This window comes from Mesorhizobium sp. CNPSo 4670 (assembly GCF_057784235.1).
This window is the reverse complement of record NZ_JBWJFQ010000011.1, coordinates 168,623-221,929: the sequence shown is the minus strand read 5'-3', so window position 1 is coordinate 221,929 and position 53,307 is coordinate 168,623. Positions and strand designations below refer to the sequence as shown.

Here is a 53,307-nt window from a genome sequence, read left to right as displayed (position 1 = left end):
TTGCGCAGCACGTCGAAGGCGGCCGGCGACAGGATGGCCTTCCACTCGGCATCGGTCTTGGTGACCTCGAAGGTTTCGGCAGCCTGTGCGGGCTGTGGTTTGCCCATGCGCAGCATCGTTGCGGCAGCCCCGGCGACGCCGATGGCGGCTGCACCGCTCAAAAGAAAGTCGCGACGGTTCATGACCAGTTCCTCCTGTCGTCTCTTTTGCCAAACTATACCGCCACGCGGAAATCAAAAGCCGGTGACGGTGGCCCTCGAACGAACACTCCGCGCCGTTCCACATCTGAACGTGGGCGGCGCGGAGTGCGCGGGCCGGTTGCGGGTCACGGGAGCGAGACCATGCAATCGACGGAGAGCCCTTGCTGCAATTTCGTCGGCAGCAGGCCCCTTGTTACATCTTCGCCCCCCTTTTTACATTTTGGGGAGCAGAACCTTGTCGATGACGTGGATGACGCCATTGGACTGCTCGACATCGGCAATCGTCACATTGGCAACGTTGCCGTTCTCGTCGGTCACGGTGACCTTGCCGCCGTCAGCCTTGAGCGACAGTTCGCAGCCGCCAACCGTCTTGACCTTGTGGGTGCCGCCATCGGCCTTGGCCATCGCGGCGACGTCCGCCCCCATCGCCTTGGCGCCGATGACATGGCAGGTCAGGATCTTGGTGAGCTTGTCCTTGTTCTCGGGCTTGAGCAGCATTTCGACCGTGCCGGCCGGCAGCGCGGCAAAGGCGTCGTTGGTCGGCGCGAACACCGTGAACGGACCAGCGCCTTGCAGCGTGTCAACAAGGCCGGCCGCCTTGACCGCGGCGACCAGCGTCGTGTGGTCCTTCGAATTGACGGCGTTCTCGACGATGTTCTTACTGGCAAACATGGCAGCGCCGCCAACCATCGGGTTCTCGGCGTAGGCCGCGGTGGCAAGAGCCGAAACAGCGATCGCGCTGGCAAGCAAAAGGGTAGCGTATTTACGCATGATGTCAAACTCCTCGGGTTTTTCTCTTCCCATCCTTGGGGACGCGAGGAGATACGCGGCACAAATGCCGGAGTTTCAGAAACATCGGAATTTTTTAATTTTATTTGCACCGCAGGGCGATTTTCGCACAATGCGGTTTGCCGGCTCATCGGTGCGGTTAGACATCCGATGCGAAAAGATAGACTGCAAGTTTTCTATGTGAGGGAGAAAGCGGTCAGATGCTCTTCAGATCGCCCGCCGCGACCACCGGTCCGGTCGGCTGGCCGGTCGGCGAACCGCCTGCCGGCTCGAGGCTGACGGCAAGCACCGCGCCCTGGGCGAGCTTCTGCTGGGCAGCCGGCGAGACGACGATATGCGCTGTCGCGCCGGCCGGGATGATGCCCATCGAGACCGGCGGGTTCTTGCCCTCGATCATCCACAGCTCGAAGTCCTTGCCGGCGGCACGCTCGCCGGAGACATGCGACAGGCCGACCTCGTGATGCGCGGCGTCATAGACGGCGAGATATTTGACATCGCTGCCATCGGCGGCCAGCGAGGCGACGAGGCGCGCCTGCGGCTGCTCGATCGGCGGGTTGAGAGCGGGCACGGCGATGTAGATCGCCAAAGCGGCGACCGCCGCAGCAGCGAGGCCGCGCCAGAAGGCCAAGCTGGACCACAGCCCGCCGCGCGATTCGGTGGGCGTGGCCACGGCCGCGGTAGACGTGAACAGGCGGCGATCGATCGCAGCCTTGACCGAAGCCGGCGGCTCGATTTCCGGGTAGGCGGCGGCCAGCGGCGAGAGCGAGACCTCCCAGCTGTCGACAAGACGGGCGAACCCGGTCTCCGCATCGATGCGCCGGGACGCGATCTGCCGCTCCTCCGCCGACAGCACGCCGAGAACGTATTCGGCGGCGAGCAGGTCGTCGCCTCCACGTTCCGGTCCGTTGTCTTCCGCCAGCGTCATCTTTCCAGGCATTCTCTGAGTTTCAACAGGCTGCGGCGCAGCCAGGTACGCATCGTGTTCAACGGCACGCCGTGGCGCTCCGCCAGTTCGGCATAGCTCTCGCCCTTGAGATAGGCGCCCCGGACGGCCGCGGCCCGGTCCTTTTCCAGTTCGTCGAGACAATGATGGATGCGTTCGGATTCACCGCCCGCCACCACCATCGCTTCGGGCCCTGGCGCCGGATCGGCCACGTCGACCGCGGCGTCGATATCGAGGGCGGGCTTGCGTCGCGCTCTGACGCGATCGATCGCGTGGTTGCGCGCGATCGCCACCAGCCAGGAGATCGGGCTCAAGTCTGAGACGGCAAAACGGTCCGCCTTCGTCCAAATCTTGACGAAGACTTCCTGCAGGGCTTCTTCGGCATCTCCCCGGTCGTTCAATACACGAAGGCAGACGCCGAAAAGTTTCGCACTGGTCTGCCGGTAGAGCAGATCGAACGCGGCCCGATCCTTCATCGAAGTCCGGACGATCAGCTTGGTGATGTCCTGCGGCGTCATGCAGGCAAATTAGGGGATTGCAATGTATTTGCAACGGCGGAAATCGCCTTGTGCACGCCGGAGTTGCCGCATTACCGGCCCGGATCTGTCCGTCGATTGCCAATGAAATCGCCACTGGCTAGCTTGTCTTCCCACGATGAGGAAAACGCGCATGTCGGTTGAACATATATTGTGGGCGCAAGATGCAACCGGCCTTGCCGACCTAGTTCGCAAGGGCGAGGTCTCACCAATCGAGCTGACCGAAGCGGCGATCGGCCGCGCCGAGGCCACACGTTCCGACATCAACGCCACGGCGGAGCCGCTCTATGATGCCGCGCGGGCCCAGGCGAAGACCGTCGACCGCTCGCTGCCGCTGGCCGGCATTCCCTTTGCCATCAAGGATCTCGGCATCGCCATCAAGGGCGTGCCGACGCATGGCGGCAGCCGCATTCCGGCATGGCGGGCCGATGTCAATTCGGTGCTGACCGATCGCTACCTCGCCGCCGGCCTCATTCCGATCGTCACCTCGACTTCGCCGGAACACGGGCTTCGGCTGATGACCGAATCCAAGGCCTTCGGCATCACCCGCAATCCCTGGAACACCGGCCATACCAGCGGCGGCTCATCGGGGGGTGCGGCGGCGCTGGTCGCTGCCGGCGTCGTGCCGGTGGCGCATGCCTCGGATGGCGGCGGCTCGATCCGGGTGCCCGCCGCCTGCACGGGGCTTGTCGGCCTGAAGACGTCGCGCGGCCGCATACCGCTGACGCCATTGGTAAGCGAGAGCTGGTACGGCATGGTCGTCGACCATGCGCTCACCCGCTCGGTGCGCGACTGCGCGCTGCTGCTCGACCTCACCCACGGTCCCGACCTTTTGACGCCCTATGCGGCGCCGTCGCCCAAAGGCAGCTTCGCTGAGGCTGCCGCGCGTGATCCCGGCAAGCTCAGGCTGGCCGTGTACCGCAAGTCGCCGCTTGGCCTGCCGGTCTCGGTCGAGACGCTTGTCGCGCTCGACGCCGCGGTGGCGCTGGCCCGCGAGGGCGGCCATACGGTCGCGGACATCGACTTGCCCTTTGTCGGGCGCGATTTCTTCGCCGATTTTGCCACTGGCGTGGCCTCGGCCGTCGCCGGCACGATGCGGGCCGAGGCAGTGCGTGTCGGCCGTTCCGTGCTGGGCGACATCGAGCGCGCGACGCGCATCCTCGCCCGCTTCGGTGAACTGGTATCGGCCGGCGAGATCTATGCCGGCCAGCAGCGGCTGCATGCCACCTCGCGACAGCTGATCGCGGAGACCGCGCAATATGATGCCGTGCTGATGCCGATCATCGCCCACCCGCCACTCGCCTGCGGCGCCATGGACCCGAAAGGCGCTGACGAACTCATCGAAAACCTGCTTGACAAGCTTCATCTCACCGCCTTGCTGAAGCTGAAGCCATTGCTCGGCCAGCTGATGGACAAGAGCCTCGGGTTCACCCATTGGCCGGCGATCCAGAATGTCAGCGGCCAGCCGTCGATCGCGCTGCCGGTCCATGTCACCGATGCCGGCCTGCCGCTCGGCATCCAGGCGGCGGGCCGACCGGGCGACGAGGAGACGCTGCTGTCGCTTGCCGCGCAGATGGAGAAGATCTCAGGTTGGCTGGGCCGCAGGGCGCCGCTGAAGGTGCCGTCATGATGACGACGTCGTGAGGCGCCCGAATATGACAGCAAAGCCATTTGCGGCTGGCCCCAATTCCCGCTAAGACGCCGCCGACTTTACCTGATGCATCATGCATAATCCAAGTGCATGTCGCCCAAGAGTGCACAGCAGTTTTGGGACGACGACATGCACAAAACCAAAAGCCAGGAACCACACCGATGACGGAAATCACCGCCACCGCCGAAATGCAGGCAGCCCTGCTTTCGCGGGCGCTGCCTTACATGCAGCGCTACGAGCACAAGACGGTCGTGGTGAAATATGGCGGCCACGCCATGGGCGATATCGAGCTCGGCAAGGCTTTCGCGCGCGACATCGCGCTGTTGAAGCAATCCGGCGTCAACCCGATCGTCGTTCATGGCGGCGGCCCGCAGATCGGCGCCATGCTGGCCAAGATGGGCATCGAATCCAAGTTCGAGGGCGGCCTGCGCGTCACCGACCAGAAGACGGTCGAGATCGTCGAGATGGTGCTGGCCGGCTCGATCAACAAGGAGATCGTGGCGCTGATCAACGCCGAGGGCGAATGGGCGATCGGCCTGTGCGGCAAGGACGGCAACATGGTCTTCGCCGAAAAGGCGCGCAAGACGATGATCGATCCGGACTCCAACATCGAACGCGTGCTCGATCTGGGCTTCGTCGGCGAGCCGGTCGAGGTCGACCGCACCTTGCTCGACCTTCTGGCGCGCTCCGAAATGATCCCGGTGCTGGCGCCGGTGGCGCCGGGCCGCGATGGCCACACCTACAACATCAACGCCGACACCTTCGCCGGCGCTATTGCCGGCGCCTGCCAGGCAACGCGCCTGCTGTTCCTCACCGACGTGCCCGGCGTGCTCGACAAGAACAAGAAGCTGATCGACGAACTGACCGTGGCCGAGGCCAAGGCGCTGATCAAGGACGGCACGGTTTCGGGCGGCATGATCCCCAAGGTCGAAACCTGCATCGAGGCGATCGAGCGTGGCGTCGAAGGCGTCGTCATCCTCAACGGCAAGACGCCGCATTCGGTGCTGCTCGAGCTGTTCACCGAACACGGCGCCGGCACGCTGATCGTGCCCTGAGCCGCCCTTTGGTCTTCCGCTGCCGCCAATCGATCAGGCCAGCTGCGGAAGGCGGGCGATGACCTTGATTTCAAAATCGAAGCCCGCCAGCCAGTTCACGCCCACCGCGGTCCAGTTCGTATAGGGCGGTTCGCCGAACGCCTTCAGCCGGACAGCGTCAATCGCTGGCCATTGCGTGGCCGGATCGGTGTGGAACGTCGTCACGTCTACGATGTCGTCGAACGTGCAGCCGGCGGCCTTCAGCACCGCGGCGAGATTGTCGAAGGCAAGCTGGACCTGGCTTGAGAAGACCGGTTCGGCCGACCCGTCCTCGCGGCTGCCGACCTGGCCAGAGACGAACAGGAAGTCGCCCGAGCGGATCGCCGCCGAGTAACGGTTGATCTCGTAGAGAGCCTGCCGGCCGGCTGGGAAGATCGCGTCGCGTTTGGTCATAGTTCACTCCATTTCGAACAAGGCAGCCCCGGCCTTTCAGCGTCGCGAATTGGCTTCGCCGGCAGGGCGAGGGTCGTTCGCAAGGCTTCGGGTTCCTGGATCGCTGCGCTCCACTGCACGGGACGGCTATTGACATACGTCCCATATGTTCGATGTGGGTGCATACGCTGCGTATGTCAATACGCATACGCGACGTATATTAATTCAAGAGACGAGCGGTTAGGCGTTAGGTGAGACCCCGATCCCAGGCAAAGCCGGTTTGCGCGCCTGATGTCGAACGGACATCGATTCCTCCTCGGCGTCCTGCGGCGCGCCCCAGAACTCGGCAAGCGTCGGGCCGTCTTTCACACGGCCGTCGCGGATCAGAAAACCCCAGACCTCGCGGAACCAGACGCGGCGCCCCATCTGCGTGTACCAGCGCATCGAGTGCCGCTGCTCGGGGTCCTTGTGGAACAGGACGCGCGCCAGCGCCTTCGGCCGAGACTGCACCGCCAGTTCGATCAGCTTGACGCTGAAGAACAGCATCCACGGCTTCAGCCGCGTCATCTGCAGCACCTGGTGCTTGTAATCCCACAGGCGGGCATCCTTCTGGATCACCTTGCGGTCCCGGGCGATCCTGAAGAATGGTGTCCAGCGATGCGGCGTTACATAAAGCGCCTGGATCTGGTCCGGGTCGTAGGCAATGAGCTGGCGAAAGCCGCGCCACAAATCCCGAAACCCTTCATCCTCGAAGCCGGCCACCCAGGTCGCCATCGACAGGATGCCGTTGAGGCGAAGGAGCCTTATCGCCTCGCGGTCGGATGAGGTGCTGCCGCCCTTGCGGATCAATTGAAGTGTCTGTTCGTCGGTGTTTTCCATGCCGAGCAGCCAGCGGATGACGCCCGCCTTGCGGTAGAGATGCAGGATGTCGGCATCGCGCACGATGTCGTCGGCGCGGGTCGAGCCGACGATCAGCACCGGTACGTTCTCGGTGATCATGGCGTCGAGAAAGGCGCGCCAGGCCTTCTTCGAAACGGTCGGGTTCTCGTCGGCAAGGTTGATCAGCTCGACGCCGTGCTCGCGGTGCAGCCAGGCGATCTCCTTGGCGAATTTCACCGGATCGCTATGCCGCCAGCGGGTCCAGAAGCCGCGCTGGCCGCAATAATTGCACAGATGCGGGCAGCCGCGCGAAAACTGCATGACCACGGCGCGCTTGCCGCCCCAATAGCTGTAGCTGATATGGTCGATCAACTCCCAGCCGACACGGTAGGCGTCGAGATCGGCGATGGTCATTGCCGGCTGCGTCGCGAAGGGACGGCGCAGATCGTCGCGAAAGGCGATGCCCGCCACGCTTGCAGGCGGCTGGTGCATTTCCAGCGCCTCGACCAACGCCACGACAGTCGCCTCGCCCTCGCCGCGCACGATGAAGTCGAAGACGTCCGTACCAGCCAGGATATCGCCCCAGTGATAGGTCGGGAACACGCCGCCATAGATGATGATGGTCGCCGGCTCGCGCTGCTTGATCATGCGGGCTATCAGCAAGGCGGTCGGGTGCGCCGAGGTCGAGCCGGAATGGCCGATCAGGACGAAATCGGGATCATCGTCCAGGGCATTGCGCACCACCATGTCGAGCGGCATCGGCCCGAACTCGGCGTCGACGAGGCGCACCTCATGGCCGGCATCGATCAGCGGGCCGCCAAGCGCCAGCAGGCCGAGCGGCGGCAGGTGATCGTCTGGCACGCGACTGCCGATGGCGGTGTGCGGTGGATTGATCAGGACGATTTTCATGGCGGACCTCCGGGCAGTTGGTCCGCGGATGCTGGCCGGCGATATGGACGCCCGATTGGCCCGTTTCAGCAGTTTGCGTGCAGCTTTTCCGCAGGGATGCGCAAGCCGGGCACCATCAACGCCTGAGGTGGCCGAGCGGCACGTGGCCGGGGCCCTTGATGTTCTGCAGCACCAACTGGGTGTGGACGTCACGCACGCCGTCGAGCCGCATCAGCCGGTGCATGACGAAAGCGTTGAGCTCGTCGACCGAGGGCACCATGACATGCAGCAGGAAATCGTGGTCGCCGGTCATCGTCCAGCATGAGGATACCTCGTCCATGCGCTGCACGGCGGCAATGAAGCTTTCGGGCGAGCCGTCGCTGTGGCTGACCAGGCGCACCTGGATGAACACCTCGACCATCAGGCCGACCGCGCGGCGGCTGATCACCGCGGCAAAACCCTTGATGATGCCGGCCTCCTGCAGCGCCTCGAAACGTCGTGCGCACGGGGTCGTCGACAGGCCGATCTCTTGCGCCAGTTCGGACACCGGCTTGCGCCCGTCGCGCTGCAGGACATCGAGCATCTTGATCTCGAAATCATCGAATTGAGGCATTTTAACTCCATGAAAGCGTTTCTGGAGTGAATGTTATCCCGAATATCGCGCTCGAGCCATCATCAAAACCGATTTGCCTCGGCAGATCCGGTTATCCTTTCGGCACGTCCGCCATTCATGACTTGCAGGGAGAGAACCATGACGACGATGAGCGTTGCCGAATATGCCCGCGACTGCGCGGCGCAAGGGTTGCGTGGTGACTATTCGGTCTGCCGTGCCGATTTCACCGTGGCGCAGGGTTACGATTACAGCACCGAGGAGCAGGCGGTGTGGCGCACGCTGTGCGACCGCCAGACCAAACTGACGCGCAAGCTTGCCCACCACTCCTATCTCGACGGCGTCGAGAAGCTCGGCCTGCTCGACCGCATTCCCGATTTCGAGGACGTCAGCGCCAAGCTGCGCAAGCTGACCGGCTGGGAGATCGTCGCCGTGCCGGGTCTCATTCCCGCCGCGCCTTTCTTCGACCATCTCGCCAACCGCCGCTTCCCGGTCACCAACTGGCTGCGGACCAGGCAGGAGCTCGACTACATTGTCGAGCCGGACATGTTCCATGATTTCTTCGGCCACGTACCAGTGCTGTCGCAGCCGGTGTTTGCCGACTTCATGCAGATGTATGGCCGCAAGGCCGGCGACATCATTGCGCTGGGCGGCGACGAGATGATCACCCGGCTCTACTGGTACACGGCCGAATATGGCCTGATGCAGGAGAACGGCCAGCAGCTGAAGGCCTTTGGGGCCGGCCTGATGTCATCGTTTACCGAGTTGCAGTTCGCCGTCGACGGCAAGGACGCCCACCACGTGCCGTTCGACCTCGAAACGGTGATGCGCACCGGCTACGAGATCGACAAATTCCAGCGCGCCTATTTCGTGCTCCCGTCGTTCGACGCCTTGCGCGATGCCTTCCAGACTGCCGATTTCGAGGCGATCGTCGCGCGCCGCAAGGGCCAGCCGGCGCTCGACCCGGCGACGGTCTAAACAATTCCAGGAGAATTGTTTCCGCAGGGAACGACTTGCATGAAACACAAAGCGCGTCGCATGAAATCCGTGTCGACGCGACGCGCTTTGGACGCTGTGATCCCGCTGGGCTATTGCATGGCCGTGGGGTTCATCCACAGGAACTCCCAGACGTTGCCGTCGGGGTCCTCGATGTGGCGGTTGAACATGAAGCCGAGGTCCTGCGCAGGGTTGGGATCCGCGCGGCCGCCTGCCGCCACGCCCTTCTCGATTGTGGCATTGACCTCGTCCTTGCTGCCGGCGGTGAGTGCGATCAGCATCTGGCTGTCGCGCTTGGCGTCGCCGATCTGACGCGTTGTGAACTGGCCATAGTGCTGGTGCGTCAGCAGCATCACCCCAATCGAGTCGGAGAACATGATCGAACTGGCTTGGTCGTTCGAGAACTGCGGATTTAGTGTGCCGCCGATCGCGAGATAAAACTTGGTCGCTGCCTGCAGATCGCGCACCGGCAGATTTATGAAGATCATCTTGGTCATCGGTCTAAGCCTTGCCTTCGTTGACAGGTACTAGTCAGTCCAGTACCGTTTTCATGACTATCATGCGGGAACGGTACCGTCTAGTACTGGTAAGGAGGTCGCCATGAAAATCGACGGTGAGACGAGATCGGCACGCAAGGATCGTGAAATCATCAAGGCGGCCACGACGGCGTTCATCGGCAAGGGTTATGACGGGACCAGCATGGAGGAAATCGCCACCAGGGCGGGGGCCTCCAAGCAGACCGTCTACAAGCATTTCACCGACAAGGAGACGCTGTTCGGCGAAGTCGTTCTTGCAACCGCTACCCAGGCCAACGATGTCATCGAGTCCGTGACGACGCTGCTTTCCGAGGCAAAATTCATGGAAGGTGGCCTACAGCAGCTCGCTCGATGTTTGATAACGACGCTCATGGATGAAGAGTTGTTGAAGCTGCGGCGCTTGATCATCGCCAATGCGGATCGAATGCCGCAGCTTGGCCGCAGTTGGTACGAAAAGGGCTTCGAGCGCATGCTTGGCTCAATGGCTTCCTGCTTTCAAAAGCTCACCAGTCGAGGGCTGATACAGACCAGTGATCCCTATCTGGCAGCCAGCCACTTTTTTGGGATGCTTCTTTGGATTCCCATGAATGAAGCCATGTTCACGGGAAGCAACCGGCGCTCCAAGGCCGAACTGGAACGGCACGCGGATGCCTCGGTGGGGGCGTTTCTTGTCGCCTATGGGGTCCAGCCGAAATAGTCCCGTTGCCTGCCGACATCGCAGTAACGCCGCCAAACACATCGCACCCCTATCGCCCAGGGTTGTCCGACCCGGCCTTCAGCCGCGCCAGCTGGGCGCGCTGCAGGTCGAGGGCGGCGTTGACGAAGCGCGATATTGTGGCGAGCTCGGCGTCGCTGAAGGTCGCGATGACCTTTTCGCCCTCCTTCGCGATGGCGCCATAATAGCGCGCCGACAGTTCCCGCGTCGCCTCGGTCGCCTCGATCACCACTTTGCGCCTGTCCTCGAGACTGCGCGTGCGCGTCAGCAGCCCGCGCGCCTCCAGCCGGTCGATCAGCGCCGTCACCGCGGCCGGCGTCAGCCCGGTTGCGGTGGCGATCGCGCCGGCCGATTGCGGGCCGCCATGGAGCAGCCCGATGCAATGGCGTTCGGCCATGTTCAGCCCCAGCCTCAGACCCACCGCCTCGTCATAGGCCTGCGTAGCGTCCTGCCATTGCATGACGGCAAGGCCGATGGCCGTCGTCATTTCAGCTCGATTCCCGCTTGACGGATTTACTTCGATCATCTAACTATCAATCTGTCTAACATTTAGACCATCTCAACAATATGCGGTTGCAGCGCCCACAAGGCAAGAGCCGGCCGCCATCATGGAGTGAAAAAATGAGCTTGATTCAACAGCGTACGCCCCTCTCGCATGAAGAAGAGTTCAAATATGCCAAGCTGGCCATGGAATGGTACGGATGGGGATCCCCCATCGGCCTGGGCATTTTGCTCGTGGCACTGGCCGCTGCCGCGGTTCTGGTGCGCATCGCCGTCTACGGCTTCTGAGCCAGAGCAATTCCGGGAAAAGCGCGTAGCGCTTTCCCTCAGGGAATTGCGCAAAAAAATCGATGCCGCACATCAGCCGGCGCCATCACTGGCGCCGGCTCCCGTGGAACCGTCAGACGGTGACCACCTTGCTCAGATGGTCACCCAGCCGGCAGGCCAGCGCGGTGATCGTCGTCGTCGGATTGCATTCGCCCGACGTGCAGAACACCGAGGAGCCGCCGACATAGAGATTGTCCATGCCGTGCACCTTGCAGTTGGCGTCGACAACGCTCTTGGTGACGTCGGTGCCCATCCGCGTGCCACCCATATGGTGATGGCCCGCCGTCTCGTCGTTGGTCGGGTAGTCGCCGCTATTGGTGATCCAGTCGGCAATGCGCACCCGGCCGAGATTCTTCTCGATCAGCGTCGTGCCGAACAGTCTAAGCCCTTCGAGAAGGGTGCGGTGTTCCAGCTCCGATTTCTTCCAGTGCAGCTCGATGCGCGGCACGCCGGCATGGTCGACATCGGTCGTCGACAGTTCGATCCGGTTGGAGGCCAGCGGTGCCTGTTCCCAGGCAACATAAAGCTGGGCCGCGCAGCGCAGATTCTGGCTGAGCTTGGCGGACATCCATTCGGCCATGTCTGGCGCCGTGCAGGCGAGGTCGGCGATCAGGCTCTTGACGCCCGGATAGGGCGTCTCGATCAGCCTGATGCCGAAATTCATGATCTGTAGCCGCTCCATGGCGGCAGGTGTCGGCGAGAAGAAGGCCTCGTTGACGGCATCGACTTCGAACTCGCCATAGTCGGCCAGGATGGCATTGCCGCCCTCGAAGGTCGGATGCTCCATCCAGTAGCGGCCAAGCGCCGTCGCATTCGGCACGACGCCGCCGTTCGAGCGCTGGTTCGACCACAGAAGCAGGCGCGAATTCTCCAGTCCGCCGGTGCAGACGATGAAATAGTCCGCGCTGAAGGCGCCGGCATCCTGCCCGTTGGACCACAGCCTGGCGCCCGTCACGCGTTTGCCGTCGCCGGCAAGTTCAGTAGCGTAGGTGTTGAGCACGACAGCGACGTTCCCGCTCTTGTCGAGCTCGTCGGCGAATTTCTCGCCGAAGCGCACCGCCGGGCTCTTGATCAGCTGAACCCAGCGAATGTCGTCGGAGACCGGCACGTCCGGCCGGAAACCGGGAAGTTCGAGGATATCGTGCACTTCCGGCAGATAGGGTTCGATGTCGGCGCGGCGAATTGGCCAACCCGTGTCGGGCGCCCAGGCCTTCGGCTCGAAATCCTGCTTGTCGAGCACGCGGCACCAGCCTGCCCAGTGGTTCGAACTGCCACCCATGAACCGCAGCCGGGTGACGTCGAGATCGAAGTAGAAATCGCCGACCGTGGTGCCACGGTAGAAATCCTGCGACTCGTCGCTGAATTCACGCGAGCCGGCCTCCAGCACCACGACCGGAATGCCGGCGGCACCAAGCTTGCGGGCAATGGTGGTGCCGGCCGGGCCGGAGCCGAGGATGCAGACCTTGGCGGCGAAATTGGCGGCGCGAAACGCATCGTAGCTGTCGAAGATCATGCCAAATCGCTCCGCTTCAGGATCCAGCCATTGATCTCGACGATCTCGTTCGGGTCGGCCCGGGTTGGATCGGCCCGGTTTGGATCAGCATGCGAGGCATCGGCGTCGGGCAGCGTGCGGAACAGGGACAGGGCAGGCAATGCGATCAGCGCCTGCACGATCGTGCGGCGGGATATTCTCTTGATGAAGAAACTCATGACTGGTCTCTCGGGTGGGGGCTTCGACGACGCATGGCGTTCCCTGAACGACAGGTCCCGGAACGGCACATGCATCGCGGCAGAAGCCAGTATTGTGCCACGCTACCCGCAAAGCAGCGAAAGCCGGGTAAACGGCGCAACCGAGTGCGAACAGGGTTAGGATTTCCTTAACGGCCGGATCCTGCGGGTCGGCCGCCTGATCACGCCGCCTCGGAAATGTCCGTGTCGAGGATCGTCAGATTGCGGCCCCGGTGCTTTGCCTGGTAGAGGCGCCGGTCGGCGGCGCGCATCAGGTCCGATACGCCGACATCCTCGCCACAGACGGTTCCGCCGATGCTGACCGTGAGCGGAACGGTCCGCTCGTCGACGGGTCGGAAGCGGATCAGCTCGACTTCGCGCCGAATGCGCTCGGCGACGCGCTTTGCCTCCTGCTCGGTGGCGCCTAGCAGGAGGGCGCCGAACTCCTCGCCGCCGATGCGGCCGAGCACATCGCCGCTGCGCACGCCGCGTTCGATCGCACTGGCGATCAAGAGCAGTGCGTCATCGCCGGTCAGGTGGCCAAAATTGTCGTTGATCCTCTTGAAGTGGTCGGCGTCGATGATCAGCAGCGCGCCGCGATCGGACTTGCGGCGGGAACCATCGAGGGCGGCAAAGAAGTTTTCCCGGTTGAGCATGCCGGTCATGTCGTCGCGGCTCGCCTTGTCCGCCAGGCGGCGATGCGCGGCGGCGAGCTGGGCATGGGCTCGGGCAAGGTCGCGATGGGCGCTTTTCAGCCTGTCGCTTTGCCAGAAAGTGCTTGCGCTGGCGACCCAGGCGAGGACCAGCGGACAGAGCGTGGTGGTCAGCCAGATCGTGCGGTTGACCGGAAATCCCATCGCCGGAACGATGATCAGCGTCAGCAGGAGGGAGGTTGCGACAGAGGCAAAAGCGACGACGGCGGATCTCAGAATTATACTACTCATCGCGTGCTCCCACAGGTCTGCCTCTGTGCCAGCAAGCCCTGAAGGCTACCTTTCCCGGATGCTTAAAATTTGAAGGGTGACGCTATTTCCGCGACTCTCGGCGCGCATAAGTTGTGGATAAAGTCTCTTTCAGAATGTCTGTTTCATGCCATAAGGAGCGCATGACCACGCTGCCTGACCCCGCCCGCTTCGCTCATGTCACCGACTGGGTGTTCGACCTCGACAACACGCTCTATCCGCATCATTCGAATCTGTTCTCGCAGATCGACGTCAAGATGACCGCCTATGTCGGCGAGCTGCTGGCGTTGCCGCGCGAGGCGGCACGCAAGCTGCAGAAGGAGCTCTACCTGGAATATGGCACGACGCTGAACGGGCTGATGACGCGCCACGGCATCGACCCCGACGATTTCCTCGAAAAGGTGCATGACATCGATTATTCATGGCTGGTGCCCGATCCCGTTCTCGGCACCGCCATCCGCCAGCTCCCGGGCCGCAAGTTCATCTTCACCAACGGCGACCGCAGGCACGCCGAACGCACCGCGCGCCAGCTCGGCATCCTCGACCATTTCGATGACATCTTCGATATCGTCGCTGCCGGGCTCAATCCCAAACCGGCACGCCAGACCTACGAGAAATTCGCCGAACTCCACGCCGTCACCGGCCACAATGCGGTGATGTTTGAGGACCTTGCCCGCAACCTTGCAGTGCCGAAGTCGCTGGGCATGACAACGGTGCTCGTCGTGCCGCGCAATTTCGAGCCGACCTTTTCGGAAATCTGGGAGCGCGACCCAGCCAACGAGGATGATGTCGATTTCGTCACCGACGACCTCGCCGGCTTCTTGACGGCGATCGTCGAGGTCACCGCCTGAGGTTCATGGATATTCAGGTGATGCCGGCCTGCAAACGGCGGCTTCCTGCGCTTCCGTAGCCGAACGTACGCTCCGCTCCGGTTCTCGGAACCCACCGTTTTCGGCTCGGCCTGACCTGAATCTCGATGAACCTCGAACCGTCAGTGCTCTCACAGATTGTAGAAGCGGCTGATGATCCCCCAAGCCTCGTCGGCGGTGTCGACGAAATCGATGATGTCCTGGTCGCCGGGGCTGATCGTGCCCTGTTCGGCGAGGAAATCGAGATCGATCGCCCGTTTCCAGAAGGATTTGCCAAACAGGATCACCGGTACGCGCTCCATGCGCCCGGTCTGGATCAGGGTCAGCGTCTCGAAGAACTCGTCCATCGTGCCGAAGCCGCCGGGAAACACCGCGACCGCCTTGGCGCGCATGACGAAATGCATCTTGCGGATGGCGAAATAGTGGAAGTTGAAGCAGAGTTCCGGCGTCACATAGGCGTTGGGCGCCTGCTCGTGCGGCAACACGATGTTGAGCCCGATCGATGGCGCGCCGACGTCGTCGGCGCCGCGATTTCCGGCTTCCATCACGCCGGGCCCGCCACCGGTCACCACGACATATTCGCGGTAGTATGAAGCCGCCGACTGCTGAGAGCAGAGGCGGGCGAATTTGCGCGCCTCCTCGTAATATTTGCTGTTTTCCTCGAGGTTCTTCTTCTGCGTCTCGTTTTTGGCCGCCCAGGCCTCGCCGCCGGGTTCCGGCAGGCGTGCGCCGCCAAACAGGATCACCGTCGAACGGATGCCGCGTTCGGCAAGGATCATCTCGGGCTTCAAGAGCTCGAGCTGCAACCTGACCGCGCGCAATTCGCGCCGTGTCATGAATTCGGGATCGTTCCAGGCGAGCCGGTAGGTCTCGGCACGCGTCTGCGGCGTGTCCGGCACGCTCTTCGACCGCTCCAGATCCTCGTCCGAATGCGGCAGCGGCGTCCACCCCGCCTTTTCCATAGGAGTCATAATGGCCTTACCCGTCCAGATTCTTCACTTGCGCCGTCCCATGACGCAGCCGCGATTGACCCTCATTGAGCCTTAACATAAGCAGGTTCCGCGAAAGTGTCCGGCGGTTTTGCGACAAGGACCTGCTACATGCAAAGACCCTGGCAGGCAAAGCCTGCCAGGGGTCCGCGCGACTTCAAACAGGGTAAGGCGCAGCCCCTTAACAGCTTGGTAATGGAGCAAATTCATGTCGAAGCCCGATCTGGCGAGCCTCGAGAAGACCATTGAGAAGGCCTTCGAGGAACGCGACACGATTTCGACGGCGACCCGCGGCGAAACCCGCGACGCCATCCAGTCGGCGCTCGACCTGCTCGACCGCGGCGCCGTCCGCGTCGCCGAGCGGCAGGCCGACGGCAAATGGCATGTCAACCAGTGGCTGAAGAAGGCCGTGCTGTTGTCCTTCCGCCTCAACCCGATGGAGATCATCAAGGGCGGTCCCGGCCAGGCCGTGTGGTGGGACAAGGTGCCGTCGAAGTTCGACGGCTGGAGCGCCGTCGATTTCGAGAAGGCAGGCTTCCGCGCCGTGCCGTCATCGATCGTGCGCCGTTCCGCCTATGTCGCGCCGGGCGCCGTGCTGATGCCGTCCTTCGTCAATGTCGGCGCCTATGTCGACAGCGGCACCATGGTCGACACCTGGGCTTCGGTCGGTTCCTGCGCACAGATCGGCAAGAACGTGCATCTGTCGGGCGGTGTCGGCATCGGCGGCGTGCTGGAGCCGATGCAGGCCGGCCCGACCATCATCGAGGACAATTGCTTCATCGGCGCGCGCTCGGAAGTGGTCGAGGGCTGCATCGTGCGCGAAGGCTCGGTGCTCGGCATGGGAGTCTTTATCGGCCAGTCGACCAAGATCGTCGACCGTGCCACCGGCGAGATCTTCTACGGCGAAGTGCCCCCGAATTCCGTCGTTGTCGCCGGTTCGCTGCCTGGCAAGCCTTTTCCGAACAACGAGCCTGGCCCGGGTCTTTACTGCGCAGTCATCGTCAAGCGCGTCGATGCCAAGACCCGCTCCAAGACCTCGATCAACGAATTGCTGCGCGATTGATCTTTGCGCAAAGCGAGCGCACCTTCCGCCGGCGCGACAATCCGTCGCGCTGGTTCTACATGGAGGGGTGACATGGACTGGAAGTATCTGCTCACAAGCTTTGATGGTCGTATCAACCGTGGCAAGTTCTGGGCTGGCATCGGCGTATTCATCGTTATCGGCATCATCGCTTTCATTCTCGATGCGATCCTCGGCACACGTTTCACCACCGCCAGTGGCGCCCAGGTCGGCGTCATCGGCATCCTCTTCGCACTGGCATCGATCTATTTCGCGATTGCTCTCTATGCCAAACGCTGGCACGACCGCAACAAGTCGGGCTGGTGGACGCTGATCGGCCTCGTACCCATTATCGGCGGCATCTGGCTGCTGGTGGAGCTCGGCATTCTCGAAGGCACCAGGGGTGCCAATCAATATGGACCGGACCCGCTTGCCTGACAGATCAGATCTCACCTGGCTTTTTTTCAAGACCTCGGGCCGCGTCAGTCGCGCGGCCTATTTTCTTGGCGGGTTGCTCGTCGCCATCATACAGGCCTTTCCGCTCTACCGCTTCACGCTCGTGCCGGAAGGCTCGGCCGAGAGCAACATGTGGTCGTTCATCTTCTTCATCGCCTTCATCGCCTCGCTATGGTCGAACGTCACCCTGGCGGTGAAGCGACTGCACGACCTCGACAAGCCGGGCATTGCCGCGCTGATCCTGTTCGTGCCGGTGGTCTCGATCGTCGCCTTCCTTGTGTTGTGCCTGTTTCCAGGGCAGCCTGGGCCCAACCGCTATGGCCGGCGCACCAACGAGCCGGACCAACCCTGAGGGCCGATCGGACATGCGCTACCGCACGCTTGATCCGAAACTGATCATCGACACCGCCGAACGGCTGGAGGGCCGCGTCGCCGAGCGCTTTCCCAACGCCGGACTACGCGGCGTCGCCGCGGAACTGGTGTCGCTATCGCGCGACCTGACCAAGGCGGCTCAGGCGCTCGAAGCGCCGATCTGGTGGCTGCGCGGTCTCATCGTCGCCGCCGTGGTCGCCGGCGCGCTGGTCTTCCTGTTCGTCGGCACCATCCTGCCGCTCATTCACATCTCCCAGGCCGATGACGCGGTCCAGTCGGTGCAAGGCATCGAAGCCACCATCAACATGATGATCCTCGCCGTGCTCGGCTTCCTGGCACTGGTCCGCACCGAGGAGCGCATCAAGCGCAAGCGGGTGTTTCGCCAGCTGCACGGCCTGCGGTCGCTGATCCATGTCATCGACATGCACCAGCTGACGAAGGATCCGGCAGCCCTTTCGGCCAATTTCAAGCCGACCTCGCACTCGCCGGCCCGCATCACCAATGCCGCCGACCTGGCGCGCTACCTCGACTATTGCTCCGAAATGCTGTCGATCACCGGCAAGATCGCCGCGCTATTCGCACAGTCGGTCAATGACGACGTGGTCATCGACGGCGTCAACGACATCGAGAACCTGGCGTCCAACCTGTCACGGAAAATCTGGCAGAAGATCACGCTGATCGAGGCCCATCCGGCGGCGCAACAACCTGCTCCGGCGCCAGGCCCGGCGAGCCAAGCCGCCCCGCTTCCGCCGCGCGCACCAAGGCGGTAACCTTATTAAGCAGGGGCGCCGGCGTACCCGTCTGTTCCGCAAGGCCGAGCACCGCCCCTTGCAGTTCGCCGATCTCCGTCGGCCTGCCGCGCTGAAGATCGTCCCACATTGACGAACGCGCTTGCGGGTCGATCGCCAGCATGCGCCGCGCCAGCAGCCTGAACAGCCAGTCCGGCAGCCTGAGCACCTTCGGCAGGAGTGCCGGCCGCAAGCCGGCGATCCGCGCCGGCTCGATGCCGGACGCTTTCATCGTCGCGAGCGCCTCGTCGATCTGGCCGGCCAGGATCATCCGCCAGCGACGGTCGGCGAGTTCGGTTGCCAGCGGCAGGCCGGACAGCGCCACCAACGCGTTGTTCAAATTCATCAGCAGCTTGCCCCACAGCACGGCCTTCATGTCGCCATGGGTTTCGACCGCAAACCCTTCGACGCCGAGAAGGCCGACCAGGCCGGCGTCGCGGTCTTCTACCATCACCTTGCCGTCGCTGGCGCGGTGCACACGCAGCGGCAACTCGCCGTCCGGAGATTGCACCACGTTGAACGGCACCATGCCGGCCAGCACCGCCCGGCCGTCGAGCCCGGCGCGCAGCCTGTCGACATTGTCGACGCCGTTCTGCAGGCTGACCACAACCGCATCGCGGCGGGCGTGGGCTCTGATGAGGTCTGCCATATCCTGCGTCGCGCCGCTCTTGACCGTGACCAGGATCACATCCGCCTGAGGCAGGGCGACAGCCGGATCGGCGGTGACGGCAAGCGCCTCCGCCTTGATCGAGCGGTCGCGGCCCTCAAGGTCGCTGACCCGCAATCCACGCTGCCGCAACGCCGCCTCGATACGCGGCCGGGCCAACAGGATCATCCGGCGCCCGGCGAGCGCCAGGCAACCGCCGGCATAGCAGCCGATGCTGCCGGCGCCGGCAATGACGATCCTCTTGTCCGCATTTGCCATCCCGTCGCTCCGCACCGGCCCGCAACTATACGACATGAAAACCATAATGTCGGCGCCATCACTGGTCCTTATGTCTGGCCGTGACAGGCCCGCCGCTTTCGATTATCGCTTTTGCCATGACGCTGCCGACCGATCCCGCCGAAAACCTTGCCGCCCTTATCCGTTGTGCTTCGGTGACGCCGGCCGAAGGCGGCGCGCTGACCGCGCTGGAGACGATGCTGAAACCGCTCGGCTTCCTGGTCGATCGACCGGTGTTTTCGGAAGGTGGTACGCCGGACATCGAAAACCTCTATGCCAGGCGTTCCGGCAACGGTCCGCATCTGATGTTCGCCGGCCACACCGACGTGGTGCCGGTCGGCGACGAAGCCGCATGGACTCATCCGCCCTTCGGCGCCGAAATCGCCAATGGCGAGATGTATGGCCGAGGCGCCGTCGACATGAAGGGCGGTATTGCCTGTTTCATCGCCGCCGTCGCGCGCCATGTCGAGAACAATGGCGGCCCGAAGGGTTCGGTGTCGCTGCTGATCACCGGCGACGAGGAAGGGCCGGCCATCAACGGCACGGTCAAGCTGCTCGAATGGGCGGCTTCCAGGGGCGAGAAATGGGATGCCTCGATCGTCGGCGAGCCGACCAACCCGGACGCGCTTGGCGACATGATAAAGATCGGCCGCCGCGGCTCGATGTCGGGCGCCATCACCGTCAATGGCCGCCAGGGCCATGTCGCCTACCCGCAGCTTGCCGACAATCCGGTGCGCGGGCTGATGGGTCTGGTCGATGCCTTGCTGCATCCTGTCTTCGACAAGGGAACCAGGGATTTTCAGCCGACCAATTTGGAGGTGACGTCCATCGATGTCGGCAACCCGGCCACCAATGTCATTCCGGCCAAGGCGACCGCCACCTTCAACATCCGCTTCAACGACACCTGGACGGCGGAGACCGTACAGGCGGAAATCCACAACCGGCTCGATCAGGCGGCCAAACGCAAGAAGTACCGGCAGGGCAAGAAGACACCGGTCGACTACGACCTCGTCTGGCGCGACCGGCCGAGCCATGTCTTCCTGACCCGCGACGACAGGCTGGTCGAAACGTTGCGCGGCTCGATCAGGTCGGCGGTCGGCAAGGAGCCGGCGCTGTCGACCTCGGGCGGCACTTCGGATGCGCGCTTCATCAAGGACTATTGTCCGGTGGTCGAGTTCGGGCTGGTCGGCAAGACCATGCACATGGTCGATGAGCGCGTCGCCATTGCAGATCTCGAAACGCTGACCCAAATCTACCAGCGCTTCATCGAAGACTGGTTCGGGCAGGCATGAGCATGCTTTCAGCGGACGAAACCCAAGCTTCGCTGATGGGCGCCTGGCGGCTGATGCTCGGCAAGGTCGACGGCTTGCGCCTGCTCGACCTATCGGCCGACGGCTTCTGGAATTCCTTTTTCGCCATCATCGTCGCTGCACCCGCGCTGATCGTCGGCTGGGTCGGCATCGCCAACGAGATCGGCGATCCCGAGGCCTTTGCCGGACGCTTCAGCATGCTGTTGCGCCTGGCGACGGTCGATATCGGCTCCTGGGTGCTGCCGCTCATTGCTCTGGCACTTGTCGCGCCGCGCGCCGGCATTGGCGGCCGCTTCGTCCATTATGTCGTTGCCAGCAACTGGGCCTCGGCCATCACCGCCTGGCTGATGCTGCCCTCGGCGCTGATCAGGCTTTTCCTGTCGTCGGCAAGCCAGGTTTCGAGCCTTGTGTCGTTGCTGCTGTTTGCCCTGTCGATGGTGCTGACCTGGCGCATGACAAACGTCACCATCGGCAAGGGGGTAGCCATCGGCACCGCCGTTTTCGTCGGCATGTTCGTGGCCTCGCTGCTGGCGCTGTTCGGCCTGCAGGCGCTGCTCGGCATCAGCGTGCCGGATGATATCGGGTCTCAGAGCCTTTCCGGGTTCATCTCCGGATAATCGACGCCAATAAGAAAAAGCCCGTCCGGCGGCGCAACCTGACCGCAGGCGGCGCGGTCGTGCGCCTCGAGCGCCGCTTTGAGGTCGGCGACGGTCCAGGCGCCTTCGCCGACACGTTTGAGGGAGCCGACCATCGAACGCACCTGATTGTGCAGGAACGAGCGCGCCGAAGCCTTCACCTCGATCAGGTCACCCTCTCGACTCACGTCGAGCCGCTCCAGCGTCCTGATCGGGCTGTTGGCTTGGCATTGGGTCGAGCGGAAGGTGGTGAAGTCATGCCGTCCGAGCAGCTCTTTCGCCGCTTCGTGCATGGCGCCGGCGTCGAGCCGTTTCGGCACCCACCACACCTTGCCCTTGTCGATCGCCGCCGGCGCGCGGCGGTTGAGGATGCGGTAGACATAGTGGCGGCCGGTGGCAGAGAAGCGCGCGTCGAAGCTGTCTGAGACGACTGTCGCCTTCAGGACGGCGATATGTGCGCCGGCCATCTGTAGATGCGCGTTGACTGCATCACGCACCTTGTCGCCCGCCCACGCCTTGGCGAGGTCGACATGCGCCACCTGGGCGGTCGCATGCACGCCGGCATCGGTGCGGCCGGCGGCGCGCAACCGGACCTCTTCGCCGCAGAATTTTTGGATCGCCTGCTCGATCGCCTGCTGCACCGAGGGCTGATCCGCCTGGTGCTGCCAGCCGGCAAAGAGGCTGCCGTCATATTCGATGTCGAGGCGAAAACGCGGCATGCTAGAGCATGATGCCGAAAAGTGTTAAGCGGCTTTCGGACGACATCATGCTCTATCTCTTTGAGTTAGAGGCGAATGCAGACGCCGCTTACGCGGCGAGTGCCGAGCCGAAGGCCGAGGCGTAGACCAGCCTGCCGGCTTCCGGGGCGTCGCCCCAAGTCAGGGCCTGCAGGGCCTCGCTTTGGTATTCGCTCTCGAACTTTTCGGCGCGTGCATGGCTGTAGCCGAAACGGCTGTAATAGGCCGGATCGCCCAGCACCACGGCCAGCGTCTCGCCGGCATCCCTGAGGCGGATATGCGCCTCGCGGATCAGCGCGCCGCCAATGCCGCTGCCATGGAACGAGGGCTCGACCGCCAGCGGCGCCAGCGCCACGGCCGCAAAGTTCTTGCCGCCGCTCTGGACGAACAGCCGCGAAAACAGGATGTGGCCGACCACCTGGCCGTCCTCTTCCGCCACCAGTTCGGTGACGGCGTCGCCGCCGGTCACCAGCGCGTCGACCAGTCCGGCCTCCGCCTGCTGGCCGAAAGCGTGTTCCTCGACGAGGCGGATGGCCTCGCGATCTCGCGGCGTCGCCGCGCGTATCGACATCATGCTCATGAGAATTTCATTCCTTTTTCGATCTTGGCCCCGCGCAGGAATTCCGACGCGGCAGCGGGCCTTCCGCCCGCCCGTTGAACTTCGACCAGACTGATCGCACCTGCCCCGCAGGCGACCGTCAGCCGGTCATCGAGAATTCCTCCCGACTCGCCGGCGCCTTGCGATAGCGTCGAGCGAAGCAGTTTCAGCCGCTCCTGGCGGCCGCCAATTGCAATCTCGGACCAGGCCCCGGGAAAGGGCGACAGGCCGCGAATGGTATTGTGCACTTCGCTCGCCGAGCGAGTCCAGTCCACGCGAGTCTCGGATTTATCGATTTTTTTGGCGTAGGTCACCCCTTCCACAGTTTGTGCGGTAAATCTCAGGGTGTTCCTTTCCAGTCGCGCCAGCGCTTCCACCATCAGTGCAGCACCGACGCTCATCAACCGATCATGCAGATCGCCGGCTGTCATATCGGGTTCGATGGCGCATTTTTCAACCATTGCCACCGGGCCGGTGTCCAGGCCCTCTTCCATGCGCATCACTATCATGCCGGTTTCGCTGTCACCGGACATGATCGCGCGCTGGATGGGCGCGGCACCCCGCCAGCGCGGCAAAAGCGAGGCATGGCCGTTGATGCAGCCAAGCCGGGGTGCCTCCAGAACCGCCTTCGGCAACAGCAGGCCATAAGCGACCACCACTGCGACATCGGCCCGCAGGGCGCGGAAAGCGGCCTGCTCGGCCTCACCTTTGAGCGATACCGGTGAGCGCGTCTCGATGCCCAGCCGCTCGGCCTCGCGCTGCACAGGCGACGGCGTCAACTCCAGCCCGCGTCGTCCGGCGGCGCGCGGCGGCTGCGTATAGACGGCTGCGACATCATGTCCGGCCTCGGCGATGGCCCGCAGCGTCGGCACCGAAAACTCCGGCGTGCCCATGAAGATGACGCGAAGGGGCATGCCCCTATCCCACCATCTTGCCCGGCACTTTGTCCCTGGCCAGCTTCTTGAACTTCTTCACCACCATGTCGCGCTTCAGCTTCGAGATGTGGTCGATGAACAAGACACCATTGAGGTGGTCGATCTCGTGCTGCAGGCAGGTCGCCATCAGCCCCTCGGCCTCGATCTCCTGCAGCTTGCCGTCGCGGTCGAGATATTTGACCCGCACGCCTGCCGGGCGTTCGACCTCGGCGTAGTAGTCCGGGATCGACAGGCAGCCTTCCTCGTAGACCGAGCGCGTGTCGGCGCTGCTCAGGATTTCCGGGTTGATGAAGACATGCGGTGCCGGCGTCTCGTCTTCCTTGGCCAGATCGATCACCAGCATGCGCACTGGTTCGCCGATTTGGATAGCCGCCAGCCCGATGCCGGGCGCGTCATACATGGTCGCCAGCATGTCGTCGGCTAATTTGCGCAAAGTCCCGTCGACGCGCTCCACCGGCTTCGAAACCTGGCGCAGGATGGGGTCGGGAAGGATGATGAGCGGCTTGATCGGCATGGCGTTCCACCTAAGACCTCCAGCGAAAAGCGTCAACCGGGGCGCCGGGGCGCCGTTCACGTTTTGATCTGTGCCAGCCCCGCGAATCGGCTATGCTGTCCACATGAATGATCTGACATCCATCCTTTCGGAGCCTGTCGCCCGGCTTGGCGCCTCCACGATCACGCTCGGCCATGCGCTGGCCGTCGGCGCATTGCTGTTTCTCGGCCTGTTCGTGGCGCTTGTCATCGCGCTGTGGCGGTCGGCCAAGGCACGCGCCGTCGCCGCCGCTGAGGCCGCCGATCATGCCCGCGACGCCGAGGCACGAATGGCCGGCATCTTGCAAAGCCAGGCCGAGATGCAGGGCCGCATGGGCGCCATCGCCGAAGTGTTCGGGGCACGCCAAGCCGAGCTGACGCAGTCGATCGGCCAGCGCCTCGACGCCATGACCGGCCGCATCGGCCAGACCATGACCGAGCAGACCAAATCCACGCATGAGAGCCTGGCCAAATTGCAGGAACGGCTGGCGATCATCGACACCGCTCAAGGCAACATCCAGTCGCTTGCCGGACAGGTCGTGCAATTGCAGGCGATCCTCTCCAACAAGCAGACGCGCGGCGCCTTCGGCCAATCGCGCATGGAGGCGATCGTTGCCGATGGCCTGCCGCACGGTGCCTACGAGTTCCAGGCAACGCTGTCGAACGGCAGCCGGCCGGACTGCCTGGTGAAGATGCCGAATGGCGCGCCGTCGCTTGCCATCGATGCCAAATTTCCGCTCGAAGCCTGGAACGCCATCCGCGCCGCCGATGGCGTCGACCTGCAGAAGGTTGCTGCCCAGGCCTTCCGCCGCGACATCGAAATCCATGTCCGTGATATATCGGAGAAATATCTGATCCAGGGCGAGACGCAGGACACCGCCTTCATGTTCGTGCCGTCGGAATCGGTGTTCGCCGAGATCCACGAGAATTTCGAGGCCATCGTCCACAAGACGCACCGCGCCCGTGTCGTCATCGTCTCGCCGTCGCTGCTGATGCTGTCGATCCAGGTCATCCAGGCGATCCTCAAGGACGCCCGCATGCGCGAACAGGCGCATCTGATCCAGGGCGAGGTCATCCGGCTGATGGAAGACGTTGCGCGCGTCGACGAGCGGGTGCGCAAGCTGCAGATCCATTTCGGCCAGTCGGCCAAGGACATCGACGACATCCTCGTCTCGACGTCGAAGGTCACCAGGCGCGGCCAGAAGATCGAAGCGCTGGAGTTCGGCGCGCAGCCCGACGGGGATGCCGGCCCGGACGCCGCGCCACGGGCTGCCGCCGCGAAGGTCGAGACAGGGACCCGCGTCGCCGATTCGAAGACCGGGCAGCTCAGGCTGAGGGTCGTCGAAGGCGACGACTGACGCCTGAGGAGCGCTATTGCTCCTCCACGGTGGTCATGCCCTGGAATTCCGGCAACCAGTGCAGCGCTGAACTGTGCCATTTCTGCGTTGTCGGGATCAAATCCTCGCGTTGCCGCGCGGTTCCCGCTCGAATTCCATAGACCTTCGGACCATCTCCAACCGACGTGGCGTAAAGGTGCGAACCGCAGTGGGCGCAAAAAGCCTGGGCGCGCTTGGCGCCGCTTGCCCCGGTCTTGATATAGATTTTCGGCATACCTTTGGTGATCCGATAATGATCCTCAGGCGCCGGAACAGTCACCCGAAAGGCCGTGCCGGTCAGTTTCTGGCAGTCGGTGCAGTGGCAGATCGAGGTCTTTTCCGGGTCGACCTCCGCCTCGTAGGTGATAGCGCCGCAGTGGCAGCCGCCGTCGATTTTCATCTTGTTTCTCCCTGCTTCGCCGGCATCTTAACCGGCCCGATCCGGCTCGTCTCCTGACGCGGCTTCAACAATCTTGCGCCGCCGTTCCCAGGTCCCTGTCGTCTGCGGTTTGACGAACAATCGGGTGATCTCCGGCATCTCTGTCTTCAGCCGCGCCTCCAGGCGCTCCACACAGGCTTCGATCTCCGGCGCCGTCAGGTGATCCTCGAACTCGATGCTGAGAGCAGCGACGATCTCTTGCGGTCCCATGTGGACGGTCAGAACGCCGTTCGCCTGCTGCACCGCCGGATCCTGCTGGACGATCGCCAGCACGTGTCCCTGCACCTCTGGGGAGGCCGGCTCGCCGATCAGCAGCCCCTTGCTTTCGCGGGCCAGGAAGATCGCCGTCGCGCCCAGGATCAGCCCAATGCCGATCGAGGCGGCGCCGTCGAGTTCCGGCATCTCCAGCAGCTCTGCCGCAAGGATGCCGGCGAAGGCGACGATCAGGCCGAGTAGGGCTGCGCTGTCCTCGAACAGCACGGTGTAGACGCTGGGGTCCTTGCTCGACTGCACGGCCTGCAGCCAGCCCTGCTTGCCCTTCTGCTTGCGGAACTCCCTCAGCGCCACCAGCCAGGAGCTGCCCTCGAACAGGAAGGACAGGCCAAGAACGATGTAGTTCACCTTGGCGTTGACCACCGGCTCCGGCGCCATGATGTGGATAACGCCTTCGTAGAAGGAGACGCCGGCGCCCAGTGCGAAGACCAGAAGGGCGACGATGAAACTCCAGAAATAGAGTTCGCGGCCGTGACCGAGCGGATGCGTCCGATCGGGCGGGCGGGCGGCGCGGTGCATGCCATAGAGCAGCAGGCCGCCATTGCCGGTATCGACCAGTGAGTGCACGCCTTCCGACAGCATCGCCGAACTGCCGGTGAAGAAGGCGGCGGCGAACTTGGTCAGTGCGATGGCGAGATTGCCGGCGAGCGCTGCGTAGATCACCCTTTTTGAGCCGCCATGCCCGGCCATGATGCTGCCCCTGTTCAAGGCGCCAACCTAACGGCCAGCCCCGTCAAAGCTCCACAAGACAACACAACGCGCGAACCGTCGGCTCGTTCGGTCGGCTATTCGACGATCTCGTCGGTCCAAACTTTGAAACCGGCGAGCGTGCCCGGCCCGAAGATATGGGTCAGCGGCACGTCGGCGGCGTCGCGACCGGAGGCGATCAGGATTCGGCCGATGCGCGGCGCATTGTTGCGCGGGTCGAAGGCATGCCAGCGGCCGCCGAGATAGACTTCCATCCAGGCGGCGAAATCCATGCTCGACCACGGCTTTGGCGTGCCGATGTCGCTGATGTAGCCGGTGCAGTAGCGCGTCGGGATGTTGAGCGCCCGGCAGAAGGTGACCGCGAGATGCGCGAAGTCGCGGCAGACACCACTTTGTTCGCGATAGGCTTCCGCCGCGGTACGTGTCGGCCGCGCATTGCCGTAGTTGAAGACGATATGATTGTGGACGAAGTCGCAGACCGCCTGCACGCGCGCAATGCCGAGCGGCGTGTGGCCGAACAGCCGCCACGCCTCGCTCGCCAGAAGGTCGCTCTCGCAAAAGCGGCTGGGCAGCAGAAACAGCAGCGTATCCGCCGGCAGGTCGCGCACCTCGTGCTGCCAGGCCATCAGGTCGCCCATCTCGAAGGTGCCGGGATCGCGGATCACCGCGTCGGTGCCGAAGGTGAACCGCCCTGGCGGAGCGACGAACCGGTTGCACCAATTGCCGAAACTGTCGCGATAACTCTCGATCGGCACTGGCGGGTTGGAGGTCAAGAAGTCGGGCCGCTCGAGGTCGGAGGCGCGGGAATAGTGGACATTCAGCATTGCGATGAGCGGCGTTTCCTGCGGAAAGTCGAAGCTCATCTCGCAGCCGATGTGGATTCGCATTGTCGTCCTGACCGGCCTGCCTGTTCATCGCTTGGCGGAAGGCCGGGCTGATGCTGCAGTGCGAAGATGACCATGGCACGGACCGGCATGGTTTACGAGCAAATTTGAAACCGGTTGAAAGCGGTCGGCTGGCGACGTCGATTGGCGCTAGCCTCTTGCAGTCGGACGTTTCTCTTGTTTCACTTCGCTTCCCGCAATCGGAGGAACGAATCATGGCTAAAGGTGCGATGAAGGCAGGCAAGGAAGCCCGCAAGCCGAAGAAGGATGCCAAGAAGCCCGCCCCGGCTCCAGCCTTGAAGGCGCCGCCCGTCAAGGCGATGAAGCTCAAGGACAAGTAGGTCCGGTCAAAACCCGTCCGAACGGGATTGCGACCGGCAACGTTGTTGCCGGTCGTTGTTGATCGAGCGCTCGAATTTCTTATATTAGCGGGGCGGGGACGACCTCGCACTTTCCCCGAAAATCCGGCCGGGACGACCCGCCATTGTTGATGAGCATCGGAATCCGAATTCGGTCCGATGCCTTGATGGAGCGTTGTCTATGGCGTGGACTCTTCTGTTTTTTGCCGGCCTGTTCGAGATCGGCTGGGCAATCGGCCTCAAATACACGGACGGCTTCTCGAAGCTGGTGCCCACCGTGCTGACCGTTGCCTCGATGATCGTCAGCCTCGCTCTGCTCGGCCTGGCGCTGAAGGCGCTGCCCGTCGGCACCGCCTACGCGGTCTGGACGGGCATCGGCACCGTCGGCACGGCACTACTCGGCATCTGGCTGCTCGGCGAGCCGGCCACCCCGATCAGGCTGGCCTGCATCGCGCTCATCGTAAGTGGCATCATAGGGCTGAAGTTCGCCGCCTGATCATACCGCCAAAGCGCGTCGCGTTTGAACGGGCGTGCTTTGGGGTGCTGTTCCTGCGCACGCCGTCCTCCCAAAACCGGAAGCCACTTTTGGGCGACAGGCATTGGACAAACACGTTCAGGGCCGCTGCAAGGCGACCCTGATCTTCGAAGCAGATTGCTCCGTTGCTGGGAGGCTAGCGCGCGGAGAAGCCTGGAGGCGTCCTGCCAGTGCGCTGCTTGCGCGCCGCATAACGCGCGTCGCGCTTGGCCTTGCGTTCAGCTTCGTCGGCCAGCAAACGGGCGATGCGCTCGTTTTCTTCGGCTTCCCGAATCTTGGCTTCAGCCTGCGCTGCCTCTTCGGCCGCGATGCGTGCCGCTTCGGCTGCTGCCTCGCGGTCGGCCTTCTCGACCGCCTCGCGTGCCAGCTTTTCCTGCTTCAGCCTGGCCTTTTCAGCCTCGCGTATCTGGCGAGCCTCGAGGATTGCCTTGCGTTCGGCCTGTCGTGCCAGCACCGTCGGATCGTCTGCTGCCGGCTTTGACTTGAAGCGCTCCAGAAGCGCCTTCTTTGCCTCGTTTGCGGCATTGCGCCGCTCGAAAATGTCTTTTTCCCTGTAGATAGCCAAGTCCACTTCCCTGAAGTCAATTCGCGAGGCTTACATACGCGCGAATGCCGAGAGTTCAAGCGCCAAAACGGCATGCCAGCCATGAAATTCCGCAATGTTGCACCTGGGAGACGTATTTTCGACCGGAACCGGCATGCACTGTTCACCGTCCGCCCCTCTGGCGGCGAGGCGGGTCGATGGCTACCTCTAGCCCGAAACTCCAACACCAGGATGACATTCGAATGGAACTCGGTCTCTACACCTTCGCCGACGTCAGCCCACAGCACGGCCCCGGCGCGATTGGCCCGCATGAACGGCTGCGCAACCTGATTGAGGAGGTCGAACTGGCCGACCAGGTCGGCCTCGACGTCTTCGGTCTCGGCGAGCATCACCGGCCTGACTATGCCGCCTCCGCACCGGTCGTGGCGCTGGCCGCTGCCGCCGAGCGCTCGAAGCGCATCAGGCTGACCAGCGCGGTCACCGTTCTGTCCTCCGACGATCCGGTGCGCGTCTTCCAACAGTTCGCCACACTCGATCTTCTGTCGGGCGGCCGCGCCGAGATCATGGCCGGGCGCGGCTCGTTCATCGAATCCTTCCCGCTGTTCGGTTACAATCTCGAAGACTATGACGAGCTGTTCGCCGAAAAGCTCGACCTCCTGCTTGCCATCCGCGATCATGTGAAGGTCACCTGGTCCGGCAATCTGCGCGCGCCGATCAACGATCGCGGCGTCTATCCCAGGCCGTTCCAGGCCAGGCTGCCGGTCTGGATCGCTATTGGCGGCACGCCGCAATCGGCAGCGCGCGCCGGGGCCCTCGGCCTGCCGCTGGCGCTCGCCATCATCGGCGGCGAGCCGGCGCGTTTCGCGCCGCTGTTCGATCTCTACCGGGAGGCGGCCAAGCGCGCCGGCAACGATCCGGCAAGCCTCGCCACCAGCATCAACGTGCACGGCTTCATTGCCGAAACGACCGAGCAGGCGGCCGATGATTTCTACGGCCCACAGGCCGAAGTGATGAACCGCATCGGTCGCGAGCGCGGCTGGGGTCCCACGTCGCGGGCGCATTTCGATCAGTCGCGTGGCCCCAATGGCGCACTGTTCGTCGGCAATCCCGAGCAGGTGGCCGAGAAGATCGTCGCCCAGCACAGGATATTCGGCAATGACCGCTTCCTGCTCCAGATGGCGATCGGCACCATGCCGCATGCCAAGATCATGAAGGCGATCGAGCTCTACGGCACCAGGGTGGCGCCGATCGTACGCAAGGAAACAGCGAAGTCCGCGCCCGCGGTGCCGGCGCCCGTTGCATAGGTCAGCGGGAGGTCCGCGCTCCGGGCCTTGCCCGGCTAACGGAACCCAAGCGGCGGTAGAGGCGTTTTCGTCAACGGATTGCACCAATTGCGGTGCGCCGGTGAGGGTCCATGATGAAGGCCGAACCCGCCGCTTTGGGCACAGGCGTTGCCGAGGCTGAAGACCCGCGCGTCGCGGCTCGCGCGGACACGCATCTGATGCGTTCGCTGCTCATCGGCATCTTCCTGTTCATGGCCATCTACGCGCTTTATTTCGCCCGCGCCTTCTTCATGCCGGTGATGCTGGCTTTCCTCTTGGCGTTGACGCTGACGCCGATCGTCCGGCTGCTGCGCAAGCATGGCATCCCCGAAGTGATTTCGGCGACCCTTTTGGTGCTGTTGTCGATATGCATCTTTGCCAGCGCCGGCTATTTGCTCAGCGGCCCGGTTATCGACCTCATCAACAACACCTCGTCGATCGGCCAGCAACTCACCGAACGGCTGGCGCAATTGCGGCGTCCGTTCGAGAGGATCATGCAGATCTCGCACCAGATCGAGCAACTGACCGAGACGTCGCAGGAGGCCGGCATCCAGAAGGTGGCGGTCGCCCAATCAGGCATCCTGTCGTCGGCGGCCAGCAACATCCTGTCGGCGGGAACAGGCCTGACCATCATCTTCGTGCTGTCGCTGTTCCTGCTCGCTTCGGGCACGATGTTCTATGAGAAGATCATCCAGTCCTTCGCCAGCCTCAGCGAAAAGAAGCGCGCACTGCGCGTCGTCTACGACGTCGAACGGGAAATTTCGCACTATCTGCTCACCGTCACCATCATCAATGTCGGCCTCGGCACGGTGATCGGCCTTGGCTTGTGGGCGCTCGGCATGCCCAACCCGCTGGTCTGGGGGGTCGCCGCCGCCCTGTTCAACTTCCTGCCTTATGTCGGGGCGCTGATGACCATCGTTCTGGTCGCGATCATGGCGCTGATCAGCTTCGACACCATCTCCTACGCGCTGCTGGCGCCGGCCTTCGTGCTGGTGTGCGACATCGTCGAAGGCCAGTTCGTGACACCGATGGTGGTCGGCCGCCGCCTTGAGATCAACGCCGTGGCGATCTTCATCGCCATCGCATTCTGGTCGTGGCTCTGGGGTTTCGTCGGCGCCTTGATGGCGGTTCCGCTGCTGGTCGTCATCAAGGTGTTCTGCGATCATTTCGACGGGCTCAGCCCTGTCGGCAACTTCCTCGCCGCGCAGCACACGGCCGTCGTCGTGGACGATGACATCGCCGACACGGAATCCGCAAAGAGCTGATCAATATTTTTGAATTTGCGGCGTCGCCGGGCGCTCCCTACATGCGGTCCCTACACAGGATCCCGTCATGACCGCTCTTTCCGTTCTCGACCTGTCGCCGATCATCGAAGGCAGCGATGCCTCGCAGTCGCTCGCCAATTCGCTCGATCTTGCCCGTCATGCCGAGCGACTGGGCTACAAGCGCTATTGGCTGGCCGAGCATCACAACATGCCGGGCATCGCCAGTGCCGCCACCGCGGTCGTCATTGCCCATGTCGCCGGCGGCACCAGGACCATTCGTGTCGGGGCCGGCGGCATCATGCTGCCCAACCATTCGCCGCTGGTGATTGCCGAACAGTTCGGCACGCTGGCCGCCTTGCATCCGGGCCGCATCGATCTCGGCCTCGGCCGCGCGCCCGGCACCGACATGGGCACGGCACGCGCCTTGCGCCGCAACCTCGAGGCCGGCGTCGACAATTTCCCGCAGGATGTCGTCGAGCTGATGGGCTACTTCCAGCCGGCCGCGGAAGGCCAGCGCATCCGCGCCGTGCCGGGCGAGGGCCAGAACGTGCCGATCTGGATCCTCGGTTCCAGCCTCTACGGAGCGCAGCTCGCCGCCATGCTCGGCCTGCCTTATGCCTTTGCTTCGCATTTCGCGCCGGCGGAACTCGACCACGCTCTGGATGTCTACCGTTCACGCTTCCAACCGTCGGAACAGCTCGACAAGCCGCATGTGATGCTTGGCCTCAACGTCTTTGCGGCGCCCACCGATGCCGAGGCGCGCTTGCTGTTCACCTCGCTGCAACAGGCTTTTGTCAATCTGCGCACAGGCCGGCCCGGTCGGCTGCCGCCACCGGTCGAGAACTATGACCGCGATCTCGATCCGATGGCCAAGACCATGCTTGGTCAGGCGCTGTCCTGCGCGGTCGTCGGGTCTCCGGAAACGGTCCGGCAAGGCATCGACGCGTTCGTGCGCCGCACCGGCGCCGACGAGCTGATGGTCACCGCGCAGATATTCGACCACGCGGCCCGCGTGCGGTCGTTCGAGATCCTGGCCGAGGCCCACAAATCCCTTTCGCAGGCGGCCTGATTCTTGGCTTGGAGGATACAGGGTGCTTCTGCTAAGGGCGGGGCACCCTTCCGCAAGATCGAGCGCCGCCCATGAAAAATGACCATGATGCACGCATGCAGTTTGCCATCGAACTGGCGCGGCGTGCCGGCGAACTCGGCCTGAAATACTTCCGCGACCTCGACAGCCTGACCATCGAGAGCAAGGGCCATCAGGACCTGGTCTCCGAAGCAGACCGCGAGGTCGAACTGTTTATCCGCGCCGCCATTGCCGCCGATTATCCGCAAGACGGCATCGTCGGCGAGGAGCACGCGTCGGTCGCGGGTTCGACGGGCTATGTCTGGGTGATCGATCCCATCGACGGCACCGCCAATTTCGTGCGCGGCATCCCGGCCTGGTGCGTGGTGATCGCCTGCGCCCTGCATGGCGAGACCGTGGTTGGCGTGATCCACGAACCGTCGACCGGCGAGACGTTTCACAGCCGGCTCGGCGGTGGCGCCTTCGTCAACGGCAGGCCGATCAAGACCAGTGCGAGCACCAGCTTGGAAGAAGGATCCGTCGGGACCGGATTTTCAAACCGTGCCAACACCGAAAATGTCGCCGTGCTGGTCCGCATGCTGCTGGCCGAAGGCGGCGTCTTCTTTCGCAACGCATCCGGCGCCTTGATGCTCGCCTATGTCGCCGCCGGCCGGCTGCTCGGCTATGTCGAGGAGCACATGAACGCATGGGATTGCCTGGCCGGCATGCTTCTGGTCGAGGAAGCCGGCGGCATGGTCGTGAAATCCGATCCGAAGACGGTGCTGCTGGACGGAACACTGGTCATCACTGGCGGCAAGGGCGTCTTCCCAAAGCTGCGGGAGCTTTCTTCGGAGGCGTTCAAGCTCTGAACGCTACCTTGTGCGAAAGACGCTCTGGCCTGTCGGGACTTAGGCCAGCTTGGCCAGCAGCTTCATGAATGTGGCGATCTCCTTGGCCGAGAGCGGCGCGAGCGTTTCCTGCGTGATCTCGCGGGCAAGCGGGATCAGGCGCTCGACCGCGTCGCGACCTTCAGCGGTCAAATTGACCAGCAGCCGCCTTTTGTCGACCTCATGCTTGGAGAGATCGACCAGGCCGCGCGCCTTCAGCCGGTCGATGACACCCTTCACCGTCGCCGCGTCCATGGCAATCAGCGTGCCGAGCTGGTTCTGCGAGGTCTCCCCGACATCGCGCAGCTTGGCCAGTGCCGCGAATTGCGGCGGCGTCAGATCGGCGATATGCGCAGCGAAGATCGAGACGTGGCGCTGATGCGCCTTGCGCAGGATGAAGCCGACCTGCTCCTGCAAGCGATAGTCGTTCTCGTCAGGCTCTTCGGCCTCGACCAGCTTCAGCAGATTGTCCTCGGCGCTCACCGCAGCCCGTCCCAGGCCTTGATATCCCCGGCCGCCAGGCCGCCCATGCGGTCGTGCACGCGTGGGCCGCAGGTCATCGCGAGGCAGAACAGGATCTCGTCGGGGCGCGGGCCGTCGTTGATGCCGACTTCCATGGCGTCGAAATGGCTGCGCACATAGGCGGCATTGATGTGGCCGAGCGGCACGTCAAGCCTGGAGCCGAAGGCGCCGACCTTCTTTGCCGACGGCACGATCGCCTTGGCGTCGTCGAGCCGCTCGCGCATGGCGTAGCCGCCAGGCACATGCCAAAGCGCGCCGTGTTCGAGTTCGCCTGATGTGCCGACAATGGCGCCCTTGCCATAGCCGTCGATCTGTTTCACGTCGCCCCCGAGCGCCGCGATCAGCCGGTCGGCCAACAGCAGGCCGAGCGGCTTCAGATCGTCCATGGCGCTCTGCAACTCTTCGACATAGCGCCCGGCGAACGGGTTCTTGACTAGCGCCATTGCAGCGGCGCGCCGGCGCGGCACCATGGCCACCGGCCCGCCGTCGTGGAAGATCTCCTCCGTCAGAACCGCGATCTTGCGGATCGGAAACTCAGGCATGGGCAACTTCCTTCCCTGGACTTTTGTCGGGCGCGGCAAGCGCCATGGAACCACTGATGCGGGTCTGGCCGGCAAGAAACAGCGCCGATGCGGCGATCAATCCCCTGCGGCGGAAATCTTCGGCGACGGCAAGTCCACCGTCCAACGCCATGGCGATTTCCGTTGAGGAAAGCGCGCCGACCTCTTGCGTGATCGGCCGGTGGCCGAGGTCGCTGTCCGGCGCCAGATCGCGCGCCGGCACGCGCCGGATGGCCGGATGGCCGGGCAGGTCGACGGCATTGGCAATCAGCGTCGCGGCGGCATCGGCTTCGGCCCCGGTCCGCGCCAGCACTGTGACGGCGTCGGCAATCCCAAGCGAAAACGAGCGCCCGCGCCAGCCGCTGGTGGCGACGCCGCGCACGCCATCCCCGCCATGGATGACGACACGGTCTGCCAAACCGTGGCCGGTGCCGGCGATGGCAAGCGTCATCGACTGGCCGGCGCCGAGATGGATGGCGCTGTCGCCGCCATTGTTGACATAGGCGCGGTCAAGCTTCCGGCCGGCAAGCATCGCCCCGAGCATTTCGTCGGCTACCGAACCGGCGACGGCGGCCATGGGTGTGATGAAATCTTTCGCCAACGGCACCACAGCCGCTTCCATGCGCCGCGCTGTCGAACCGGCGAACGCGCGCGGTCGGCTCGTGGCCGGCTGGCGCAATTCCGGCAATTCCTCGACCAGCTCTGGCAAGATGGTCTGGAAACGCGTAACCGCCTGCTCATAGGCCTTGCGGCATTCGTGCGCCTCGCCGAAGGCCTCGACGATCAGGTCGATCGGCCCGTGGTTCAGATGCAGCCGCTTGCCGTCCTGCAGCCAATGCGCTTGCGGGCCGGACATCACCCGGCCCCGTTGGAGCGAACGCGGTGCAATTGTGCCAGCGGCGGCCATGGATTGCCGGCCGCGGCACCCGTGCCGCGGCGCGGATTGAGATACTCGCCGCCTTTGGCAATGATATCCTCGACGCTGCGGATTTCGGCCTCGTAGCCGCCAAGCCTGACATAGTCGTCGCGGCGCAGGGTGAATTCGATCGGCGCCACCAGCGCCGGGGTCGGCACATAACCAAAGGCGCCTTCCGGCACCCGCGTGACATCGACCATCAGCGTGATGCCGCCGCCCGGCCAGACATAGACCGGCGCGCCGCCGACCGTCACATAAGTGGTCAGGCCTTGCACGGAACGGGTGAGATTGACCGGGTTTTCAGTGACGCCAGCGCGCAGCGAACCACCGGCGCCGCCGATGAACAGCACGGTGCACAGCGCCGGCTCGCAATTGTCCTCGATCAGCCCGACGGACTTTTGCAGCCGGTCAGGAAACGGTTTCTGCACCGGCTTCAAGTCGTCATCGAGTTCGTAATAGGCAAACTGCTCGCCGGTGGTCGAAACCATCAGTAGCGACAGGCCCGCCCGCGCGCCCTTCTTGGCGTTCCATTCGCCGAGGATCGACAGCGGGTCGGATATGCTGGTGCCGCCCCAGCCGAGGCCGGGCTCGGACACCTTGAAATAGCGGCCCGGCGTCGAGCGGCGGCCGATGATCTTTATGCCTGTGTCCTGCCAGCCCAGCACCTTGCCGGCCTGATGCTCGGACACGACGCCGGTGATGTGGTCGTCGACCACCACCACCTCGTCGACCAGCCCGCGCCATTGCGTGGCGAACATGCCGATGGTGGCCGACCCGCAGCCGACACGCATCCGGTGTTCCTGCTTGCCGTCGATGACAGGTGGTTTGCCGGCTTCGACGATGACGGTGGCGCCGCCGTCGATGCTGAGCTCCACCGGCTTGCGGTTGCACAGATTGAGCATCGCGTCGCAAGTGGCGCGCCCTTCCGACTTGGAGCCGCCGGTCAGGTGATGCACGCCGCCCAGCGACAGCATCTGCGAGCCGTATTCGCCCGTCGTGACATGGCCGATCGCCTCGCCCCCGGCGCGCACTGTAGCCGTTTCGGGTCCGATATGACGGTCGGTGTCGATCTTCACCTTGACGCCGCAGTAGGAGAATATGCCCTCGGTGACGACGGTGACGAGATCGACGCCCTCGACTTGCTGGCTGACGATGAACGGGGCCGGCTTGTAGTCGGGATAGGTGGTGCCCGCACCGATGGCGGTGACGAAGCGGCGGCCGGTGTTGACCAGCTCGCCGTCCCATGCCTCGCCCTCGGCAACAAACGGCACCATGGCCGCGCCGGCCTCGGCCGCGTGGTCGAGGATGGTCAGCGGGTCCATGCGCACGATCCTGCCGCCGACATTGCCGTAGCGGTCGCAGGCGCCGGTACGGCCGTCGGCGATGTAGCACATCACCGGGCAGGCATCGCAACGGATCTTCTCCGCCACCTGCTTTTCGCCGGGATCGTGCATCTCGAAGCGTTCGGCAAGCTCGCTCATGGGCGTGCCTCCTTTTCGCGAATGGCGGCGCGGATGCGCGTCGGCGTCGCCGGAACCTTGGTGACCAGAACGCCGGTGGCGTCGCGGATGGCGTTGAGGATCGCCGGCGCTGTCGGGATCAGCACATGCTCGCCCAGGCCCTTTGCGCCGAACGGTCCTTCGGGGTCGGGAACCTCGATCAGGATGGTCTCGATCGGCGGCACGTCGCCAATGGTCGGAATGAGGTAGTCGTGCAAATTCTCGGTACGGCCGGGGATATACTCTTCCATCAGCGCCATGCCGATGCCTTGCGCGATGCCGCCTTCGATCTGGCCCTCGACCAGCAGCGGGTTGATCGCTTTGCCGACATCGTGCGCCGCGGTGATCTTGATCAGCTTCACCGTGCCGAGTTTGAGATCGACTTCGAGTTCGGCAATCTGCGCACCGTAGCCATAGACCACATAGGGCTTGCCCTGGCCCTTGGCGTCGAGCGGCAGCGTCGGCGGGTCGTAGCTTTCCTCGGCGCGGAAGACGAAGCCATCGGCATCCACGTCCAATGCCGCGAGATCGATGTGGCGCGTGGCCTCACCCTCGCGGATGACGATCGCCGGGCCGTCCAGCCGCAGCGATGCCTTCTCCGAGACGTTGGCAAAGCGCAGGATCTTTTCCCGCAAGGCACGGCCCGCCTTTTCGGCCGCCTTGCCGGTCACGAAAGTCTGGCGCGAGGCCGATGTCTTGCCGGCATCGGGGCTGATGGCGGTATCGGCGCTTTTCAGCCGGAATTTCTCCAGTGGCAGGCCAAGGGCGTCGGCGCAGATCTGAGTGATGACCGTGTTCGAGCCCTGGCCGATATCGACGGCGCCCTGATGCAGGACGACGTCGCCGCAAGCCGCGATGCCGACGCGGATGGTCGACGGGTTGGGCAGCGAGGTGTTGCCGCAGCCATACCAGCAGGAAGCCACACCAACGCCGCGCTTTTTATCCCTGTTGGTATCGTTGAATGCACTCGCATCGGCCTTCGCCCGCGCCCAATGCGGCCGCAGGGATTCCAGGCATTCGGCAATGCCGACGCCGGAATCCAGCCGCTGTCCGGTAACCGTTTCGGATCCGTTCCGAAGACAGTTTTTCAGGCGAAACTCGAGCCGGTCGATGCCCAGCTTGTCGGCCAGCTCGTCATAGAGCGTCTCCTGCACGATCGTCGCTTGCGGCACGCCGAAGCCGCGGAAGGCGCCGGAGATCGGCCCATGGGTGTGGATGGCGCGGCCCTCGGCGCGATAGTTCGGCGTCGCATAGGGGCCGGAGGCGTGCACCGGCACACGGTTGGCAACCGTCGGCCCCCAGCTGGCATAGGCGCCGGTGTTGAAGTCGCCGGCAAAGATCATGCCGGTGACATGGCCGTCGGCATCGGCGCCGATGGTCGCCTTCATCTCGGCCGGATGGCGCTTCGTGGTCGACATCATCGATTCGTTGCGGGTATAGGCGAGCGCCGCCGGCCGCCCGGTCTTCAGCGTCACAAGGCCGATCAAAGGCTGCAGCGAAACGTCGAGCTTGGAGCCGAAGCCGCCACCGGTCGCGGTCGGCACGATGCGCACCTTGTCGACGGCAAGGCCGAGCACCTTCGCGGTCTCGTCGCGGTCCATATAGGGCGCCTGGGTGCAGGCGACGACGACCAGCGTGTCGCCATCCAGATATGCATAGCCGGCTTCCGGCTCGATATAGGCGTGCTCGACATAGGAGGTGTCGATGGCGCCGGAGACGGTGATGGCAGCGCCGGCAAGCGCCGCCTCGGGATCGCCGCGTTCGACAAAGCCGGAGGTGAGCAGGTTCGCCGGGCGGTTGTCATGGATCAGCCTGGCGCCGCTGGCCTGTGCTTCGCAAGGCTGCAGGACATGCGGCAGCTCGCTCCAGCGGATTGGGAAATCCGACAGGTCGAGATCGAGGATGGCCTCGCGCTCGCCGGCGATCAGCGCCACCGCCTCGCCGCGAAGGCGCGCAATATCCTCGGCCAGCGCCGGCTGGTCGGCGAACGGGCCGATCACGCCGAAACAGTTCTTTCCCGGAATGTCGGCGGCGGTGAAGACGCCGGCGATGCCGGGATGCGCCTTCACCCAGCCACCGAGGTCGCCGAAGGCGAAGCTCGCGTGATAATGCGGCGAGCGCACCACCAGCACGGCCAACGCATCGGCGGGGAAGGAATCGCCACCGAATTTCTCACCGCCGGTGACCTTCGGCACGCCGTCGAGCCGGATGGGCGAAGAGCCAACAGCATTGCCCGATCGAGGCAAGCGGAAATCGAGGCTTCCGGCTTGCTTGGAGGCATCCATTACCGCCGCGATGATCTTCCGGTAACCCGTGCAGCGGCAGAGGATACCGCCCAGCGCGTCCTGGACCTCGGTCTCGGTCGGGTTGGGTTTCTTGTCCAGCAATGCCGTGGCCGCGACCAGCAGCGCCGGCGTGCAGATGCCGCATTGCGCCGCGCCATGGTCGAGGAACGAGGCCTGCAGCGCCGACAGCCGGCCATTGGCGAGCCCCTCGACTGTTGTAACCGCTGTTCCCGCGGCGGAAGCCGCCGACATCAGGCAGGCGCAAACAGGATCGCCGTCGACCAGCACCGTGCAGGCGCCACAGTCGCCGGCGTCGCAGCCGACCTTTGTGCCGGTCAGCAGCAATTCGTCGCGCAGCACGGAGGACAGCCGACGCAGCGGCGGCACGTTGACCGAGATGGCGGCGCCATTCACTTCGAAGGCGATGTCAGCTCGCTCGGGACCGAGGCGAGGCTGAACGCCGCCGAGATCGGGCAGCGTTTCACGCATCTCAGGCGAGACCTGGCTCATGCTGCCACCACCTCGGGGTCATTCATCAGCCCGCAGGCCTGGAGCACGGCGCGGGCAACGATCTCGCGCACCGCATCGAGCCGGTATTCGGCGCTGCCGCGAACGTCGGCGATCGGCGACAGCTCAGACATCGGCGCGGCCAGGACCGCATCGGCGAGCGCCTGGCCGGCAGGCAGGCCGCGCAAGGCGGCTTCGACGCCGGCGAGGCGCTCGGCCACCACCGAGCAGGAGCCGGCGGCAACCGCGGCTTCCCCGACAATGCCGTTTTCCACTACCAGACGCGCCGCCACCATGGCGATGGAAATGACGAGATAGCGCCGCGCGCCGAGCTTGACGAAAGCCGACGTGCCGGCAGCAGGCTTCGGCACGCGGATGGCCGTGACCATCTCGCCGGCCAGCAACGCAGTGCGACGATTGCCGAGAATGAAGTCCTGCAGCGGTGCATAACGTGTCGTTATTGCCGATCGCAGTTCGACTTCCGCATCGAGGACGAGCAGCGCCGGCACACCATCGGCGGCCGGCGAGGCGTTGCAGAGATTGCCGGCGACCGAGGCGACGTTCTGGATCTGCGCCGAGCCGACCTCACGCGCCGCCTGTTTCAGCGCATCGAAGGCCGGCGGCAAGGGGTGCCGGACGATGTCGGTCCAGGTCGTGCGCGCACCGATGACGAAGTGGTCATCCGTCTCGGCAATGCCGCGCAGCGCCGCCAGGCCATTGATGTCGAGTACATTGTCGCGGAAGGGCTTGCTGCCTTGCGCCGGATAGAAATCGGTGCCGCCCGCAAGGATGCGCCAGGCGTCCTCGCCAAGCAAAGCGAGCGCTTCGTCGACCGAGGTGGGTTTCGCGTAACGGATCACGCTTTGCCTTCCCAAATGGGGCCTTCCAGAAAGAGGCCTTCCAGAAACCGGTATTTTTCGAAAGACCATGCCGGCATCGATGCCCGGCGAAATTCATTCGTATGCAAATGATATCAAGACCGTAGGAATTGTCAAAGCCAGAGTTTGTGGCAGCTCGTCCGGCACGCATTTGTTATGCCTTGAGTGGTTGACGCAGCCGGCCATCTGGTCGAGTTTCTGCCTCCGGTCGCGACAGCGGTATTTTTTCACCGGAGCCCGAGACAAAGAGGAAGCCCCATGGCCGACGAAGCGCTTGTTGTCATCGACCTGCAGAACGATTTTTGTCCGGGCGGCGCGCTGGCGGTTGCCGGCGGCGACGAGATCGTGCCGCTGGTCAATGACCTGATACGGCACGCCGATCATGTCGTGCTGACGCAGGACTGGCATCCCGCCGGCCATTCGAGTTTTGCCTCCAGCCATCCTGGATCGCAGCCCTTCACGATGATCGACATGCCCTACGGCCAGCAGACTTTGTGGCCGGACCATTGCATCCAGGGCAGCCTGGGCTCGGATTTCCACTCCGGCCTCGCCTGGACCAAGGCGGAGCTCGTCATTCGCAAGGGGTTTCGGCCCGCAATCGACAGCTACTCGGCCTTCTTCGAGAACGATCGGACGACGACGACCGGCCTTGCCGGGTATCTCAGGGAACGCGGCATCGACACGCTGACCCTGGTCGGCTTGGCAACCGATTTCTGCGTTGCCTTTTCGGCGCTGGACGCCGTCAGCCAAGGTTTCAAAACCACCGTGCGGCTCGATGCCTGTCGTGGCATCGATCTCAACGGTTCGCTCGAGACAATGCTGCACCGCATGCGCGACGCCGGCGTGACGCTCGAAGACCACGTCTTGGATTGAACTGAACGTGGGGCGCAAGAGGGGCTTTTTGTGGATTGCGACAGGAGCAGGCGCTGTGATCGCTGTCGCAATGCTGTTCCCAGGCCAAGCCTTGGCAGCGGAGGAACACGCACTGCCCGGCGCCGCGATGTCGCTGTGGTGGGCGCTGCCCTTTGCCGGCCTGCTTTTGTCGATCGCCACCGGGCCTTTGCTCTTCCATCACATATGGGAGCACCACTATGGCAAGATCACCGCGCTTTGGGCGGCGCTGGTGATCGTGCCGCTGGCATTGGCCTTCGGCATTCCCAGTGCGACCGAGGCGGTGCTGCATGCGCTGCTTGCGGAATACATGTCCTTCATCATCCTGCTGTTCGCGCTCTACACAATTTCGGGCGGCATCCTGCTTGCCGGCAACATCCACGGGACGCCGTTGGTCAATGCCGGGCTGCTGCTGGCTGGCGCGATCCTGGCCTCGGTGATCGGCACGACCGGCGCCTCCATGGTCCTGATCCGGCCGATCCTGCGCGCCAATGACGCCAGGCCGTTAAACGCCCATGTCGTCATCTTTTTCATCTTCCTGGTTGCCAACATCGGCGGCTCGCTGACACCGCTCGGCGACCCGCCGTTGTTTGTCGGTTTCCTGCGCGGCGTCGACTTTTTCTGGACCGCCGCCAATCTCTGGCGCGAGACGCTGTTCGTCGGCGGCGTCGTGCTGGCCGTCTTCCTGGGCATCGACATCATCCTGCACCGGCGCGAAAACGCAGCACCGAAGACCAGGGATCCGACACCGGATACGAAGGTACGCCTGCGCGGTCTGGCCAACCTTCCGCTGCTGGCCGGTGTGATCGGCGCGATCCTGGTGTCGGCGGCCTGGAAGCCGGGAGTGAGCTTTTCCGTATTGGGCGTCAGCCTCGAGCTGCAGAATCTGGTGCGCGACGCGATCAACCTGGCGCTGGCCTTGCTGTCGCTTCCCCTCTCGTACAAGAGCCACCGCGAAGCGAACGGCTTCAATTGGGGGCCGATATCGGAGGTGGCGAAATTGTTTGCCGGCATCTTCATCTGCATCGTACCGGTCATCGCCATCCTCAGGGCAAGCCATGAGGGGGCACTGGCGCCGCTGGTGGCACTTGTCAGTTCGCCCTCCGGCCAGCCCAACGATCTCGCCTATTTCTGGCTGACCGGGGCACTGTCGTCCTTCCTCGACAATGCACCGACCTATCTGGTGTTCTTCGAACTCGCCGGCGGCGACCCTCAGCATCTGATGACCGAGTTTGCCTCCACCCTGGCGGCGATTTCGACGGGTGCGGTGTTCATGGGCGCCAACACCTATATCGGCAATGCCCCCAATTTCATGGTCTATGCCATCGCCAGGCATCGCGGCGTGAAGATGCCGGGCTTCTTCGGCTACATGCTGTGGTCCGGGCTGGTGCTGATCCCGACATTCCTGGTGGCGGGCTTTTTGTTCTTCGGGTGAGCCGAAAAACCATAACCGGTTCGTTTCTGCCCCCCTTTAAGGCGATCACGCGGAGTGGTCGGGCGGTTGTCGGATCGCGTGATCAGCGCATCGCTCTCCAAGCTGGGATCGGCCAGCGGCCGCCGGCATAGAGCTACCAGTGGGAGGTCGCGCTTGCGTATGCGCGGTCAGCAATTTCTGCTATTAGCGAAGAGAGGTACGGGATCAGGTTCGATTGAACCTGAGGAATGCTTATCGAAAGCAAGCTACTCTTGTGGCGACAATGACCATCAAAACCGAGAGCCTTCCCTACCTGTCAGCCGAATTCCTGGATAGCCAAACGATTTCGACGTCCGATGTGGTCGACGAAATCGAGCGACAGATCATCGGTCAGAGGCGGGGCGAGGTATGGTGTGCGCCGAAGGCGGTGGTGCTGCCAGGCGACGACCGCTACATCATGGCAACTCTCGGTGTCGCGACCGAGCCCCGGGTGCTGGCGACCAAATCATTGGTGGTCAACCCGCGTAACCCCGAGCGGGGACTTGCAACCCTGAACTCGCTGGTCACCCTTCTCGACGGTGAGACAGGACTGCCGCTTGCTGTGGTCGATGGCAATTGGGTGACTTCGAAGCGCACGGCCGGTCTAAGCGCCGTGGCGGCCAAGCGTCTGGCCCGGGCCGGCTCGGCGTCCGTCGCGTTCATCGGATGCGGCGTTCAGGCGCGCGGTCACCTCGAGGTTCTGGCCGATCTTTTTCCGTTGCAAGAGATTCGGGCCTTTGGTCGGGGTAAAGGCAGTCGTGACGCGCTGTGTCGGATAGCTGAGAAGCGTGGTCTGATCGCAGTACCGAGTGATACCGCCAAAGCGGCGGTCGAATCTGCTGACATCGTGGTGACGACAGTCACTTTGGTGCCTGAGCCGGTTCCATTTTTGGATGCGCGTTGGCTGAAGACCGGGGCCTTCGCGACCATGACCGATCTGGCCCTGCCTTGGTTGCCTGAGACCATGGCTGTCTTCGATCGCATCGTCATAGACGATTTGGCGCAAGAGGCGCTTATGAGCAAGCCGATGGTGAGGCCCGAACTCGTCGCCGGCGACCTGACAGGTTTGGTCGGCGGCGACGTGCCGGGTCGTCAGAGCGCAAATGAGCGAACAGCATTCGCGTTCCGCGGCATGGCGGTTGGCGATCTCGCAATTGCCGGCCTGGCATTTGTGCGCGCGAAAGCGAGCGGCGCGCTGAATGCTTAGAGTTCCGTGTGAAGGCTCCTTGACGGATCCGCGTAGGGCCAAGTCATCCGACGCCGACATAGCGACGCACCGCCGACGGGTCGGCGCGCAGTTCCTCGACATCGACCGTCTCGCGGTTGCGGCCGTTCTCGATGAAGCAAACACGGTCGGCGACGGACAGCACCGCATCGACGCGCTGTTCGACCAGGATCGTTGACACCCCCATGTCGCGCAGCGTCGACACCGTCTCGCGGATCTTGGCGATCATCGACGGCATCAGCCCTTCGGTCGGCTCGTCGAGCAGCAGCACCTGCGGTTCCAGACAAAGCGCGCGCGCCATGGCCAGCATCTGCTGCTCGCCGCCGGACAAGGTGCCCGAGCGTTGCCGCAGGCGCTGGCGCAGCAGCGGGAAGAGGTCGAGCACGGTTTCGCGCGTCGCCTTGCCCTTGCCGCGCGCCATCAACCCGATCTCGATGTTTTCGGCCACCGTCATCTCGGCGAACAGCCGCCTTCCCTGCGGCACATAGGCGACGCCGGCCTTCGGCACCTCATGCGCCGGCAGTCCGGTCAGTTCCTTGCCATCGAGCCTGATCGACCCGGCGCTTGAGGGAACCAGTCCCATGATGGCCTTGAGCGTCGTCGTCTTGCCGGCGCCGTTGCGGCCGAACAGGCAGAGCACCTCGCCGTTGTTCAGCACGAGATCGAGGCCATAGAGCACCTGGACCTCGCCATGGAAGCAGTCCAGCCCCGAGATCACCAAAGCCTCGAATTTTGTCTGTGCCTTGCTCGTTTCAGTCATGGGGCGGTCCCCAGATAGGCTTCCTGAACAGCCGCGTTCTCGCGGATCGCCTCGGGGGTGCCTTCGGCGAATATTTTGCCGGCATTGAAGACGGTGATGCGGTCGGCCAGTTGCATGACGACCGGCATGTTGTGTTCGATCAGGAGCACCGTGGCACTCGCGGCGATCTCGCGCACCAGGGTGATGAAATTGTCGATCTCGCTGTCGGCCAGGCCTTGCGTCGGCTCGTCGAGGATCAGCAGGCGCGGCTTCAGTGCCAGGCCCATCGCCACTTCCAGCAAGCGCTGGTGGCCATAGGACAATTGCCCGGCCGGCATGTGGGCGCGGTCAGCCAGGCCGGTGCGTTCGAGCGCCGCCATGACGCCGGCTCGCACCGCGCCCTTCGATCGGCCATCGCTCAGCGTGCGCTGCACCGGCAAGGCGACATTGTCGTAGGCGGTGAGGTTGGCGAAGACGCTGGTGATCTGGAACGTGTAGGCGATGCCCTGGCGGACGCGGACATAGGCCGGCAGCCCGGTGATGTCGGCGCCATCGAAGACAATCATGCCCGACGACGGCTGGATGCGGCCGCTGACCAGGCTGACGAAGGTAGTCTTCCCAGCCCCGTTCGGGCCGATGACGGCGCGGATCTCGCCGGGCATCAGGGTGAAATCGACGCTGTCGACGGCGCGCAGGCCACCGAAGTTGCGCGACAGGCCCTTGGTGGTCAAAAGCGGCGTCACGGCAGCCACCTGAGCCAGCGCTGCCGCATGCTGCCGAGTATGCCCTTGGGGAAAAACAGCACCAGCAGGATGAGCGCGATGCCGACGATCAGCAGATAGGCCGAGGTGTAGCCGCTGGTGATGTCGATGACATAGTACATGAACAGCGTGCCGATCAGCGGCCCAAGCGTCGTGGCGGCGCCGCCCAGCAACACCCACAGCAGCGGCAGGATCGAATACTGCACCGAAGCAAAGCTCGAGCCGACATAGCCGAACAGCAGCGCATAGGCCGCACCCGAGGCAGCGCAGATGATGCCGGAGATGACGACGGCGGCGAGCTTGTTGGAGAAGGTGTCGTAGCCCAGCATCTTCGTCCGCTCCTCGTTCTCGCGGATGGCTACCAGCACGCGGCCATATCTGGAGCGGACGATGGCAAGCGTGATCAGCAGCACAAGCGAGAACAAGCCGAGCGCGCTCATGTAGCGCACGGTCGGGTTGGTGAGATCGAGCGATGTCGCGCCGAAAGCAAGCACCCGCGCCGGCTGCGGCACGACCATGCCCTGGTCGCCGCCGGTCCATGACGAGAAGTAGAGGATGATGAGGTAGAACACCTGCGCGAACATCATGGTGACGATCATGAAGGCGACGCCTGACGTGCGCAGCGCCAGCAGCCCGATCACCAGCGAAAGAATGACGCCGCAGCCGAGGCCCGCGGCGAATGCCGCCGGGACGCTCCAGCCGAGCTGGATGACGGCAAGGCCGGCACCGTAGAGCCCTGCGGAAAAGAACATGGCGTGGCCGAGGCTGAGCAGGCCGACATAGCCGAACAGCATGTTGTAGCCCATGGCAAAGACCGCCAGGACCATGATGCGGGCGAGCAGGCCGTGATAGTACTCCGGCAAAAGGAAGCTCAGCACGAACAGCAGCCCGATGACGCCGAGATGCAGGCCGTAGGCCTTTGCCGGCGAAGCTTCGCTCATCGTGACGCCGTCCCGAACAGGCCTTGCGGTCGGAACACCAGCACCATGGCGACCAGCAGCGTAGCGATGATCTTGGCCAGCGTCGGCGAGAAGAACATCGAGATGATGCCGTCGGACAGGCCGATCAGCACGGCGGCGACGACCGTGCCGCGCAGCGAGCCGAGACCGCCGATGATGACGACGATGAAGGACAGCAGCAGCGGATCCTGGCCCATCAGGTAATGCGCCTGGCTGATCGGCACGATCAGCACCGCGGCGATGGCCGCCAACATGGCGCCGAGCGCGAAGACGCCACCATAGACGCGGCCCACCGGGATGCCGAAGGCTTGCGCCGTCTCGCTGTCGTACTGCGTGGCGCGCATGATCAGGCCGATCTTTGTGCGCGTCAGCACCAGCCAAGTCGCCACCAGCAGAAGCGCGGAGGCGGCGATGACAGACAGTTTGTAGCCGGAATAGCCGAACCACGGCAAAAGGATGCGATAGCTGAACGGCGGCTCCACCGGCCGCGCCTCCGGGCCATAGAAGGTCAGCGCCAGCTGCTGGATGATGTAGAGCATGCCAATGGTGGCGACGATGGTGGCTTCCGGATTGTAGTTGAGCCGGCGCAGCACCAGTCGCTCGGCGACCAGCGCGATGGCGCCGACGATCAGCGGCGCGATTACCAGCGCCGCCAGGAAGCCGAGCGCCGGGTGCCCCCCGATCGCCGTGGTGATCGCCCAGGCGAGCACGGCGCCGAGCATGAAGAACTCGCCATGGGCGACGTTGACGACGCGCATGACGCCGAACACCAGCGACAGCCCAAGCGCCGTCAGCGCCAGCACGGCGGAGGTGACGAGGCCTTCGAGGGCGGCGAGGAGGAGGTGGGGACCGAAGTGCATCGGTTAATCGCCGGCGGATGCGCGAGGCACCCCCCTCTGTCCTGCCGGACATCTCCCCCGCGAGGAGGGAGATTGGATTTCACCGCGGGTTTCGCCAACTATCAGCACCGGCAAATAGGTACCGCCATGCGAACTGCCGATCTCCCCCCTTGCGGGGGAGATGGCCGGCAGGACAGAGGGGGGTGGCTTGGCGCTCACGCTTGCTGGAGCAGCTAAGATTACAACGCCTGCGTCGTGTAATCCCCCTCGGCCTCGTAAAGCCCGTCCTCGATCTTGGTCTTGTGGACGACCTTCAGCTTGCCGCCTTCGACCTTGGAGATGTTCTGGATGCCAAAGCACTGGTGGATCTTGCCGTTGAAGGTTTTTGGCCCTTGCGGATGCTCGGGTCCTTCGGCGAAAGCGGTCAGCGCCTCGGTCGCCTCGACCAGCTTGGCGCGGTCTTCCGGCCCCTTGTAGCCGGCGTCTTCCATCGCCTTCTTGACGACATAGAGCGTTTCCCAGCAGCCGAACATGTGCGACGCGGTGGAGACGTCCTTTGGATCGCCGACGGCGGCGCCATTGTCGTCGATACCGACGGCGGCGCGATAGGCTTTTTGCGCGGCGCTGTCGTCGGCCTGCGCATAGCGCGGCGAACCCTCCCAGAAATGACTGCCGTCCAAAAATTCGAGCCCAGGGCTGTTGATGTCGGTGGCCTCCAGCGAATCCATGAAGCCGAACAGCTGCGGCCGGTTGGAGCCGTAGAACTCGCCGAGTTCCTTGACGAAGGTGAGCACCGCCGGGCCGACCATGACGTGGTAGATCACCTCGGTCTCGGCCGGGATCTGCGGGAAGTATTTGGTGAAGGACGATTCCGTCGGCGGGATGGCGATCTGCGCGATGACGTCGGCGCCTTGCGCCTTCAGCGCCGGCGGCAGGTAGTCGCGGTGGTCGTAGCCGAAGGCGAAATCCGGGAAGATCTGCGTCACCTTCTTGCCGGCATTGGCCGCGATCCACGGCGCCATCGACTGGATCTGGCTTTTCACGTCGGTGATGCCGGGCTGGAAGACATAGCGGTTGAGCTTGGTCGAAGCGACATGATGGCCTTCGCTGACGACGAAGTAGGGGATCTTGGCCTCGCCGGCGGCGGGCGCCGAGCCAATGACGACATGCGAGAACAATGTGCCGAAGACGATGTCGGTCTTGTGTTGGGTGGCGAACTTGCCGACCACTTCGGCGCCGCGGCCTGGATCGGTGCCGTCATCCTCGATGATCACCTCGACCTGACGGCCGTTGATGCCGCCGGCGGCGTTGATCGCCTTGATGGCGGCAGCGGTGGTCTTCTCGTACCAGCGGCCATAGGCGGCGCCGATGCCGGTGCGGTGCGACTGGAACCCGATCTTGATCGGCGCCGAGCTCTGTGCCTGGGAATAGCGGACGAAGCCTGGCGCGGTGACCAGACCGGCGGTGGCGGCCAGCCCCTTCAGCGCCGTGCGGCGGGTGAGACCGGTTTTCGAGAGGTCGAAGGTCTTACTCTTGTCCATGATGCCGTTCCCCTTGTTCAGCGTTTAGGAGCGCAAAGTCCGCTCATTTCCGGAAGTCGAAAAATTGCATGTGTACAAACTAAATCACCAAAGTCCGGACACGGCAATGCCGGTTCCGTGGGGGAAGCCCGGTTTATTTTCCAGCGCAAACGGCTCAGCCAACCGTCGGCGTGGCAAGCAGCCAGAGGCCGAAGACCGTATAGGCGATCATCAGCACGGTGAGCGGGAACTGGCTGAGGGCTGCGCGGGAGGGCTGCGGGTGCAGGCGCCAGGCGAGGCCGTGGGCGACGAGGACGGCGAGCACGTGGCCTGATATGATGACGCCGGCCTGGACATTCCACAGCCACCAGGCGGAAGCGGCACCGGCAACGATGCCCGCCTCGATCTGCATGTCGGCGGTGCCGAACAGGTTCCAGCCCAGCGCGAACGGGTCGGACAGCGCCGCAAGCGCATACTGGCCGTCGACGAGCAGCGACGTCAGGTAATGTGCGGCATGATAGGCAAGCGCGATCGGCACGATCGACCACACCAGCAGTCCGGCTGCCTGGTCGAAGGGGCGATCGCTGCCGGCAAGACGCTGGCCGAGCCACACGGCAAGCATGAACACCGCTGCAAGCAACATGAACGTCAGAACCAGCCCGAGGCTGCCGATGCCGATCACCGCCGTGCGACCGGGAAATTCGAGTGGATTGATGCCGAACAGGCCAAGCCAGAAGAACGTTTTCGACAGGCCGTCGAAGGACACCGACGACAGGGCAAGAAGCAGGAAGGCAATGCCGCTGGCCGGCAACGGCTCGGCGGGGAATAGCTTGGCGGCCGGCCAGCACAGGCCAAGCCGGCCGGTTTCGTTGCGCTCGACGATTGCGAAACGCGCCACCATCGAGAAGAAGACCGACAGGAATTCGCCGCTGCGGCTCCAGTTTCGATAGCCGAACGCCAGCATGGCAAGGAAGGTGAGCAGCCAGTAAAGGCGGGCAACATATGCCAGCCGTGCCGGATCGTCGGGCGCCGGATCGATGAGTTCGAACCAGGCAAAGGCGAAGAACAACAGGACCGCCGGCCAGCAGCCGATCCACCGGGGAAGTCGCCAGCTTCCTTCGTCCCCGGCGCCAAGCAGACGCGAGGCCAGACGCCACGGCCCATACCATGGATTGAGCCATGACCAGAGATCGCCGAAGACACCTTGCAGCAACGTGACGCCAGCCCACAGAAGGGTCCAGATCACCAGCGGCAAAGGGTTTGAAAGCGGGTCGCGGCTGCCGAAAAGGCTGGCCGCGATAAGGATTGCAAAGCCGGCAAAGGAGATCAGGCTGAGTGCGAGGCGGGCGCTGTCGCCAAAGGCGAACAGCTGCAGGCGCCGGCGCCAGAAACGGTCAAGCCAATCCCCCGGCAGCAGCGCCAGCACGAGGAAACTGACGGCGACGGCAAAAGCCCCGCCGGCCAGATAGTAGCCAGTCGGCAAGAGCAGGACGTGGCCACGGTCGGAGGCGTGTGCGAAGGCGGGGGTGGGGAGGACGAAGATCAGGGCTCCGACAAAGGCAATCGTCGAGCAGGAATACACTCCACTGCCGCGATCCTTCGCACCCCCCTCTGTCCTGCCGGACATCTCCCCCGCAAGGGGGGAGATCAGCAGTTCATCTGCCGGCCACCTTTCTTGCAATGTTGAAAATTGGCGAAACCAGAGGTGGCGGCCGATCGCCCCCCTTGCTGGGGAGATGTCCGGCAGGACAGAGGGGGGTGGGAGGGAATGCGACCGGGCGGTCATGTCATCAACCCATCACCCCTCACACCTTGACCAGTTGCTCCACCCGGTCCTTCTGACCGAAAATCCTGAGATAACGCTCGATCTCTTTCTCGTCGCCGGTCGCCTTGGCCGGATTGTCGGAGAGCTTGACCGCCGGCCTTCCATTGGCCTCGGTGACCTTGCAGACCAGCGATATGGCGTCCAGGCTGTTGGTTTCGGTCGGCGCGCAGCCCTCGAAATCATTGGTGAGGTTGGTGCCCCAACCGAACGACATGCGCACCTTGCCCCTGAAGTGGCGGTAGGTCTCCTCGATCGTTTCGACCTCGAGTCCGTCGGAGAAGATCAGCAGTTTCTGCCGGGGATCCTTCCCCTTGTCGCGCCACCAGGACAGGATTTTCTCGCCGCCCTCGATCGGCGGCGCACTGTCGGGGCGAAAACCGGTCCAGTCGGCCACCCAGTCCGGCGCGTCGCGCAGGAACGACGCCGTGCCGAAGGCATCGGGCAGCACGATCAGCAGATTGCCGCCATAATAGCGCTGCCAGTCCTGCAGCACCTTGTAGGGCGACTGTTTCAGCTCTTTTTCCGAATTGGCGAGCGCGGCGAACACCATCGGCAGTTCGTGCGCGTTGGTACCGAGCGCTTCGAGGTCGTTGTCCATGGCCAAAAGCACGTTGGAGGTGCCGGTGAACGCCTCGCCGATGCCTTCCTTGAGCGCCTCTACGCACCAACGCTGCCACAGGAAGGAATGGCGCCGGCGCGTGCCGAAGTCCGAGATTCGGATACCGGGAAGCGCCTTCAGTCGTTCGGTCTTGGCCCACATCTTGGCCTTGGCGCGGGCATAGAGCACATCGAGCGCGAAGGGGCCGAACGCCCGCATGGCCGCACGGGAACGGAGCTCATTTATGATGGCGAGCGCCGGGATCTCCCACAGCGTGGTGTACATCCACGGCCCGCTGAAAGTGAGCTCATACTGGCCGTCGCGCTTCGACAATTCGTATTCCGGCAGCCTGAAATTCTCCAGCCAGGCGAGGAATTCCGGTTCGAAGATCTGCTTACGGCCATAGAAATTGTTGCCGCCGAGCCAGATCATCTCCTTCTTGCTGAAGCGCAAGGTGCGGGCATGGTCGAGCTGTTCGCGCAGTTCGCCCTCGTCGATCTCGTCGGCCAGCCGCACGGAGGTGGTGCGGTTGATGAGCGAGAAGGTCGTGTCGACCTTGGGGTACATGCCCCAGATCATCTGCAGCATCAAAAGCTTGTAGAAGTCCGTATCGAGCAGGCTGCGCACGATCGGGTCGAGCTTCCAGGTGTGGTTGTAGACACGCCGCGCAATATCGGTCCTAGCCATGTTTCAACACCGCCTTCGCTGCCTGCTACCCACAACCGCGACAGGCCTCATAACATCGAATTGGCCAAAACACTCCCGGTTTCAGGGCTGGCCCGACAAAAAGAAGACCCTGCATGGGGCGAATGCAATCGGCCGGCGCCGCCGACGGCTGGTTGGTGTCAGCTCCCGGTTCTGCCGCCGATGACCCTGAGCGCCGGACGCTTGCGGCGGGTGACGACGCGGCCCGCCACGGGCGCATCGGCGCGGCCGTCATCCTGCGCCTTCTCGGCAAACAGCCAGTCGATGAACAACTGCACGATCGGCGTCGACTTCATCTCGTTGCGACAGACGACGTAGAAATCGTCGACCGCCGGCACCGACAGGCTGAACGGCGCCACCAGCATGCCCCTGGCCAGCAGCGAACTCGCCGTCACCGAATCGCCCAGCGCCACGCCATGGCCGTGGACCGCGGCTTCAACCGCCATGCGTGCGTCGCCCAGATGATGTCGCCGGCCGCGCTCCAGGTCCAGCCCATCGGCGGCCGCCAGCCAGGTGTGCCATTCGCGGCCGTCATCGCCATGCAGGAAGACATGGTCGGCGAGATCCCTGACGCTGCGGATCGGACGGTTGTTGATCAACGTCGGGCTGACCACGGGAAACAGTTCGAGCCCCGACCATTTGCGCATCCAGCAATCGGTCCAACTGCCGTCGCCGTAATGCACGCAGACATCGATCTGCGGCGCGCGGATATCCTTGGCGTCGTTGGAAGGGATCAGCGTCAGCCTGATGTCGGGATATTGCGCCATGAAACTGCCGAGCCGAGGCGTCATCCACAGCAAGAGCAATGCCGGCACGCAGGAGACGGAGAGCGTGCCGCTGCTCGCCGGCCTTGTCATGCGCTGCGTGGCGGCGGCGATGCCATCGAAGGCGCTCGAGACCGCCGGCAGCAGTTCGGCACCGTGCGGCGTCAGTTTGACCCGCTGGCCGGCGCGCTCGAAAAGCTTGACGCTGAGCGACTGCTCGAGCGCCTTGATCTGGTGGCTGATGGCGCCATGC

At 63.8% G+C, this 53,307-nt stretch carries 58 protein-coding genes (2 of these 58 only partly in view); 22 read left to right on the top strand and 36 right to left on the bottom strand.

Features of this window, described 5'->3' with window-relative positions; genetic code table 11:
• The 4 genes from msrB to AC0ZT5_RS19950 form a co-directional block, all read right to left on the bottom strand.
• Positions 1 to 182 carry the start of a peptide-methionine (R)-S-oxide reductase MsrB gene (gene msrB, locus AC0ZT5_RS19965; protein WP_095083502.1) on the bottom strand. Its footprint begins 322 nt before the window's first position, so the window shows 182 of its 504 coding nt (coding positions 1-182); it begins with the start codon at positions 180 to 182; its stop codon lies off the left edge, out of view.
• Positions 183 to 413: 231 nt separating this feature from the next.
• Positions 414 to 971: a fasciclin domain-containing protein gene (locus AC0ZT5_RS19960; protein WP_488497797.1), complete on the bottom strand. Its 558-nt coding sequence runs from the start codon at positions 969 to 971 to the stop codon at positions 414 to 416.
• 214 nt (positions 972 to 1,185) lie between these two features.
• Positions 1,186 to 1,914: an anti-sigma factor gene (locus tag AC0ZT5_RS19955; RefSeq protein ID WP_488497813.1), complete on the bottom strand. Its 729-nt coding sequence runs from the start codon at positions 1,912 to 1,914 to the stop codon at positions 1,186 to 1,188.
• Positions 1,911 to 2,450 carry a sigma-70 family RNA polymerase sigma factor gene (locus AC0ZT5_RS19950; RefSeq protein ID WP_488497796.1) on the bottom strand — a complete coding sequence of 180 codons (540 nt, stop codon included), beginning with the start codon at positions 2,448 to 2,450 and terminating at the stop codon, positions 1,911 to 1,913. The genes AC0ZT5_RS19955 and AC0ZT5_RS19950 overlap by 4 nt, the downstream gene beginning before the upstream one ends.
• Positions 2,451 to 2,601: 151 nt before the next feature.
• Here AC0ZT5_RS19950 and AC0ZT5_RS19945 point away from each other — a divergent pair, with 151 nt between their 5' ends.
• Together AC0ZT5_RS19945 and argB are read left to right on the top strand one after the other, a co-directional pair.
• Complete coding sequence (locus tag AC0ZT5_RS19945) at positions 2,602 to 4,098, top strand: amidase (protein WP_488497795.1); 1,497 nt, start codon at positions 2,602 to 2,604, stop codon at positions 4,096 to 4,098.
• 182 nt (positions 4,099 to 4,280) lie between these two features.
• Positions 4,281 to 5,174 (top strand): acetylglutamate kinase, encoded by an 894-nt coding sequence (gene argB / locus AC0ZT5_RS19940; protein ID WP_112559011.1) that lies wholly within the window; start codon positions 4,281 to 4,283, stop codon positions 5,172 to 5,174.
• A gap of 33 nt (positions 5,175 to 5,207) precedes the next feature.
• Here the strand turns inward: argB and AC0ZT5_RS19935 are convergent, their stop codons facing one another.
• The 3 genes from AC0ZT5_RS19935 to AC0ZT5_RS19925 form a co-directional block, all read right to left on the bottom strand.
• Positions 5,208 to 5,606, bottom strand: a complete 399-nt coding sequence (locus AC0ZT5_RS19935; RefSeq protein ID WP_488497794.1) for a RidA family protein — start codon at positions 5,604 to 5,606, stop codon at positions 5,208 to 5,210.
• A gap of 219 nt (positions 5,607 to 5,825) precedes the next feature.
• On the bottom strand, positions 5,826 to 7,373 hold the full coding sequence (gene bchE / locus AC0ZT5_RS19930; protein ID WP_488497793.1) for a magnesium-protoporphyrin IX monomethyl ester anaerobic oxidative cyclase: 1,548 nt from the start codon (positions 7,371 to 7,373) through the stop codon (positions 5,826 to 5,828).
• Positions 7,374 to 7,488: 115 nt separating this feature from the next.
• On the bottom strand, positions 7,489 to 7,965 hold the full coding sequence (locus AC0ZT5_RS19925; RefSeq protein WP_027040109.1) for an Lrp/AsnC family transcriptional regulator: 477 nt from the start codon (positions 7,963 to 7,965) through the stop codon (positions 7,489 to 7,491).
• A gap of 138 nt (positions 7,966 to 8,103) precedes the next feature.
• On the opposite strand from AC0ZT5_RS19925, the gene phhA reads away from it, so the two are divergent.
• Complete coding sequence (gene phhA, locus AC0ZT5_RS19920) at positions 8,104 to 8,940, top strand: phenylalanine 4-monooxygenase (RefSeq protein ID WP_457151638.1); 837 nt, start codon at positions 8,104 to 8,106, stop codon at positions 8,938 to 8,940.
• A 110-nt stretch (positions 8,941 to 9,050) separates the two neighbouring features.
• Here phhA and AC0ZT5_RS19915 read toward each other — a convergent pair whose 3' ends face one another.
• Positions 9,051 to 9,455: a VOC family protein gene (locus AC0ZT5_RS19915; RefSeq protein WP_488497792.1), complete on the bottom strand. Its 405-nt coding sequence runs from the start codon at positions 9,453 to 9,455 to the stop codon at positions 9,051 to 9,053.
• Positions 9,456 to 9,558: 103 nt separating this feature from the next.
• Here AC0ZT5_RS19915 and AC0ZT5_RS19910 point away from each other — a divergent pair, with 103 nt between their 5' ends.
• A complete protein-coding gene (locus AC0ZT5_RS19910) occupies positions 9,559 to 10,191 on the top strand; it encodes a TetR/AcrR family transcriptional regulator (RefSeq protein WP_488497791.1) in 633 nt (210 codons plus the stop codon).
• 49 nt (positions 10,192 to 10,240) lie between these two features.
• Here the strand turns inward: AC0ZT5_RS19910 and AC0ZT5_RS19905 are convergent, their stop codons facing one another.
• The gene (locus AC0ZT5_RS19905; protein ID WP_488497790.1) at positions 10,241 to 10,735 is read right to left on the bottom strand and encodes a MarR family winged helix-turn-helix transcriptional regulator; all 495 of its coding nucleotides are present in this window, start codon (positions 10,733 to 10,735) and stop codon (positions 10,241 to 10,243) included.
• Positions 10,736 to 10,830: 95 nt separating this feature from the next.
• On the opposite strand from AC0ZT5_RS19905, the gene AC0ZT5_RS19900 reads away from it, so the two are divergent.
• Positions 10,831 to 10,998 carry a hypothetical protein gene (locus tag AC0ZT5_RS19900; protein WP_184872957.1) on the top strand — a complete coding sequence of 56 codons (168 nt, stop codon included), beginning with the start codon at positions 10,831 to 10,833 and terminating at the stop codon, positions 10,996 to 10,998.
• 112 nt (positions 10,999 to 11,110) lie between these two features.
• On the opposite strand, the gene AC0ZT5_RS19895 is transcribed toward AC0ZT5_RS19900, so the two are convergent.
• The 3 genes from AC0ZT5_RS19895 to AC0ZT5_RS19885 form a co-directional block, all read right to left on the bottom strand.
• Entirely contained in the window at positions 11,111 to 12,550 is a 1,440-nt protein-coding gene (locus AC0ZT5_RS19895; RefSeq protein ID WP_488497789.1) for a GMC oxidoreductase, read from the bottom strand.
• Complete coding sequence (locus AC0ZT5_RS19890) at positions 12,547 to 12,747, bottom strand: hypothetical protein (protein ID WP_488497788.1); 201 nt, start codon at positions 12,745 to 12,747, stop codon at positions 12,547 to 12,549. The genes AC0ZT5_RS19895 and AC0ZT5_RS19890 overlap by 4 nt, the downstream gene beginning before the upstream one ends.
• 200 nt (positions 12,748 to 12,947) lie before the next feature.
• On the bottom strand, positions 12,948 to 13,709 hold the full coding sequence (locus AC0ZT5_RS19885; protein ID WP_488497787.1) for a GGDEF domain-containing protein: 762 nt from the start codon (positions 13,707 to 13,709) through the stop codon (positions 12,948 to 12,950).
• 161 nt (positions 13,710 to 13,870) lie between these two features.
• Between AC0ZT5_RS19885 and AC0ZT5_RS19880 the strand changes: the two genes are divergently transcribed.
• Positions 13,871 to 14,578 carry a pyrimidine 5'-nucleotidase gene (locus AC0ZT5_RS19880; protein WP_477281067.1) on the top strand — a complete coding sequence of 236 codons (708 nt, stop codon included), beginning with the start codon at positions 13,871 to 13,873 and terminating at the stop codon, positions 14,576 to 14,578.
• Between the two features lie 149 nt (positions 14,579 to 14,727).
• Here AC0ZT5_RS19880 and AC0ZT5_RS19875 read toward each other — a convergent pair whose 3' ends face one another.
• Positions 14,728 to 15,567, bottom strand: coding sequence for an LOG family protein (locus AC0ZT5_RS19875; protein WP_095083465.1), 840 nt, complete (start codon positions 15,565 to 15,567; stop codon positions 14,728 to 14,730).
• Between the two features lie 226 nt (positions 15,568 to 15,793).
• Here AC0ZT5_RS19875 and dapD point away from each other — a divergent pair, with 226 nt between their 5' ends.
• The 4 genes from dapD to AC0ZT5_RS19855 all read left to right on the top strand — a co-directional run bounded on the left by dapD (position 15,794) and on the right by AC0ZT5_RS19855 (position 18,243).
• Positions 15,794 to 16,648, top strand: coding sequence for a 2,3,4,5-tetrahydropyridine-2,6-dicarboxylate N-succinyltransferase (gene dapD / locus AC0ZT5_RS19870; protein ID WP_488497786.1), 855 nt, complete (start codon positions 15,794 to 15,796; stop codon positions 16,646 to 16,648).
• A gap of 72 nt (positions 16,649 to 16,720) precedes the next feature.
• On the top strand, positions 16,721 to 17,083 hold the full coding sequence (locus tag AC0ZT5_RS19865; RefSeq protein ID WP_184872963.1) for a DUF805 domain-containing protein: 363 nt from the start codon (positions 16,721 to 16,723) through the stop codon (positions 17,081 to 17,083).
• Entirely contained in the window at positions 17,076 to 17,453 is a 378-nt protein-coding gene (locus AC0ZT5_RS19860; protein ID WP_488497785.1) for a DUF805 domain-containing protein, read from the top strand. Before AC0ZT5_RS19865 ends, AC0ZT5_RS19860 begins: the two co-directional genes overlap by 8 nt.
• Positions 17,454 to 17,466: 13 nt before the next feature.
• Positions 17,467 to 18,243, top strand: coding sequence for a hypothetical protein (locus AC0ZT5_RS19855; RefSeq protein ID WP_488497784.1), 777 nt, complete (start codon positions 17,467 to 17,469; stop codon positions 18,241 to 18,243).
• Here the strand turns inward: AC0ZT5_RS19855 and AC0ZT5_RS19850 are convergent.
• Complete coding sequence (locus tag AC0ZT5_RS19850; RefSeq protein WP_488497783.1) at positions 18,143 to 19,186, bottom strand: 2-dehydropantoate 2-reductase; 1,044 nt, start codon at positions 19,184 to 19,186, stop codon at positions 18,143 to 18,145. The genes AC0ZT5_RS19855 and AC0ZT5_RS19850 overlap by 101 nt on opposite strands.
• Before the next feature lie 116 nt (positions 19,187 to 19,302).
• On the opposite strand from AC0ZT5_RS19850, the gene dapE reads away from it, so the two are divergent.
• Together dapE and AC0ZT5_RS19840 are read left to right on the top strand one after the other, a co-directional pair.
• Complete coding sequence (dapE, locus tag AC0ZT5_RS19845; protein ID WP_488497782.1) at positions 19,303 to 20,496, top strand: succinyl-diaminopimelate desuccinylase; 1,194 nt, start codon at positions 19,303 to 19,305, stop codon at positions 20,494 to 20,496.
• A gap of 2 nt (positions 20,497 to 20,498) precedes the next feature.
• Positions 20,499 to 21,131: a transporter gene (locus AC0ZT5_RS19840; protein WP_488497812.1), complete on the top strand. Its 633-nt coding sequence runs from the start codon at positions 20,499 to 20,501 to the stop codon at positions 21,129 to 21,131.
• Here AC0ZT5_RS19840 and truA read toward each other — a convergent pair.
• The 4 genes from truA to def form a co-directional block, all read right to left on the bottom strand.
• On the bottom strand, positions 21,101 to 21,868 hold the full coding sequence (gene truA / locus AC0ZT5_RS19835) for a tRNA pseudouridine(38-40) synthase TruA (protein ID WP_488497781.1): 768 nt from the start codon (positions 21,866 to 21,868) through the stop codon (positions 21,101 to 21,103). The genes AC0ZT5_RS19840 and truA overlap by 31 nt on opposite strands.
• Positions 21,869 to 21,956: 88 nt before the next feature.
• Positions 21,957 to 22,466: a GNAT family N-acetyltransferase gene (locus AC0ZT5_RS19830; RefSeq protein ID WP_184872969.1), complete on the bottom strand. Its 510-nt coding sequence runs from the start codon at positions 22,464 to 22,466 to the stop codon at positions 21,957 to 21,959.
• Positions 22,463 to 23,398, bottom strand: a complete 936-nt coding sequence (gene fmt / locus AC0ZT5_RS19825; protein ID WP_488497780.1) for a methionyl-tRNA formyltransferase — start codon at positions 23,396 to 23,398, stop codon at positions 22,463 to 22,465. The genes AC0ZT5_RS19830 and fmt overlap by 4 nt, the downstream gene beginning before the upstream one ends.
• A gap of 4 nt (positions 23,399 to 23,402) precedes the next feature.
• Positions 23,403 to 23,933: a peptide deformylase gene (gene def, locus AC0ZT5_RS19820; protein WP_477281086.1), complete on the bottom strand. Its 531-nt coding sequence runs from the start codon at positions 23,931 to 23,933 to the stop codon at positions 23,403 to 23,405.
• A gap of 103 nt (positions 23,934 to 24,036) precedes the next feature.
• Here def and AC0ZT5_RS19815 point away from each other — a divergent pair, with 103 nt between their 5' ends.
• Positions 24,037 to 25,308 (top strand): DNA recombination protein RmuC, encoded by a 1,272-nt coding sequence (locus AC0ZT5_RS19815; protein WP_488497779.1) that lies wholly within the window; start codon positions 24,037 to 24,039, stop codon positions 25,306 to 25,308.
• A gap of 13 nt (positions 25,309 to 25,321) precedes the next feature.
• On the opposite strand, the gene AC0ZT5_RS19810 is transcribed toward AC0ZT5_RS19815, so the two are convergent.
• From AC0ZT5_RS19810 to AC0ZT5_RS19800, 3 genes are all read right to left on the bottom strand, one after another.
• Complete coding sequence (locus AC0ZT5_RS19810) at positions 25,322 to 25,726, bottom strand: GFA family protein (RefSeq protein ID WP_488497778.1); 405 nt, start codon at positions 25,724 to 25,726, stop codon at positions 25,322 to 25,324.
• A 27-nt stretch (positions 25,727 to 25,753) separates the two neighbouring features.
• On the bottom strand, positions 25,754 to 26,728 hold the full coding sequence (locus AC0ZT5_RS19805) for a cation diffusion facilitator family transporter (RefSeq protein ID WP_488497811.1): 975 nt from the start codon (positions 26,726 to 26,728) through the stop codon (positions 25,754 to 25,756).
• 95 nt (positions 26,729 to 26,823) lie between these two features.
• Positions 26,824 to 27,633, bottom strand: a complete 810-nt coding sequence (locus AC0ZT5_RS19800; RefSeq protein ID WP_477281094.1) for a transglutaminase-like domain-containing protein — start codon at positions 27,631 to 27,633, stop codon at positions 26,824 to 26,826.
• Positions 27,634 to 27,683: 50 nt separating this feature from the next.
• Here AC0ZT5_RS19800 and AC0ZT5_RS19795 point away from each other — a divergent pair, with 50 nt between their 5' ends.
• A complete protein-coding gene (locus AC0ZT5_RS19795; protein ID WP_488497814.1) occupies positions 27,684 to 27,971 on the top strand; it encodes a hypothetical protein in 288 nt (95 codons plus the stop codon).
• A gap of 199 nt (positions 27,972 to 28,170) precedes the next feature.
• Positions 28,171 to 28,485 (top strand): quaternary ammonium compound efflux SMR transporter SugE, encoded by a 315-nt coding sequence (sugE, locus tag AC0ZT5_RS19790; protein WP_488497777.1) that lies wholly within the window; start codon positions 28,171 to 28,173, stop codon positions 28,483 to 28,485.
• Between the two features lie 175 nt (positions 28,486 to 28,660).
• Here the strand turns inward: sugE and AC0ZT5_RS19785 are convergent, their stop codons facing one another.
• Entirely contained in the window at positions 28,661 to 29,089 is a 429-nt protein-coding gene (locus tag AC0ZT5_RS19785; RefSeq protein ID WP_488497776.1) for a DUF6481 family protein, read from the bottom strand.
• 221 nt (positions 29,090 to 29,310) lie between these two features.
• On the opposite strand from AC0ZT5_RS19785, the gene AC0ZT5_RS19780 reads away from it, so the two are divergent.
• From AC0ZT5_RS19780 to AC0ZT5_RS19765, 4 genes are all read left to right on the top strand, one after another.
• Entirely contained in the window at positions 29,311 to 30,372 is a 1,062-nt protein-coding gene (locus tag AC0ZT5_RS19780; protein WP_488497775.1) for an LLM class flavin-dependent oxidoreductase, read from the top strand.
• Between the two features lie 113 nt (positions 30,373 to 30,485).
• On the top strand, positions 30,486 to 31,655 hold the full coding sequence (locus tag AC0ZT5_RS19775; protein WP_488497810.1) for an AI-2E family transporter: 1,170 nt from the start codon (positions 30,486 to 30,488) through the stop codon (positions 31,653 to 31,655).
• Between the two features lie 67 nt (positions 31,656 to 31,722).
• A complete protein-coding gene (locus tag AC0ZT5_RS19770) occupies positions 31,723 to 32,724 on the top strand; it encodes an LLM class flavin-dependent oxidoreductase (protein ID WP_477224998.1) in 1,002 nt (333 codons plus the stop codon).
• Between the two features lie 71 nt (positions 32,725 to 32,795).
• Positions 32,796 to 33,590 carry an inositol monophosphatase family protein gene (locus AC0ZT5_RS19765; protein WP_488497774.1) on the top strand — a complete coding sequence of 265 codons (795 nt, stop codon included), beginning with the start codon at positions 32,796 to 32,798 and terminating at the stop codon, positions 33,588 to 33,590.
• Positions 33,591 to 33,629: 39 nt separating this feature from the next.
• On the opposite strand, the gene AC0ZT5_RS19760 is transcribed toward AC0ZT5_RS19765, so the two are convergent.
• Genes AC0ZT5_RS19760 through AC0ZT5_RS19735 form a run of 6 tightly spaced genes read right to left on the bottom strand, consistent with a single transcriptional unit; the run spans position 33,630 to position 40,757 of the window.
• The gene (locus AC0ZT5_RS19760) at positions 33,630 to 34,091 is read right to left on the bottom strand and encodes a MarR family winged helix-turn-helix transcriptional regulator (protein WP_478352800.1); all 462 of its coding nucleotides are present in this window, start codon (positions 34,089 to 34,091) and stop codon (positions 33,630 to 33,632) included.
• Entirely contained in the window at positions 34,088 to 34,672 is a 585-nt protein-coding gene (locus AC0ZT5_RS19755) for an amino acid synthesis family protein (RefSeq protein WP_488497773.1), read from the bottom strand. The genes AC0ZT5_RS19760 and AC0ZT5_RS19755 overlap by 4 nt, the downstream gene beginning before the upstream one ends.
• On the bottom strand, positions 34,665 to 35,546 hold the full coding sequence (locus AC0ZT5_RS19750) for a UPF0280 family protein (protein ID WP_488497772.1): 882 nt from the start codon (positions 35,544 to 35,546) through the stop codon (positions 34,665 to 34,667). Before AC0ZT5_RS19750 ends, AC0ZT5_RS19755 begins: the two co-directional genes overlap by 8 nt.
• Entirely contained in the window at positions 35,546 to 37,087 is a 1,542-nt protein-coding gene (locus AC0ZT5_RS19745) for a 6-hydroxynicotinate reductase (protein ID WP_488497771.1), read from the bottom strand. Before AC0ZT5_RS19745 ends, AC0ZT5_RS19750 begins: the two co-directional genes overlap by 1 nt.
• Positions 37,084 to 39,879 (bottom strand): molybdopterin-dependent oxidoreductase, encoded by a 2,796-nt coding sequence (locus AC0ZT5_RS19740; protein ID WP_488497809.1) that lies wholly within the window; start codon positions 39,877 to 39,879, stop codon positions 37,084 to 37,086. Before AC0ZT5_RS19740 ends, AC0ZT5_RS19745 begins: the two co-directional genes overlap by 4 nt.
• A 17-nt stretch (positions 39,880 to 39,896) precedes the next feature.
• Positions 39,897 to 40,757, bottom strand: coding sequence for an FAD binding domain-containing protein (locus AC0ZT5_RS19735; RefSeq protein ID WP_488497770.1), 861 nt, complete (start codon positions 40,755 to 40,757; stop codon positions 39,897 to 39,899).
• Between the two features lie 276 nt (positions 40,758 to 41,033).
• Between AC0ZT5_RS19735 and pncA the strand changes: the two genes are divergently transcribed.
• The 3 genes from pncA to AC0ZT5_RS19720 all read left to right on the top strand — a co-directional run bounded on the left by pncA (position 41,034) and on the right by AC0ZT5_RS19720 (position 44,326).
• Positions 41,034 to 41,648 carry a bifunctional nicotinamidase/pyrazinamidase gene (gene pncA / locus AC0ZT5_RS19730; RefSeq protein ID WP_488497769.1) on the top strand — a complete coding sequence of 205 codons (615 nt, stop codon included), beginning with the start codon at positions 41,034 to 41,036 and terminating at the stop codon, positions 41,646 to 41,648.
• Positions 41,649 to 41,718: 70 nt separating this feature from the next.
• Complete coding sequence (locus AC0ZT5_RS19725) at positions 41,719 to 43,101, top strand: sodium:proton antiporter (RefSeq protein ID WP_488497808.1); 1,383 nt, start codon at positions 41,719 to 41,721, stop codon at positions 43,099 to 43,101.
• Positions 43,102 to 43,363: 262 nt separating this feature from the next.
• Positions 43,364 to 44,326 (top strand): ornithine cyclodeaminase family protein, encoded by a 963-nt coding sequence (locus AC0ZT5_RS19720; RefSeq protein ID WP_488497768.1) that lies wholly within the window; start codon positions 43,364 to 43,366, stop codon positions 44,324 to 44,326.
• Between the two features lie 43 nt (positions 44,327 to 44,369).
• Here AC0ZT5_RS19720 and AC0ZT5_RS19715 read toward each other — a convergent pair whose 3' ends face one another.
• The 8 genes from AC0ZT5_RS19715 to gcvA form a co-directional block, all read right to left on the bottom strand.
• Positions 44,370 to 45,104 carry an ABC transporter ATP-binding protein gene (locus tag AC0ZT5_RS19715; RefSeq protein WP_488497767.1) on the bottom strand — a complete coding sequence of 245 codons (735 nt, stop codon included), beginning with the start codon at positions 45,102 to 45,104 and terminating at the stop codon, positions 44,370 to 44,372.
• Positions 45,101 to 45,826 (bottom strand): ABC transporter ATP-binding protein, encoded by a 726-nt coding sequence (locus AC0ZT5_RS19710; RefSeq protein WP_488497766.1) that lies wholly within the window; start codon positions 45,824 to 45,826, stop codon positions 45,101 to 45,103. Before AC0ZT5_RS19710 ends, AC0ZT5_RS19715 begins: the two co-directional genes overlap by 4 nt.
• Complete coding sequence (locus AC0ZT5_RS19705; protein WP_488497765.1) at positions 45,823 to 46,785, bottom strand: branched-chain amino acid ABC transporter permease; 963 nt, start codon at positions 46,783 to 46,785, stop codon at positions 45,823 to 45,825. Before AC0ZT5_RS19705 ends, AC0ZT5_RS19710 begins: the two co-directional genes overlap by 4 nt.
• Complete coding sequence (locus AC0ZT5_RS19700; RefSeq protein ID WP_477281123.1) at positions 46,782 to 47,663, bottom strand: branched-chain amino acid ABC transporter permease; 882 nt, start codon at positions 47,661 to 47,663, stop codon at positions 46,782 to 46,784. Before AC0ZT5_RS19700 ends, AC0ZT5_RS19705 begins: the two co-directional genes overlap by 4 nt.
• A 218-nt stretch (positions 47,664 to 47,881) precedes the next feature.
• A complete protein-coding gene (locus tag AC0ZT5_RS19695) occupies positions 47,882 to 49,183 on the bottom strand; it encodes an ABC transporter substrate-binding protein (protein WP_457151180.1) in 1,302 nt (433 codons plus the stop codon).
• Between the two features lie 154 nt (positions 49,184 to 49,337).
• Positions 49,338 to 50,789 carry a hypothetical protein gene (locus AC0ZT5_RS19690; RefSeq protein ID WP_488497764.1) on the bottom strand — a complete coding sequence of 484 codons (1,452 nt, stop codon included), beginning with the start codon at positions 50,787 to 50,789 and terminating at the stop codon, positions 49,338 to 49,340.
• Between the two features lie 178 nt (positions 50,790 to 50,967).
• Positions 50,968 to 52,272 carry a nicotinate phosphoribosyltransferase gene (gene pncB, locus AC0ZT5_RS19685; RefSeq protein ID WP_184872994.1) on the bottom strand — a complete coding sequence of 435 codons (1,305 nt, stop codon included), beginning with the start codon at positions 52,270 to 52,272 and terminating at the stop codon, positions 50,968 to 50,970.
• 158 nt (positions 52,273 to 52,430) lie between these two features.
• A protein-coding gene (gene gcvA, locus AC0ZT5_RS19680; protein ID WP_488497763.1) for a transcriptional regulator GcvA crosses the window boundary here: on the bottom strand, positions 52,431 to 53,307 show its 3' portion. It continues 98 nt past the right edge of the window; the window shows 877 of its 975 coding nt (coding positions 99-975); the start codon falls outside the window, past its right edge — the gene reads right to left on this strand; the stop codon is at positions 52,431 to 52,433.

What these genes read in the sequence shown, in the direction of transcription:
- AC0ZT5_RS19960 (WP_488497797.1), bottom strand. Translation starts at nt 971, where the DNA reads ATGCGTAAATACGCTACCCTTTTGCTTGCCAGCGCGATCGCTGTTTCG.
- AC0ZT5_RS19955 (WP_488497813.1), bottom strand. Translation starts at nt 1,914, where the DNA reads ATGACGCTGGCGGAAGACAACGGACCGGAACGTGGAGGCGACGACCTG.
- AC0ZT5_RS19950 (WP_488497796.1), bottom strand. Translation starts at nt 2,450, where the DNA reads ATGACGCCGCAGGACATCACCAAGCTGATCGTCCGGACTTCGATGAAG.
- AC0ZT5_RS19945 (WP_488497795.1), top strand. Translation starts at nt 2,602, where the DNA reads ATGTCGGTTGAACATATATTGTGGGCGCAAGATGCAACCGGCCTTGCC.
- argB (WP_112559011.1), top strand. Translation starts at nt 4,281, where the DNA reads ATGACGGAAATCACCGCCACCGCCGAAATGCAGGCAGCCCTGCTTTCG.
- AC0ZT5_RS19935 (WP_488497794.1), bottom strand. Translation starts at nt 5,606, where the DNA reads ATGACCAAACGCGACGCGATCTTCCCAGCCGGCCGGCAGGCTCTCTAC.
- bchE (WP_488497793.1), bottom strand. Translation starts at nt 7,373, where the DNA reads ATGAAAATCGTCCTGATCAATCCACCGCACACCGCCATCGGCAGTCGC.
- AC0ZT5_RS19925 (WP_027040109.1), bottom strand. Translation starts at nt 7,965, where the DNA reads ATGCCTCAATTCGATGATTTCGAGATCAAGATGCTCGATGTCCTGCAG.
- phhA (WP_457151638.1), top strand. Translation starts at nt 8,104, where the DNA reads ATGACGACGATGAGCGTTGCCGAATATGCCCGCGACTGCGCGGCGCAA.
- AC0ZT5_RS19915 (WP_488497792.1), bottom strand. Translation starts at nt 9,455, where the DNA reads ATGACCAAGATGATCTTCATAAATCTGCCGGTGCGCGATCTGCAGGCA.
- AC0ZT5_RS19910 (WP_488497791.1), top strand. Translation starts at nt 9,559, where the DNA reads ATGAAAATCGACGGTGAGACGAGATCGGCACGCAAGGATCGTGAAATC.
- AC0ZT5_RS19905 (WP_488497790.1), bottom strand. Translation starts at nt 10,735, where the DNA reads ATGATCGAAGTAAATCCGTCAAGCGGGAATCGAGCTGAAATGACGACG.
- AC0ZT5_RS19900 (WP_184872957.1), top strand. Translation starts at nt 10,831, where the DNA reads ATGAGCTTGATTCAACAGCGTACGCCCCTCTCGCATGAAGAAGAGTTC.
- AC0ZT5_RS19895 (WP_488497789.1), bottom strand. Translation starts at nt 12,550, where the DNA reads ATGATCTTCGACAGCTACGATGCGTTTCGCGCCGCCAATTTCGCCGCC.
- AC0ZT5_RS19890 (WP_488497788.1), bottom strand. Translation starts at nt 12,747, where the DNA reads ATGAGTTTCTTCATCAAGAGAATATCCCGCCGCACGATCGTGCAGGCG.
- AC0ZT5_RS19885 (WP_488497787.1), bottom strand. Translation starts at nt 13,709, where the DNA reads ATGAGTAGTATAATTCTGAGATCCGCCGTCGTCGCTTTTGCCTCTGTC.
- AC0ZT5_RS19880 (WP_477281067.1), top strand. Translation starts at nt 13,871, where the DNA reads ATGACCACGCTGCCTGACCCCGCCCGCTTCGCTCATGTCACCGACTGG.
- AC0ZT5_RS19875 (WP_095083465.1), bottom strand. Translation starts at nt 15,567, where the DNA reads ATGACTCCTATGGAAAAGGCGGGGTGGACGCCGCTGCCGCATTCGGAC.
- dapD (WP_488497786.1), top strand. Translation starts at nt 15,794, where the DNA reads ATGTCGAAGCCCGATCTGGCGAGCCTCGAGAAGACCATTGAGAAGGCC.
- AC0ZT5_RS19865 (WP_184872963.1), top strand. Translation starts at nt 16,721, where the DNA reads ATGGACTGGAAGTATCTGCTCACAAGCTTTGATGGTCGTATCAACCGT.
- AC0ZT5_RS19855 (WP_488497784.1), top strand. Translation starts at nt 17,467, where the DNA reads ATGCGCTACCGCACGCTTGATCCGAAACTGATCATCGACACCGCCGAA.
- AC0ZT5_RS19850 (WP_488497783.1), bottom strand. Translation starts at nt 19,186, where the DNA reads ATGGCAAATGCGGACAAGAGGATCGTCATTGCCGGCGCCGGCAGCATC.
- dapE (WP_488497782.1), top strand. Translation starts at nt 19,303, where the DNA reads ATGACGCTGCCGACCGATCCCGCCGAAAACCTTGCCGCCCTTATCCGT.
- AC0ZT5_RS19840 (WP_488497812.1), top strand. Translation starts at nt 20,499, where the DNA reads ATGCTTTCAGCGGACGAAACCCAAGCTTCGCTGATGGGCGCCTGGCGG.
- truA (WP_488497781.1), bottom strand. Translation starts at nt 21,868, where the DNA reads ATGCCGCGTTTTCGCCTCGACATCGAATATGACGGCAGCCTCTTTGCC.
- AC0ZT5_RS19830 (WP_184872969.1), bottom strand. Translation starts at nt 22,466, where the DNA reads ATGAGCATGATGTCGATACGCGCGGCGACGCCGCGAGATCGCGAGGCC.
- fmt (WP_488497780.1), bottom strand. Translation starts at nt 23,398, where the DNA reads ATGCCCCTTCGCGTCATCTTCATGGGCACGCCGGAGTTTTCGGTGCCG.
- def (WP_477281086.1), bottom strand. Translation starts at nt 23,933, where the DNA reads ATGCCGATCAAGCCGCTCATCATCCTTCCCGACCCCATCCTGCGCCAG.
- AC0ZT5_RS19815 (WP_488497779.1), top strand. Translation starts at nt 24,037, where the DNA reads ATGAATGATCTGACATCCATCCTTTCGGAGCCTGTCGCCCGGCTTGGC.
- AC0ZT5_RS19810 (WP_488497778.1), bottom strand. Translation starts at nt 25,726, where the DNA reads ATGAAAATCGACGGCGGCTGCCACTGCGGCGCTATCACCTACGAGGCG.
- AC0ZT5_RS19805 (WP_488497811.1), bottom strand. Translation starts at nt 26,728, where the DNA reads ATGGCCGGGCATGGCGGCTCAAAAAGGGTGATCTACGCAGCGCTCGCC.
- AC0ZT5_RS19800 (WP_477281094.1), bottom strand. Translation starts at nt 27,633, where the DNA reads ATGCGAATCCACATCGGCTGCGAGATGAGCTTCGACTTTCCGCAGGAA.
- AC0ZT5_RS19795 (WP_488497814.1), top strand. Translation starts at nt 27,684, where the DNA reads ATGCTGCAGTGCGAAGATGACCATGGCACGGACCGGCATGGTTTACGA.
- sugE (WP_488497777.1), top strand. Translation starts at nt 28,171, where the DNA reads ATGGCGTGGACTCTTCTGTTTTTTGCCGGCCTGTTCGAGATCGGCTGG.
- AC0ZT5_RS19780 (WP_488497775.1), top strand. Translation starts at nt 29,311, where the DNA reads ATGGAACTCGGTCTCTACACCTTCGCCGACGTCAGCCCACAGCACGGC.
- AC0ZT5_RS19775 (WP_488497810.1), top strand. Translation starts at nt 30,486, where the DNA reads ATGAAGGCCGAACCCGCCGCTTTGGGCACAGGCGTTGCCGAGGCTGAA.
- AC0ZT5_RS19770 (WP_477224998.1), top strand. Translation starts at nt 31,723, where the DNA reads ATGACCGCTCTTTCCGTTCTCGACCTGTCGCCGATCATCGAAGGCAGC.
- AC0ZT5_RS19765 (WP_488497774.1), top strand. Translation starts at nt 32,796, where the DNA reads ATGAAAAATGACCATGATGCACGCATGCAGTTTGCCATCGAACTGGCG.
- AC0ZT5_RS19755 (WP_488497773.1), bottom strand. Translation starts at nt 34,672, where the DNA reads ATGCCTGAGTTTCCGATCCGCAAGATCGCGGTTCTGACGGAGGAGATC.
- AC0ZT5_RS19750 (WP_488497772.1), bottom strand. Translation starts at nt 35,546, where the DNA reads ATGTCCGGCCCGCAAGCGCATTGGCTGCAGGACGGCAAGCGGCTGCAT.
- AC0ZT5_RS19745 (WP_488497771.1), bottom strand. Translation starts at nt 37,087, where the DNA reads ATGAGCGAGCTTGCCGAACGCTTCGAGATGCACGATCCCGGCGAAAAG.
- AC0ZT5_RS19740 (WP_488497809.1), bottom strand. Translation starts at nt 39,879, where the DNA reads ATGCGTGAAACGCTGCCCGATCTCGGCGGCGTTCAGCCTCGCCTCGGT.
- pncA (WP_488497769.1), top strand. Translation starts at nt 41,034, where the DNA reads ATGGCCGACGAAGCGCTTGTTGTCATCGACCTGCAGAACGATTTTTGT.
- AC0ZT5_RS19725 (WP_488497808.1), top strand. Translation starts at nt 41,719, where the DNA reads ATGCTGTTCCCAGGCCAAGCCTTGGCAGCGGAGGAACACGCACTGCCC.
- AC0ZT5_RS19720 (WP_488497768.1), top strand. Translation starts at nt 43,364, where the DNA reads ATGACCATCAAAACCGAGAGCCTTCCCTACCTGTCAGCCGAATTCCTG.
- AC0ZT5_RS19715 (WP_488497767.1), bottom strand. Translation starts at nt 45,104, where the DNA reads ATGACTGAAACGAGCAAGGCACAGACAAAATTCGAGGCTTTGGTGATC.
- AC0ZT5_RS19705 (WP_488497765.1), bottom strand. Translation starts at nt 46,785, where the DNA reads ATGAGCGAAGCTTCGCCGGCAAAGGCCTACGGCCTGCATCTCGGCGTC.
- AC0ZT5_RS19700 (WP_477281123.1), bottom strand. Translation starts at nt 47,663, where the DNA reads ATGCACTTCGGTCCCCACCTCCTCCTCGCCGCCCTCGAAGGCCTCGTC.
- AC0ZT5_RS19695 (WP_457151180.1), bottom strand. Translation starts at nt 49,183, where the DNA reads ATGGACAAGAGTAAGACCTTCGACCTCTCGAAAACCGGTCTCACCCGC.
- AC0ZT5_RS19690 (WP_488497764.1), bottom strand. Translation starts at nt 50,789, where the DNA reads ATGTCCGGCAGGACAGAGGGGGGTGCGAAGGATCGCGGCAGTGGAGTG.
- pncB (WP_184872994.1), bottom strand. Translation starts at nt 52,272, where the DNA reads ATGGCTAGGACCGATATTGCGCGGCGTGTCTACAACCACACCTGGAAG.